This window comes from uncultured Anaerobiospirillum sp. (assembly GCF_902485895.1).
GTDB lineage: Bacteria > Pseudomonadota > Gammaproteobacteria > Enterobacterales > Succinivibrionaceae > Anaerobiospirillum > Anaerobiospirillum succiniciproducens.
In genome coordinates this window covers 1-57,671 of the sequence record NZ_CABTML010000027.1, presented here as the reverse complement: position 1 = coordinate 57,671, position 57,671 = coordinate 1, and the positions used below count along the sequence as shown (strand labels likewise).

The following is a 57,671-nucleotide window of genomic DNA, read 5'->3' as shown; positions in this document are numbered from 1 at the left end:
ATTGATATAGCTCATATAAATGCCGTTTCAGTGCAAATGACAATCAGGTATAAGAAACAACAAAAACTCTTTATTGCCAAAGTAGATGCTTATATGGCAGCTTGTTGTATAGCAAAATGGCTCTAGTGAAAACACTAAGATTTGTTTCCTAATAACTATGGCATTGCCAAAGGCCATAGCATGAGCTTACGCTGCCTAAAGGCGTGCTTTACATGCCAAATTAGCAATAAAGTTATGACTAGGTGTTCACGCAAGAGCAAAAGGCCGTTAATACAAGTAAGAGGCAGTTCAATGTGCTATGGCCAAATTACATATTGCTATATCTTAAGTCCACTTTGGATAGTTAAGCTGTTTACTCAACGACCTAAACATCTTTAGAACTTGGCACTTTTCTTAAAACATAAGCTTGAGCACAACTGATAAGCACTGATCTTAGATGTTCAAGAGAATAGTGTTTCTCTTGCATCAGCAAAACTTAAGTAAATAGCTTTGAAATGGCGATTTCTACCTAAGGGGGCGATGATCTCTTACACCTTGTTTTGTAAGAATAGATGTGACATAAGAATGTAAAGATGTAACTATAGTGACTACAAAATCCGCTATACATCGACGGTGTAGAGATTTATTGAAAAAATGTGATCTGCAACAAGTAGATCTCAAATGAGCTAATCTAGGTACATATATATGGCCTATACTCAAAGCTAAGAGACATAGTCTTAGGACTATTTTTTCATCCACTTCTGTAGACAAGGCATAAATCTAAGTTAATTAGACAAAGTCTTTGGAACTTAATGAAATCTGTATATACATAAGCCGTTTAGCGACATCATGCGCCGCTATGTAATAGTTAAAACGGTGTTGATTGCCAATTTAGGGCCATAGGAGCCTCTATGACAATAAGAGCTTTTGCATTCTCTCCAATTCGCTACATCATGATGCTGTTCGCAGCCTTTGTGGTTGCATTTACCACAAGTGGTTGTGGTATGAGCTCAGACGATTACGTAGGTACCTGGATGGGACTTGATCAACATGGTGGCAACTCTCATGTATATCAGTACGAAATCGAAACTAGCGAAGATGGAGAAGGCTACATCATTCGTGTTACTCAGTTTAATTACAATGTCGATATGACACAGACAACTGCAGTATGGAAAGAGTCTGCTCCTCACTTCTTTAGAGCACGACTTGATAAGGGCAACTTAGTCTCAGACATTGGTGTGATTAAAGCCGATCCTGCTAACTTCAGATTGCTTTATGGCAACATTCCTTTAGTACGTAAAGCCAAGAACACTGAGCTCAAGCTTAAGTATGTTGTTCGTGGTGAAGTTGAAGCTAAGTACCCAGGTATTGAAGTCTTAGACTAGTTTTAATGAACGCTTAGTTAATTAGTCCTTGCACTTGGGACTTTTAGTTAAATACAAGAAGGCAGCTTAGGCTGCCTTTTTTGATCTTGGGCCAACATAAAAAAGTCAGCAAACGCCACGCCTCACTGCCATCTATGCGGCTATATATGCTGCAGAACATAAGCCTTAGAACCAAACAGCAATTCATCACAGAATTAGTCCCATAGCGCCATGATCTTGAGTGGATAGCTATAGGCTCTTACCGCTGTGATCTTGAGGGGATAGCTATAGGTTCATAGAGCCGTGATCTTGAGGAGATGGCAATAGGGTCATAGCGCCGTGATCTTGAGGGGATAGCTATAGGTTCTTACCGCTGTGATCTTTACTGTGTCGCTATGAGCCTTATGGTCGTGATCTTAGGTAGGCGTGCGGTGATCTTGTGATCTTTAGATATTTTGTGCTGCTCAATTGGAGCTTTGGGCTAAATGCCATGGCAAGACCTAATAATATTGGGTGTCGTCACTTTGGAAGATGCTTATGCCTAGTATGAGGCGTGATTGGCTATGACGAATCTTACTCATGACAATAGCGCTTAGCTGCAAATGAGTAGTGCTTTTTAGTGAGGGAAAAGTTAGAAGAGGGATGCTTTAGAAGATTGGAGGGATTGATATAGCCCATATGTGCGGGCGCTGATGGGGCTTTAGTGTGGCAATAAGGGGCGCACAAAAAAGTAAGGCAGGTACTATGACCTGCCTAGAAGATAGCTATTTCTTATCAGAGAAATCTGCGCTATCTGCTGCCTCAGATTCTGCTTTTTGCATGCTGAGGTTTTCTCTAAGATTCTTGAGAGACTTCATAGCTTCAAGATCTTTCTTACGACGAACCAGCTTTGGAATGAAAACCAAACGCTGTGGACCGTCAGAGCGGTATACATGGTAACGCTTGAGGCCAGGGTACTGTCTTAAGAACTCCTCATAGAATTCGATAAGACCATATTTTTCCTTGCCCTGTACGCGACCAACGGAAGTAGAGCTTACACGAACTGAACGCTTACGATCAGCATCCCATCTGTTCTGGTAAGTACATACGTAGTATCCGCGATTGGAATCGCCGTTCGCAATGAGCGGAGGAATGTCTGGAAGCTTGTTTTGGTTATCTTGAGTCATATGTTTATCCAGTCGTGAACTACCTTCAAGCAAAAGCTTGTGTGGTTTCCTACTTCATCGAGACGGTGCTCTCCGTAGGCGTCGTTGAGGGCTGCTTTTAGCAACTCTCTTTAGGTTTGGCACGTCCCCGTACCTACCTTGCATATCTTGTAACGTACAAACTTACGTTAGTTTAACTTTGGCATTGTCAAACCATCTTAAAAAGCAAGATGGAACATGTCGAGCAAAATAGCGTAGAGATGGGATTACTCTGCACTAACAATAAACAAGATAAGCAATTATCAGCTCGTACTTAAGCAGCCTTCTATGTAAGGGCATGGCCTTAAGGCTATTGTATCAGCTTTGAAATAAAGTAACACAATTTTCTTTACAAAGAATATTGCTTAGAAGCACTCGCTTTCTGATTAAGTTTTTTTAGGTACTTGGAAAAATTGGTGCCATAGGTACATGGCACTTGTAGAAGTTAAATCGTACAAGCAGCAAACGCTTGTTATGGGCATTGCTGAGAGACAGAAATGCTCAAGATTTAGTTTGATATTGTACGGCAAAAATGATGTGAAGTGGGAAAAATTGATCTTTTTGTTTGATATTTCTTTGCCACAGCACGTTCATGTTGCTACTTAATAGCATAACTAGATATAGAGTTTCATTGCATATATGCCATTAATTTATGTTTTAAAAATGTGATGCAATGTTGCAAATTTTCATCATCTTATGCTCTAAGAAAGCTATGTCTAACTGATTTTTAAGAAAAGTTTCAACACTAAGATTATAGCTATGCACAAGAGTTGTTCATTTGCATATTATTGCGGCTCGATCATCACTACCTACATCATGGTTGGTTTCATAGCTATCACATAGTTATCATATATTAGCATGAAAATAAGTCACATAGTTGATTGAGAAATGCTAAACGTGATAAATAAGCCAAATCTGCTAATCTTATACTTTGACACTATGTATCTATTTGAATTAAGGTGATGGTTTTAAATGATCAGTAACGCTTAAGAATTATGCGTTTGATGATCTAAATTAAGTCATGCTGCTTAGTGCAAATGAGATGTTTCATGAGGTCAAGCAAATTTGACTATTTACCTAGCAAAGTTAGTGTGTGCTATCTAGCGTTACCTTAACAAGCCATCTATGTGCTATCTAGGCATGATAGAAAAGCGATTGCAAAGCAAGGTCGTGCATATTGCTAAGCAAAGAGGTTTTAGCTGTTTAGTGTGCTGTAGCTTTCTAGGTTAAGAGCTCTTAGCAACTTATTTTGTTGTAGTTTTCTAAGCGAAGAGCTCTTAGCAATTTAGTTTGTTGTAGCAGCTAAGAGCTCTTTGCGAATGATAAGGTTAGGTCTATTAGTTAGCCAAGCTTGCCTCTAAACAAGGCTACAGCTGTACCCATACTTACAGCGCCTAAGCCAAAGAGAGGTATCAACAGATGAATTACATTCATAAGTTCTTGGCCCTCTAAGTAGATGCGTCTTAACGCCTCTAATCCGTAGTAAAAAGGGTTCACTAAAGTAAAGTACTGCATCAGCTCAGGCATAGCCGAGCGTGGGGTAATCATGCCCGAGAGAATAATTGATGGCAGCACAATGGTAAATGAGATTACTACCGATTGTTGTGAGGTGGAAGATAGCGCCGATATGGCCAATCCAATGCCCACAGTACAAAGACTAAAAGTGGATATGACAAAGAGGAAAGAGAAGAAGTTTCCTTGGAACGCAATGTCAAACCACAATACGCAAATTAAGAATAGTGCTAATCCTTGAGAAATGGCGACAAGGGTTGGTGGTAGTGCTTTACCAACTAAGATCTCCACTGGATTGAGCGGAGCTAAAAGCATCATGTCAAAGGTGCCTTCTTCTCTTTCGCGAGATACCGACAAGGAAGATAGCATCATTACTTGAATCATCGACAAGGCTAGGATCATGCCGGTAAGAATGCTGTACTGCGTGATGTTGTTGACGTTGTACAGATAGCGATGCTCAACGCTGATGCCACCATAGATTCCTTTAATCTTTTTTTGCTCATTGTTATAAGACGCAACAATACTTTGCACATATGAAGCTGCAGTATTAGCTGAGGCTGTATTGCGAGCATCAGTAGCAATGAAAATAGTCTTGGTCTTATGAAAGTCAGAGGCGATAAAAATACCAAGCAAAGCATCGCCATGATCTAGCGTTTGCTTATAGCACAGCTCATCTTTGCAGTACTTAACTTGAGCAAAAGCAGGGCTATTGCTGACGCGTCTGACGATCTCAGTTGCCACCTTGTCATTGCTATCTTGGTAGATAACAAAAGGTACATGCTCTAGATTAAAAGTTGCACCATAGCCAAAGAGAATCGACTGAATGATGATAGGTAACACCAAGATCTTACGTGTGCCTTTATCCATCAGCATCACAACAAATTCTTTGTAGATCAAGGCCATGAGGCGCGTAAAAGCTAACTGAAAGTTACTCATTGCTACCCTCCTTCTTTAGCTCAGATTGACTATCTTGGCTTAGCTCTGATCTTGGCTCGTGCAGCTGACTGCGCTGATCTTTTAGATGACTGCTGTGATCTTGTAGCTGACTGCTCTTGCCTTGCTGCTGATTGTTTTTAGCTTGGCTATCATTGTTGCCTGTTGTGATGTCTTTTGCTTGTGGCGATGGAGTAGCTGCAATGAGTTTGGTAGGCGGAGTGCGCTTAAACTCGCCGTGTAAAACTAGGTAGCATGCTCCACTGAGAATGGCCGCAAAGATCAGCATGATAAATAGGTTTTTGAAGATGATGTCTTCACTGCCACCCGATAAAAAGCAGATCTTGGCCGACTCTACAGCATAGGTTGGCGGAAAGAGGTGCGCGATAAATGAGATCGCAGGGGCGATAGCGCGCAAGTCAAAGACGGCACCTGAGAGCAATATAGACGGTAAGAAGCTCAAAATGATGGCAAACTCAGATGCGAGGAACTGATTTTTAGCAATGGCAGAAATTAGAAGACCAAGCATAACTGAGACATACAGATACACTGCCATAGTTAGGATGAATAAGATCGCCGATCCTCTAAAGGGCAGATTGTACATAAGCATGGCGCTGAGTATGGCAAATACTGCTCCTAAGATTGAGAGTAAGTAGTACGGCACGATCTTAGAGATCAAAAACTCTGCTGCATTGATATTGGTAGCCTTTAAGCCAGTGATAGTACCGCGTTCAAACTCTCGAGCGATCACGATAGAGCACATGAATGCAGACATAAGCGTAACGACACCGACAAGCTGTCCTGAGAGCAAATACCATGTGGAGGTATTGGCCTCGTTAAACCAATTGCGGGTGGTTATTTGTACTTCTTTGTATGCAGCATTAGCTAATGAGCCCGATGCCTGTGCATTTTGCGCATTAATGCTTCTAATGTAGCTTACCTGTCTACTAACTCCTTTGAGTGCAGGGCCAGATAGAACTAGAGCCTCAAGATAAGACTTAGCTGCAGTAGCGGCCTGTGAGTCAGAACCATTGAGCGTAATCATGATAGAGCCTTTATGGTGGAGAGCTCTTTGCGAAAGATTTGGTGGCACCACAATGTAGGCTGCAATGTCATGATCTAGCAGCATCTTTTGAGCATCCAACTCGTTATTAACAGTACTAAGCTCAAAGTAGTCTGATCCTGCTATAGCAAAAGCTATTTCTTTAGAGATAGGATCATCGATCTTGTCTGTCACCAATGCTACTGCCACTGGCTTGACGTCCATACGCATGCCGGCACCATAGAGCACTACGAGCAGCAATGGAATTACAAAAGCCACAATCAGTACTGACTTATCAGCAAGGATTTGCTTTAGCTCTTTGAAAACAAGAGCTTGTATATGGGAAAGATTAACTAAAGACATCACTTAACCCCTCCATTGCGACGATCGTTAACGCACTTGACGAAAGCCTCCTCAATTGAGATGCGCTTGTTGCCTTGCAAACAGATTTCGTCAGGTGTGCCTAAGATTAAGATCTTGCCTTGATCCTGAATCAAGAAGCGATCGCAGTACTCAGCCTCTTCCATAAAGTGAGTAGTTACAATCACCGTAGTGCCATTAGCAGCTAGCGAAGCAATCATTGACCAAAAGGCACGACGCGAGGTTGGATCAGCACCAGAGGTAGCTTCATCTAAAAATAAGATGCTCGGGCTATGGATCAGAGCACATGCCATGGATAGAGAGCGCTGAATGCCGAAAGGTAGGTTTTCAGAAATCTCATTTAAAAATGGCTCAAGCATAAAGACCTTGCTTACCGCGCTAATACGCTCATCTAAGATCTTGCCTTTAAGTCCATAGCTTTGCCCAAAGTAGGTTAGATTTTGCATCGCAGTGAGCTTGCGATAGAGACAAAACTTCTGTGCTACATATCCAATGGTGGCACGTACTGAGCTTTTGGCATGTTTAAGCTCTAAGTTATTAATTAAGATGGTGCCGTGGCTAGGATTGAGCAAGGAGCAAATCATTCTGAAAGTAGTGGTCTTGCCCGCTCCATTTGGTCCTAGTAGACCAAAGATCTCGCCTTTGTACACCTTAAAGTTCGAGTCATGTACAGCCGTAAAAGATCCAAAGTCTTTTCTAATGCCATCCACACTAATGACTACTTCACCATTGCCATCAAAAGAGGTGCTTTTATTGCCTGAGTCGTCATAGCCATCTGAGTCATAGCCATCCGAGTCATGGCCATCTGCACGCAGATTAGATAAGAGTTCAGAGGCGTAGCTGCCACTATGGCGATCATAAGTAAGATCGATATAGGCGTCCTCTAAAACCGATGGGCGCTTTAATAGCGTAAAGTTATCAGCAACTGCTCTAATGGACTTATCTTGAGCTTTGGAAAAGAGAGTCTTGAGATCTTGAGTAATGCTTTGGACACTTACATCATTCTCAGCAAGCAGCTCAATGCGTCCCATACGAGGGCAGATGTCTTTTAGCGATGTAAGATCGCTAAGATGACACATCATATAGCGTGAGAGCTTTTGATAAGATATGTCCTCATGCAAATCAATGTAATAGCACTGATTGGCAACATCCTCACGTAATTGAGCTGCAGTACCAGCAAAGAGCAATTTGCCCTCTTTGATAAAGATCGTTAAAGAGGCTTTATCTGCCTCCTCAAGGTAGAGTGAGGAAAAGAGACAATAGCTGCCAGTATCAAGTATATAATCTTCAATAATGGCCCATAGCTCGCCACGTGAGATCGGATCAACACCCACAGTTGGCTCATCTAAGAGTAACAATGCTGGTTTGGCGCTAATGGCACAGGTTAAGGCTAGCTTTTGCTTCATGCCTCCAGAGAGTGAGCCTGCTTTGTAATCTTTAAACTTGATTAAGCCTACCTTTGCAAGCAAGTCCTCTAAATAGAGATCGAGTGCAGCCTCTATATCATCGCTGCTAGTAGATTGCGGCGAGTTTGTCTGTTGACCACTTGTATTGAGAAGCGATCTTGCGTCAATGTCACGCAAGGTGGCAAAGAGCCTTAGATTAGTCATGACCGATAGATCTTCGTAAAGACCTAAGGTTTGCGACATATAGCCGATCAACGCTCCTGATCCTTTAGGCTCAAGGTTTAATGAGCAGATGCCCTCATCAGGCGCAATTAATCCTGCAATCATCTTGAGTAGCGTAGATTTTCCTGAGCCATCTGGTCCAATTAAGGAAATCATATGATGCTCAGGGCCAATCTCAAGATTAAGCGCATCTACTGCCGCAAAGGCACTACCATCTTGTTTTTTGAAGATCTTGGTCAGATCTTTAAATGATAACAGTGCACTCATAATCACGTCCTTTGATCTTTAACTAAAGGCAAATCAGGCCATAAAGATAAGATCGCCACTAAAGATAGTGGCTTTTAGATTAATAGCCGTAGCTATAAGGATGCTGCCATGATACGTAGACCAACGCCTGATTTAGGTGGGGCGATTAATTGGATCATGGAGCTTATAGCTACGATTGAAGGTGTCACTTATCTTATAAGTGAGCTACTTTAGATCCTATTTGAGGGCTTTGTTGCTGTTGTCAGGAGCCTCACCTTTTAAATAGACAGTGATAGCTTGGCCAAAACGTAGCACATGCTTAGGATCTTCAACTTCAACACTGATCTCATAGATAAGATCGGCTCTAAGATCTTCAGTCTGTACGCTTTTAGGTGTGAACATGGCTGTAGGACTAATAAAGGAAATTTTGCCTACCATTGGAGGTCCATATGGGCGTTCTACGCTCACGGTATTACCAAGCTTAGCCAAGGTTAGCTGAGCATCAGATAGGTAAATACGGATCTTCTTAACGTTCTCATCGGTAATGGAGAAGATCGTCTCTCCAGCACCCACAAAGTCAGATAACTCATGAGTACGTGAACGGATGGTGCCGCTAAACGGAGCGACGATATTGCCTTGGGAGTTGATTTGGTAGTTAAGATAGGAAAGTTGCTCTTTGCATGCAGTAACCTTAGAGGCTTGAGATGAGATGATCTCCTCACGATAGCCACGCTTGTATAAGGCAAGCTGAGCCTCAGCTTCTTTTAATGTGGCTTTGGCTTCATCGTAGGCAGCCTTGGAGCTATCAAACTCTTGTTTGGAGATGGATTTGCTCTTGAGCAAGGAGGCGTTACGCTCATAAGTAATGGCAGCTAAGTCAACTGCAGCCTGGCTCTTTTGTACTGAAGCTTCAGCTGAGGCAAGCTCTTCACTGAGGTAGCCGTTTTGATACTGTGTCAATAGTGCTTCTTCAGCTTGGCAATTGGCGTACTGAATACGTAAACGATGGTCGAGATCTTGGGCATCAAGGGAGGCAAGGATAGCGCCTTTTTGAACCTGCTGGCCTTCATCAGCTGAAAGTTTGATGATCTTGCCTGAACGCTCAAAGGACAAGAGACTATCTTTAATGTCGACAGTACCATGTGCTTTGTATGGGTTAAGGCCTTCATGTGAAATCAGGGCATAAGCTAGAACAGCTAAGAAAGCGACAGCTGCAGCTATGATGAAAAACTTCTTGCTCATTGGACACCCCCAAGACAAAATCGCGATGCATGCATATGCATAAGAGATCTTGTGCCTGTATAAGGAACTGCTCTAATTAACGGTATTACTATAAGAGCAGTAGCTGATGTTTGTGAATAAACAGCACTACCAAATCCGCTTCAATAATTCTGTTCAAGCTATAAGCATCAAAGCAATAAGCATAAAGCAATAAGCCCCACGCCATCTAGGCTTTATCGCTAAAGCTATATAGCTTGCAAAGAAGCGGCGACATGGCACGGCTTGTTTACAGTTGCTATGCAAAGAGCCATTCTACGCGCCTACAAAAGAATGCGCGGTTACGTGGATATAGCATATGCAATTAGATGCTTATGTTTTGCTAACTTTGAGGCAGCCAATGCCATAACATCTCTCTAGAGCAAGTGGCTACGACAATGCGGTCTAAGCGCTATGTCCAATAGTACGTATTGGCTATTTAAAAGAACTTAAATAGGCTCGTACGCACTAAAAATAGGACGCACTAAGACTCAAGCAAGACAGAATTAACGGATAACACCATCTAAGTTTAGCACCTTGAATGAATTAATGATCAGTAATCATTGTGTTTAGTTGTTTGTGCTAAAAATGCCTATACATTAGTTCAAATTCTTTGCAGCGGTAGAGCAAAACTAAAAAAGGCCTTTGCTAGCTAAAGTCAAAGGCCTTTTGAAATGGATAAATGGACTAATGGAAAACTTAACAATTAGTGGTTAACTGCACTCGCACACTTACTCCTGTGTATGAGCACTAGCAGCATCTGAGTTAACTGTAGTGGTATTGAGCACGTACAGATCGGCATTAATGTAATCTACGATCTCCTCGCAAGTATTGCCGATAAGTGCAGCCTTAACACCGGAACGACCATGAGAGCCAATGTAAACGGTAGCAGCGTTCAGTCGCTTGCACAGCTTTGGCAGAACGTCATCTGGCATACCCTCTGCGATATGGCAGTTCTCCTCAGGGATATTATGCTTTTTAGCAAAGTCTAAAATGCGCTTCTTGTGTTCGGCTAAGACGCTTTCAGCATAAAGCTCTGGAGCATAGTTAGGTACTTCGAGCATTACTGTAGGCAGTACCACAGGGGCACTGTTTACAATGTGAATTGGTGCCTTAGTAATGGTTGAAAGTGCCTGAGCCTCACGTAAGAGCAGTACATTGAGGATCTGTTTTTCGCTCGACGTAAAATCAACTGCAATAACGATTGAGCTTTTCTCTGACCACTCGTGTTCTTTTGCAATGATGACCGGAATGTTGGCGTGACGGAGCAAGTTCCAATCATGTGGAGTAAAGATGATTGAATCAAGGATGCCATGATGGTTTGCGCCCTTGATAATCAAGTCATAATTACCACTGTTAGCCTCAACGAGCATGCCCTCTGAAACATCACGGGTCCACTTGACAAGAGTCTTAATGCGAGAGGCAACATCGGCACTCTCGTGATGTTTTTCAAGAACAGACTTCACGATGCTATCGAGTTCTATTTTGGTAACTTCCTCGACGTCATGATGTGTGGTGATTTCGCTCTTCTTGCCAATGAATGGCACATCGTTGGAGAAGTCGTAGATAAGACGCAGTGCTGTGATGGTGACTCTAGGATTGTAGTGAATAATCTCTATAGCTCTCTCAAGAGCAAGCTGGCGGTCTTTCTTAGGTTCTATGATGACCAGGATGTTGTTGTACTGTCTCATAGCTTTCTCCTTAATGGTGCGGAGGGATGATAAAGTGCATGACTGACATTGCTGACCATTGACCCTAAGCCGCAACATCTGATGCAAAGCGACACCATAGTCTTATATTAAGACAACAAAAGGTCTTGGGCGGATTTTCCTCTAAGAGCATGTTGTAATTTGTGATATAGAACTAAAAAAGCTTTGCGCTTTAACAAATATGGCGCTCAATTGCCCTCAAAAAATCTTAGCTTACGGCTATACCAAGTTGAGCTACAGCTAAGATACAGCGCCGCAGCAATGTATATGTAGAATGTACCTTTAGTTCTCTTTTGACTAACAAAGAGAGTGTATGCATATACAAGTCTTTTAGTGGGATATAAAAATAAAGCCCTGCAAGATACTTAATCTGCAGGGCCTATCTATTAGTGAGCTTAGAACACTTGAAGTAAGGCGCGATTAGCTCATATAAATTGTGAAGTGCTCTTGTTTAGAAGTAGTTGACTACATCTTGATATGGCGTGGACGAATACCAAAGATCAAACAGCAGCTAGCAAAGACCACCGCACCGCCTAAGATAAGGCCGCTTAAGTAGAGCACAGACATAAGAGTAGTCATTTGAGTCCACTCATTAAACTCAGGTGATACGTAGCGTACCGATACCGCCATGATTAAGCCTGCTGTAACTGCTTTTAAAATAAAGAATATGGTGGTCTTAGATACACGGTAAATGTTGCGCTTGTACAGCAGATATAAAAGCTGACCAGCATTAACAAAAGCAGCTAAGGCTGTTGAGAGAGCTAAACCAACGTAATCTAAAGGCCAGACTAATATGAGATTGAAGACAATGTTAGCTGCAATGGCTACTACAGAGCATCTCACTGGAGTCTTAGTGTCTTGAATAGCTGCAAAGCCCTGAACTAACACGCGCACTAACATGATGGCGCATAGTCCGGAGACGGATGCTAATAAAGACTGTGAGCTTAAAAATACGTGCTCTTCAGTAAAGGCACCACGCATGAAGATCACACGCAAGATAGGCTCACGAAGCGCAATGATACCCAAAGCTGATGGAATGCCTAACAGCAGCACGAGACGCACGCCCCAATCTAAAGTCTTTTCGTAAGTTTCATGCTGAGTTTTGATGTCAGCGCGAGACAGGGCAGGCAGAATCACAGTGGAAATAGCAACTGCAAAGATACCGATTGGAAACTCTAAAAGACGGTCAGAGTAGTACAGGTATGAAATTGATCCAGTAGCTAAGAACGATGCAAGTACTGTATTAACCAAAAGATTCAGCTGACTTGCAGATACGCCAAATAAAGCAGGGATCATCAAGGTACGAATACGTACTACACCAGGATGGTGCCAATCCCACTTAGGCACAACGAGCAAGCCTAACTTATAGACAAAAGGTAATTGGAATACAAGCTGTACCACGCCGCCTACAACCATACCGATGGCCAAGATCTCATTAGGATCTTCAAAGTTAGGAGCAACAAAATAGGCCGTAGCAATCATCACAATGTTAAGCAAGCATGGAGTGATTGCAGGAATAGCAAAGCTGCCATGTACATTCAGTACAGAGCTGCACAGTGCAGTTAAGGTAATAAAGAAGAGATATGGGAAGGTAATTTCAAGCAAATAACTGGCTTGAGTAAATTTAGCCGCATCTGGCTCATTGTTTAAGTAAGCCTCAAACCAGCCCCAACCAAAAATGGCAGTCACCACAGGAGAGGCGAGCATACCAATTAAGGATATACAAAAAACAATGAGGCCTAAGGTTCCGGCCGCTTTAGAGATTAAGTCCTTTAGTTCAGATGAGCTTTGTTCCTTACTAGTTTTTGTAAGTACAGGGACAAAAGACTGAGCAAAGGCTCCCTCTGCAAACAAACGGCGGAAGAAGTTAGGAATACGGTTAGCAAAGAAGAATACGTCCGCAGTAAGACCGGCACCCAAGAGTTGAGCAACGGCAATATCACGGACCATTCCAAGGATACGAGACAGGAAAGTGGCAGCAGCAGTAACCACTCCTGAGCGCAAAAGGCGCGATTTTTTCACTACAGCAGTCATAGGCAGTGATTGTACTCGCAATGAGTACTAAATCGCTATCTGCTTTATTAAATTGAGATTAATAATGCATATATTGCTGAAAAATTAAGATGTGGTCTTGAAGTGAATGCTCATAGTATATGACTGCCCCACTCTACCCCCAACCGCCAAAAAAAATTATGTAAAAAGCGTTGTTAAGTAAAATTAGCAAGCATCCACAGTGAAATATCTCATGTGTGCTGGTTTTGTCTAATATGAAATTTACTTAATGCATATCAAGATCATCTGCTATCGGTGTCGGAACACATTTTTTGAATATGAGCTAAATGCATATCTAGTACAGCGATCTCTAATTTTATTAATAAAGAAGAATCCCATGACCATACACGTGATGGAGCATTAATGGGCTCCTTTAGCACTTAGCTTAATTAAAAATCACTATACTAGTGGGTGTGTATCCAACATTAGTTACCAGTTAACTGGTAATCTTCTAACTTATCTTGCGTAGGAAAAAGAGTTCACATTAAGTAAATTCTTTCTTGTATAATGCTCTTAAATAAGAGATGGTTGCTTCATTTGGAACAATATTTTACTTAACAACGCTTTTTACTAAAAAAAATATCTCATATGGGATTCTCTCCAGTAGAAACTTTTAATATATCATTCATAGGCTTGAGTTCATATGGACTAATAACTTATGTGGTTTAGTCGAGTGTTATCATGAAAAATCTTAAATTATCATTAATTGCTTTGGTGCTTTGCTCAGGAGCTTGTTATGCGGATCATATCATGCCTGATGGAAGGGGCGGCTATTTCACGTCTGATGGGTATATTCAATCTGATGGAAACGGCGGCTATTTCACGCCTGATGGGTATATTCAACCTGATGGAAATGGCGGCTATTTCACACCATAGCTTGCATTTTTAATTAGATGTTGAGCAAATCTTTGATCTAAATTAATTTCGTCTGGTCTGATCAGTAATAAAAATACCAGATTAAAGTTTTATACTTAGTAATTTGTAAATGTATTTATTCAACTGGTTGAAAACAGTTGTATGCTTTTTGCTCATTTGGCGCTGTCTGGTATTTCTTTGGTAGCATAGATGATTTTGGCATTGGGTCTTAAAACATCATCTTAAACTCTTTGATTACTCTATTTTGCCCCATTTCGCACGTACTACTTTCATCATTTGAAGTCTTACAAGTCAGGCATAGCATCGCCACTACAATACAAATTGTATTCTAATGGAGAATGCTTTTCTTATATCTCCATCGATGACTCCCGCTGCCTATCTTTTCTGTATATTTAATACCATTCGATTGAATATGCATGGCCTTTTATAAAGTGCAATAATACTATTATTATTTCGCTTTCATTTACTTTGACCACCTTATTCTGGCATATGGTCTATAAATACAGCATATTACTCGGCATGTTTCTGTACAAGAAACATACATAGAGCTGTATCTTGATGGTAAAAAAAAACAGTGGCCACACATAATATAATACAGTTCCTCTTGAATTGGTATCAACTAGTGCGGTAGTGACGAACTGAAAGAAGTCGCATTTATCTCAATGAATCTTGTATCGAGGATACATGGCATTTATACACCATTGCAGATGATTTCTCTTGTATTCTAACTGCTATGTAGTTCCAAAATTTTTAAACATTTATTAAAAATCAGGGCGCTGTGGTTTATTTGCATGATTTTCATATGCGGCAATAATATTGTACTTGTTATTCATACTAAGAGAGGGTGCTATCCATATCTTTATAAGCGACATATCGTTTATACTTTCATCATTTTTTGATTTCTGATAGAAGGTAGCTGGGTTAGTGGCAATAATTGATGATTCGACGAATTGATCGATTATAGAGCCATTATACTTATGGATTGGCGTTAAAATAGAACCACTATTTAATTTATAATTATTATTTTCTACAAACAGAGTGTAAATTTTATTATATTCCTCGACTACTTGTTCTGCTGAATATTCGCCAAGGAAGATAATATTTACTTTCCATAGCTCGTTTTTTGTATTCACAAAAGGATATAGAGCTACAGTCCTACCCAAAAAATCACCTACTAACGAAAGACGGCCAAGATCCTCATCGGAATAAAAACCTTGCTGTTCAAGGGTTGAAACAAACTTATCTAACGAACCGCTTACTGGAGCACCCAAAAATATGGTAGTTTTAGTTTCAGCCTTTGCATTGGAAATTGCGCATACAAAAATCAACGTTGCAATAATTAAAAACCTCATATAAGCACCTCTCATTTATCATCTGATTAAAATTAGAAATCTTTATAGTTTGGAAAGTTTATGAAGTTTACATATCCAATTGAAAACACTATGCCACTAGAGTCTTGTTTTGATGCTACGTGAATTATTCTATGTGACATTAAGTATGCTTTATAGAAATTAACAAAACATTTTGTTAAAAAATTAATAGTGCTATCAGTATCTTGGTAAAGAGGCATTCGTTTTATAAGCCCTGTCTTTATGCGTTTTGTAATGAGCTCCTCCTCTTCAGCATTCATAATTTGAATATAGGTGAATGGTTTGGTTGTCATTTTATTTATTGCTTCTTTTGGATTATTGTCTGAATAAAAACTACATTTTGTTTTTGGATAATAGTCTGTTGAAAAATAAAATTCACCGCAGATTTGATTCATTAAATTTATTGCATCCAAATCAGACTCAACGCGAATATGTGCATTAACGAAGTAAACTTTATTATTTGGATTTGCTAATAGAGATATTGTAATAGGGTGGTTGAACATTGAGCCGAATAGATGCCTACCTTCAGACAATGGTTTAGGAATATCAACAAATCCAATATTCAGTAACTTTCTCGTAAATTCAATTGGAGTTCCATCAATAGGAATTCCTTTAAAATTAGTAACTAGTGGATCAACACCGTAAAGCGAAAAAAAAGTATTGAAAAGATTCATTCTTACGAGAAGTGCGTCAATAGATTCGTTAAAAGATTGATCTGTATTTCCAATTAAACTGATATCAGCACCATTAGAATAATTAGTACTATCAGATCCTGACTCCTTAGCAGATGGTGAAGCAAAACAATTAGTAGAAAGAGCTAATAAAATAAAGAAAATAAATCCTTTCATACACAGATCTCAAATTAGATTTTTAACTAAATTTATACATATAGTTACTGTATTGCATTATTTTTGTATATGAGGGCAGTTCGTAGATTTCCGTTGCTAGTTTCAAAACCTAAAGAAACGGTATATAGCTTTACATGACGATCTTCTAATACCAGAAAAGCATGTTCAATTATCTTCTCTTTAACTTGATTAGTTAACTCTGCATTTGTTTGTTTCCAATGTGCAACAAGAATACGAAGCAAATCATTAGATCCCTTTTCCCCCATTGATTGTCCGTATACCTTTTTAAATTTATTCAGCTCATTAGTGCTTAGTTTCAAGATGTTTATTTTCGAGTTAATAGTGGTGCATCCACCATCTATTTTGGTTGGTAAGGGGTAGATATTTGCCACAGAAGCTTCTTTTTTTAATGCATTGCAAAATTTATTATAATCATTTATTAGTTTTTTTGAGTTGTTAAAATTATCACTCATTACCAATATCGTTTGTATTTTATCGCTATTAAAAAATGTGCTTACAGCAATTGTTGAGGGAACTCCTAAATATTTCCCATGAAAAAAAGATATGTTTCCCGTATCTTGTGTGAGAATATATCCTTTCTTATGAAGATGTTGTATTAAAGAGGCTTTACTTGTAGCTTTTACTCCGTCAAAAGTTAGGCCGCCAATCTCTTGACCCAATAAAGTTAGTTTTTCACCACTAGCGGCGTTTAATGGTAAGAAAATCAATAAAACAACAGCGGATAGAACGAAGTATTTTTTCTTAAAATTAAACATAAAAAATTATTTTCTCAGTTATTTTGTCTGTACACGTCTTGCACATCATAATGTGGTGTGTATATAAAGTATACATCAACATTAATTATTACATAACGACAAAAAACGAATTCATCAAACTTTGTACTATTACTGAGAAATTAATCACAGAATACTTTAAACACTTATTAAGTGCATAACAGTCATGGAAACAGAAGTGTAAGCATTTGCCGATTTGTTAAAATTTAATTAAAAATTAAGCAAAAAGGGTTGTTAAGTAAAAATAACAAGCATCAGCAGTGAAATAATTCATATATGTTGGCTTTGTACAAGATGAAATTTACTTAATGTAAATCAGGATCGTCTGCTATAAGTGTCGGAACGCTTTTTTTGAAAATGAGCTCAATGCCATATCAAATTGGAGTGTCTCCAACATCAGTTATCAGTGAACTGCTAATCATAACCTTAACTTGATTTGGTAATCGAGTTGACATTAAGTAAATTCATTCTTTTATAAAGAGCTTATATAAGCCAATATTTTCTCCATGTGGTGTGGAATTATACTTAATAAAAATACAGCCATAATGCTTGAGGATACGAAATTGCTATTAGTTCCAGCTTATATCTAAAGCATCTTATCTGTTTAGCCATAATTCAATTAGCCAAGGGCGGTATCTAACACCATCATGACGACAAAGCCGGTAATTACGGCGATGGTTCCAAGATCTGAGTGCTCGCCTAGTTTGGCCTCAGGGATAAGCTCTTCTACCACTACATAAATCATGGCACCGGCTGCAAATGATAAAAGCCATGGCATGACAGGAATAAAGTAGGCGGCTAAGGAGACTACAATAATGGCTGCAATTGGCTCTACGATAGCCGACATCGATCCGAACACAAAAGCTTTGAATCTGCTCATGCCGCAGGCATTAAGTGGTAAGGATAGAGCAGTACCCTCCGGAAAGTTTTGCAAGCCCATACCAATAGTAAGTGCAATAGCTCCAGAGTAGGCCTCTGGCTCGCCTACAGCAGCTGCAGCAGCAAAGGCGATACCTACGGCCATACCTTCTGGAATGTTGTGCAGAGTTACAGCTAAAAAGAGTAGCTGATTACGACCAAGTCGTGTGTGTGGGCCTTCTGTTTCAGTTGAGCTTAGGTGCATGTGAGGCAAAATCTTATCCATAACACTTAAAAAGATGGCACCAAGTACAAAGCCTCCTGCAACAGGGAGTACAGGAGAAGCACCACTTTTTTCTACTTGCTCAATTGCAGGTGCAAGTAATGACCACATGGATGCTGAAATCATAATGCCGGCAGCAAAACCTAAGGAGAGCTTAGTAAAAAGCTCTGATGGCATTTTCTTAGTAAAGAACACCACGGCTGCACCCAAGGCAGTCATGCCGAAAGTAAAGAGGGTAGCCAGTGTTGTATGCACTAATGCATCCATGAATTACATCCTTAGTTTGATGAGCGGGCGTCGATATACGCTTTTAAGCAGCTAAGCTGTTGAGAAGCTGAATCTTAATTAGCTGTTAACCATAACTACATAGAGCGCCTTTAAAATCTTTTATGTAGCTCAATTTGGTTCCAAGCTCCTTATTAAAGAAAGTATCTTTAGTTGGGAGCTTTTATGAACTGCCTGAGGTAAAAACAGAAGTGTAAGTTTAAAGGTGCTTTAGTTAGCTACAGCTAACTTGCTATTTATAGTACACGATTTTCCCTTAGGTGCAAGAGGTGCGTTTCTCATTTGAGAAATGAGATTAACTTAGGCTAACAATGGCGTATGTACAAGCTTTGTAAGCTTAGTTTGATAGCTTATAAGTACGTTAAGAACTGATAACATCTAGTCTCTTTGAGCGTTTGTGATGTAATTTATCAAGTGATGTCTATTTGCATATTTCAGCTCTATAATGAGCTCATTCAAGTTTCAGACACAAAAAAGTCTCTAAGCACACAATAATGTGCTACATTGATTTAGATCCATTCGGATCTAATCAAACAGATTTCATGATTTAGTTTAGCCAAGGATCAAATCCAGTCTGGGAACAAGTCAGACAAGCTAAATAAATCATTAACCAGTTTGGTTTTTATCTTCATAAGCATGCTAGCTAATTTCTTATCAATTGATAAAGCTAGTTTGCTTCAATAGGAGTATCAAGATGTCATTCATCAACAAGGAAGTTGGCGACTTTTCAGTTCAGGCCTTCCAGAACAACGATTTCCACACCGTTACCAAGGCTGACTTATTAGGCAAGTGGTCTGTATTATTCTTCTACCCAGCTGACTTCACTTTCGTTTGCCCAACTGAGTTAGAAGACTTAGGCAACAAGTACGAAGAGTTCAAGAAGATCGGTTGCGAAGTTTACGGTGTATCTTGTGACTCTCACTTCGTTCACAAGGCATGGGCTGACACTTCCAAGACCATCAAGGCTCTGAACTACCCATTACTGGCTGACCCAACCCACGTTTTAGCCAAGATGTTTGATGTTTACATCGAGGAAGCTGGTTTATCTGAGCGCGGCACCTTCATCATCAACCCAGAAGGCAAGGTTGTTGGCTACGAAGTTCTCGCTGGCAACGTAGGCCGTAACGCTGACGAGTTATTCCGTCGCGTACAGGCTTTACAGTTCGTTGCTGAGCACGGCGACCAGGTTTGCCCAGCTAAGTGGCAGCCAGGTGCAGAGACCTTAAAGCCATCTGTTGACTTAATCGGCGCTCTGTAATTCACTCCTACGCACTCGCGTAGTAGCTGAATAAAGAATTAGCAAGTTTACTTGCTCCAAGGAAGCCTCCATTTTGGAGGCTTTCTTGCTTATGCTTGATGCACAAGCATATGTAAGCAAGTATGAAAAAGCATATGCAAGGCAATATGCAAAAGCATCTACACGTCCATGTGGACACTCCCGCCTAAAAGCGCTGTGCTATAACAACACCGCTCTAACAGCACCGCTCCTTACCAAAGTCTCCGCTCTTAGCAAAAACACATCTTATTTTGCAGCAATTGATTGCTTGTAGCATTGCTGCGTGCACATTCAAATTTTTAACAAAGTGTCTATTAGGTTTGAAGTAAACAACCTAGCACATTTGTTTCGTGGACTTATTCTTACAATAGCATGTTACTCTGTGAAAAGTTTATTAGATTACTTTTGAGTTTATGAAGATAAATGCCTTAAATAGGCTAATTATAAGTAATTGTTAGCATATGATAACTTGTATACAAGTGATACTAAATATTGCTCAAAAGCATAGATGATGTGCTATGATTTCTTTTGTATTACACAATTTAAATGTAAACAACAGTTGAGCTTTTCCTGTTGTTAAATTCTGCCCAAATTGATGGGCAATTTTATGAGATCGCTTTGATGACTTAAGCTCTGGCGATCTTAGCAGTTAACAGCAGCTGCACTAAAAGGCAGTCTTACAAGATAACAAACGTTTAAGATCTGTAGGCAAATTCCGTTTGTAAGTGAACGTCGACCTAAGGCGATGAGAAAATAACTTAGCTTAGGTTTATGACTGCTTTAACGATGCTGTACCGAATTATTAACCTTCTAAATGGAGCAGATGTTGCCCCTTGTTATGACTGAGTAATCGTCTTACCTTTTATGAAGATCATGATCTTTATAAGAAGTGCAAGTGGTGACGCAGTTTGTATATGAACGCAAACAACAATTTATTTGATGCCATTATCGTTGGCGGTGGTCCAGCTGGTTTAACTGCTGCCTTATATCTGGCTCGTGCCCGTTACCGTGTTTTAGTTTTAGAAAAAGAGCGCTTTGGCGGTCAGATTACTATCACACATGAGGTTGTAAACTACCCTGGTATTGCAAAGACCTCTGGTGAGGCTCTTACCGATACCATGCGCCGTCAGGCAATGGATTTTGGTGCTGAGGTTAAGCTTTCTGAGGTTGTGGATCTCAAGCTTGAGGGTGATATTAAGGAAGTTATCACCTCTCGTGAGACCTTACGTGCTTTCTCAGTATTAATTGCTACTGGTGCAAACCCTCGTCACATCGGTTTTGAGGGTGAAGAGAAGTTCCGTGGTCGCGGTGTCGCTTACTGTGCTACTTGCGATGGCGAGTTCTTCACTGGTAAGGAGCTGTTAGTTATCGGTGGTGGCTTTGCTGCTGCTGAAGAGGCTATGTTCCTGACCCGTTATGCAACTAAGGTAACTATCTTAGTTCGTAAAGATCAGTTCTCCTGTGCTCAGAGCGTTGCTGATGAGGTTATGCAGCATCCTAAGATCAGCGTGCTCTTTAACCACGAGCTGCAAAGCATCGCTGGCGATGAGATGGGCATTACCTCAGCTAAGCTGGTTAACAACAAGACTGGTGAGACCTATGAGTACAAGGCTAAGGACAATGACACCTTTGGTGTATTCGTCTTTGCTGGCTATGTACCAAACACTGCATTAGTCAAGGATAAGGTAGAGCTCAACGATCAAGGCTACATCATTACCACCCCAGATCAAGAGACCAATGTACCAGGTGTATTTGCAGGCGGTGACGTATGTATTAAGAACCTGCGTCAGGTTGTAACTGCAGTTTCTGATGGTGCTTTAGCTGCTTCTTCCATGGAGAAGATCGCCGCTGTAATGCACAAGAAGACTGGTTTAGTACCTGAGGTTCCAAATGCAGTTCGTAAGGCTCCTGAAGAGCCACGCGCATCTGTTGCTCCTGAGGTTAAGGCAGGTAACTTCATTTCACCAGAGTTTGTACCTCAGCTAAACGCTGTATTTGAGCGTATGGAGTCTGCTATCACCTTAAAGGTACACTCTGCAGGTGATGACAAGGGCAATGAGCTCGTAGGCGCTATGAATGAGCTTGCTAATCTTACTGATAAGCTCAAGGTAGAAGTTACCTCTGAGGGTGAGCACTTACCATTTGTTGAGTTCATCCGTGCTGACGGCAGCGCCACTGGTATGGCTTTCCACGGTGTTCCAGGCGGTCATGAGTTCAACTCATTCATCTTGGGCTTCTACAATGCATCTGGCCGTGGTCAGCCAATTGATGAGGCTGATTTAAATGCAGTTAAGGCTATCGATAAGCCATTAGACTTAAAGATCTTAATCTCCTTATCATGCACCATGTGTCCAGACTTAGTAGTAGCTTCACAGCGTATGGCTGCACTCTCTCCTAAGGTTAAGACTCACGTTTACGATGTAGGTCTGTTCCCAGATCTTCGTTCACAGTACAAGGTAATGTCAGTTCCTTGCATGGTTGTAAACAACGAGACTGTTGCCTTCGGTAAGAAGAGAATGCCTGAGTTACTCGAGTACTTAAAGAGCATTGATGCTATCTAAGAGCATCGCTTAGTGCTTTTCACTAAGTAACTTTAAATTTTCGATCGATTTGAGAAGCCTGCTGTCACTAGATTGCAGGCTTTTTCGTTCATGGAGCTACCAAACAATAAAGCAATCAATCCCGAAATAAAGATTGCCAGTACGTGAGAACAACACACGCTAGTGAGTGCAATGGTTAAAAAAACAGCCACAATAATTAAAGCAACCTCAACTAATGTGTAGCAAAACAGAGCAGCTGGTACAGCTTGAGTTAGCTTAGGCTAACAAAAATGTGAGCATGGGCAAAAACTTGTAATCGCATTTTAGAAATCAGCGTTGAAACGAGAAGTAACTTTTTTCACAAAATCGGCGAAAAACAGCAAAAAGTGCCTAAAAAGTGATAAAAATAGCCGCAAAATCGCACAAAACTGTGCATTATTCTCACAATATACTTTCTATCATTATTACTGTTGACAGTGGAAATTGACTTAGTTAGCATATGCTAATCAGGATGTTGAATGGCACAAGAACAGCAACTTGTGTTTATCCTGAACTTTTTCCATTGTATCTCCTAGGACTCCTATGACTGGCGGCTTTCACAGCAAAAGGCCTTCAGTGATAGGGGTCTTTTTTATTGTCTCAAGTAAAAGTTATAACCTCACAAGCTAAGGGCTTTGCCATCAGCGCAAAGCTTGCCCATCCTGCAAACTATCTAGCGATCCAGCCAGCCAGACAATCAATCAGCCGACTTTCCTGCCAATCAACTAGCCGATTTACTAGCAATCTATATCCGGTTGCTTAATGGAGTGCGGCTAGGTATGCAGCTATAAAGTGTTGAGATGGTGTGGACTAACCTTTGTTTTTAGCAAATCATGAAGATAGTATTGTCATGTTGCTTTAGAACGCGTGCTAGAATGTGAAGATACTGAAAAACTATCGTAATGCCATGTTAATCCATACGTGCAATAACTGCGTGATCTTGTGTTAAGGCATAGTCTGATGGCTATATCTTTTGGGTGGATTGATATTGCTTAGATAGTTTTGTAGATGCTTTAGCTAAAGACGCTACGCACACTTCAGAGTTGGGGGTTGGATATGAGCGACAGTACAAACAATGATGTCAACTTAAGTGAAATCTTGTTCAAGCCAAAACATGATTACATCGAGACCTCTTTAATTTCAAACTCTGGATGCCCACTGCCAGATATCGGTGACGGATTACATATGATGGGATCTCACTTTAGATCTCTGTGGTACCGTCCGATTAACCGTTATACTTGGACTTATTTAGGTGCTAACTGCCTCGATGTTGATTTGGCTCTGTCTAATATCGTCATGAGCAAGAATCCACGTACTCGTGCCGAGTGTTTTGACACTATTGAACAATATGGTCCAGGTAACTGGATTTATGACTTTAGCTCCATTGCGCAAAAGCGTGTAATGCAAGCTCGTCTGTGTGAAGAGAGTGGCAATCTTGAGCAGGCATCTCATGAGTATCGTATGGCATCTCGATACTTTGCCATTGCAGCTTATCCAAATTTAAAAGGAGACGTGCTAGCAGCTCAAGCATCGCTGCTTGGTCGTAAGGCTTATCGTAAGATCTTCAATGAGGTTAGCCGTACCGGTCATTATCAAGAAGAAGAGTTCACATTCAAGGGTGAGAAGATCTCAGGTTATCTGCATTGTGTAGATACTAAAAAGCTTCAGCCTTGTGTTGTGGTGGTTGCTACTTACGAGTCAACCTCAACTGATTACTATCGTCTCTTCAAAGATTACCTGCGCAAGATGGGCATTGCCTTATTCATTATCGATATGCCAGGTATGGGCTCAGCTCAAAAACTCGTGCTTGATGAGCAGAGTTCTGATCTAGTTGAAGCTGCCATTGAACATCTGCAAAAGCTTAAGTTTATCGACACCACCGCAATTGGTTTGTATGGCTATCGTTTTAGCGCTAATGCTGCAGCTAGACTTACTCTGCTTCGACCAGATTTAGTTAAGGCCCTTGCCTTAGTTAGCCCAGCAATTCACAGTGCCTACTTAAATCAGAAGGTACTTAATAGCATGTCCTTAGCTACTCGATCCTCTCTTGCTAATCGTCTTAATGCTGATGCTAGCAATTGGGCTGTGATCGTGCCTCAGCTGCAGACTCTATCATTAAAGGTTCAAGGTTTAATTGGCTACCATGCCTCTAACAAGACCCCAACCTTATCCATCTACACTCCAGTTGATCTTAAGTACAATGACGATCGTGATATGGTATCTAAGGCTTTTAGTAACAACCACGATATTGTCTTTAAGCAGATGCGTGTAAGTGAGTTTGTGCCACGTATCTTCACTGAGATCTCAGAGTTCTTTAGAAAGAATCTGCTCTCATAGCAGCTAAAGCACATATGCGATAAGTATTGAGCACATGCAAATAATAGATGTGCAAACACCATAAAAAAGGGGGGCCTAGGCCTCCTTTTTTTATTGGGCATGGGGTCGTTTTACGAGAGCAATTAACAGATTTAGGCACATGTTTGTGCCGTAAGGATCAAGGCATCCATGCCAAGGCATTGTAGATGGATAGAAGCCATGAGGTGGGATTTTGCTGAGCGTATATTTAGCTACCCATTACCATATTGTTGCATCCTTGCTGCACAAGGGTGAAAATCGAGTACTGATCAGCAAAGTAGGGCGCTTTTAGCTATACTGATGCTTCATTCTGACCAACTCCCATGGGCAAGCCGATGGGGTTACAGCGTATCAAGGTTAAGAGTTTTCAGGTGCAGCCATGCATGCGCCTGTAGCGAGTAAGTTTTTTTAGTTCGGGTGACAAAACATGTCAAATCACAAAGATAAGCATAAGAGCGCCAAAGAGTCAGTAGAAAATTCTAAGAGCATTGTAATTAAGCTCGGCACTAGTACTTTGACTCATGGTGGCAAGAAGCTTGATCGTGCTCATATGCTGGAAATTGTGCGTGTAGTAGCTAAGATGCGTGAGGCAGGACATAAGGTAACTTTAGTCTCCTCTGGCGCTATGGCTGCTGGTCGTGAATTAGTTGAAAATGCTTACTCTTTACCGCCCGTTTTAAGCTCCAAGCAATTACTTGCATCTGTTGGTCAAGGTCGCCTGATTGAGGTATGGGCCTCTTTATTTGCTATTTACAATATCCATATTGGTCAGCTGTTATTGACCCGAGCCGACTTAGAAAACCGTGAGCGCTTTTTAAATGCTCGCGATACTCTTTTTGCCTTGCTTGATAATGGTATTGTTCCAGTCATTAATGAAAATGATGCTTTATCAACAGCTGAGATCAAGGTAGGCGATAACGATACGCTAGCTGCGATCACAGCTTGTGCTATTGAAGCTGATCAGCTCATTTTACTTACCGATCAAAAGGGTCTTTTTGATGCAGACCCACGTTCTAATCCTGATGCCAAGCTTATCTCAGAGGTTAAGCACATTGACGATAAGATCTTCTCTCTAGCTGGCGGTTCAGGTACTTCCTTAGGTACTGGTGGTATGTACACCAAGGTCAGAGCTGCAAGCATTGCAACTAAGGGTGGTGTAGAACTAGTCATTGCCTCTGGTAGCGATCCTTTAGTGATGCTTGATCTTATTGAAGAGCGTGGCGAGGGTACTTTCTTTAGAACCGACGCAAGTCCAATGGAGCTAAGAAAGGTATGGCTATCCTCAACTACCAAGCCATCTGAAGCTATTGTGATTGATGATGGAGCTGTTAGCGCTCTTAAAGAACGTGGCTCTTCGTTATTACCATCTGGCATCGTAGCGATCAAAGGCGAGTTCTTACGTGGTGCAGTTGTCTCCATCACTACTAATACAGGAGAGATCATCGGTAAGGGCATCGTGCGCTATAGCTCGGGTGAGTGCGAGCAAATTTGTGGCTGTAAGTCAGATGAGATTGAAGAGCGATTAGGATTTTCTAATGGCGTGGTAATTCACCGTAACGATTTAGTGGTGAATGATTAGTTACAAGGTTATGCTTTACTCTTTGTCATTTTGCTTAAAGATCAGGCCATCAAGGCGATATATACAGCACAATTAGGCACAAAAGGACAAACTTAATACCACAATCAAGAACATAACTGATACACTAGAGCAATTAACAGTTTACTGCTCATGGTGTTGCTATGGCTTATGGTAGTTATGAAAGAATATTTGTGCGACATTAGATCGTAATCGTAGAGGGTTTGTGTATGAATTTTTCTGTAGATATGCATAAGCTTGGCTATAACGCAGCTACTGCTGCGCAGTCACTGGCTATTGCAGGCACTAATGAAAAGAACGAGGCCCTAGCCGGTATTGCAGCAGTCCTAACTAAGATGAAGTCTTTCATCATGGACGTTAATGCCAAGGAAGTATCTGATGCAAAGGGTCGTGGTTTGCCAGCCCCAATGATCGATCGCATGACTTTAACTGAGGCCCGTTTCGATGAAATGATTCAGGGCATTCATAATGTAATCGAGCTGCCTGATCCTGTTGGTCGTATTCTTGATGGCCATATTGAGCCATCTGGCTTAAATATCATTCGTAGAGCTGTACCTTTAGGTGTTGTCGGTGTGATTTATGAGTCACGTCCGAATGTAACTGTAGATATTGCGGCTTTATGTATTAAGTCAGGTAACGCCTGTATCTTACGTGGCGGATCAGAGTGCTTCCAAACTAACCTCACTATGTATGAGCTTATTCAAGAAGCATTAACTAATAGCGCTATTCCAGCCTCAAGCGTAAATCTGGTTACCTCAACTGAACGAGAGCTAGTTAATCAGATGCTCACCTTGAGTGATTTTATTGATGTAATCATTCCTCGTGGTGGTGAGGCTTTACATCGTATGTGTGTTAAGCACGCTACTGTACCAGTCATCACTGGTGGCTTTGGTGTATCCCACATCTATGTAGATAACACTGCAGATATTGAGCGTTCAGTAGATATCATTATCAATGCTAAGACTCAAAAGCCTTCTGCATGCAATGCCTTAGATACCTTGATTATTCACTGTGAAAAGGCTTCAGTTTTACTGCAAAACTTAGCACCAGAGCTTGAAAAGCATGGTGTTTACGTACACGCTCATGGCGTCGCTGATGAGTTATTACGTGATTATCCTTTCAAGGCAAAATGCTCCGAGGCTGACTTTGATACTGAGTTTTTAGGCTTGCATATGAATGTGGTGATCGTTGAGAGCGTATCCGATGCCATTTTGCACATTCGCAAGCACAAGGCGATTCACTCAGATGCCATACTCACTGAGACAATCAAGAACGCTAAGATCTTTGAGCGTTCTGTACCCTCAGCCTGTGTCTACATCAACTGTTCTACTCGCTTCTCTGATGGCGGTCAGTTCGGTATGGGTGCAGAGGTTGCGATCTCAACTCAGAAGCTGCATGCCCGTGGTCCAATGGCTCTAGAGGCTTTAACCACTTATCAGTATGTTTGCCACGGTGACTACTTAGTGCGTAAATAAGTAACACTAAGCTCATAAGTTAACCAAAGAATTCAATGCGCCCCATGACTACCTCCGAGTGTGGTATTCACGGGGCGTTTTGTTTTCAAAAAGCATCAAAAAGATCACGGCTTAGGATCGTAACTTAAGGATCACAAAAATGAGGGTCATGACCACGCATGATCTGCTAGCTAGAGCAGATATAACTTATGGATTGCCTAGATCATGGGAGAGCTAGCGTTAGCACTAAGATCATGACTGAGCTTGCGTTAGTACTGAGATCACGGCTTAGCAAGCGTTAGCTATAGTGTGGCTAAGCTAGCGTTAGCACTGAAATCACGGGTGAGATAGCGTTAGTACTGAGATCATGTGAGATCTTGCGTTAGTACTGAGATTCGACTGGGCTAGCGTTGACGCTGAGATCATGACTGAGTTGGCACTAAGAGCACGGGGGCATGTGGTTCGGTATGGCATTTAGGCAAGGCTTGGTCACGCGGTTGTGCTATGCGTTGCAAGGCAAGGTAGTATGCGTTTGCTTATCTTGAGTAGATAGGCGGGCGCTTCAATCATCTTTTAGTGAGGAAAGATGAGCAAATGTGGTGTGAAGTGCAGTGTCTTATATTTAATTGGTATGAGTATGGGCGGGATTTAGCTGCTTTCTTTGTGTGCAATTAACGTACAGCATTGTGCAAATTTAGCCAAATACATTAACAAACTGTGATGAGTGAATCCTTGTTGGCAAAAAGACCCTATGAATTGAGATGTAGGGCGGAAAAATGGATAGTTCGCTTAGGCTAATCTGACTTGCTTTGTCATAATGAAGTTGTAAGCAATAGCTTTCTCTGTTTATGAGAAGTAAGGAGGAGTTTATGTCCTATAAGGTTGTGGTGCTGATTAAGCCAAAAGATGAGCAGCCAGCCCTTGATCGTGCAGCAGAATTTGCGCGTTTTATGCCAGATCTGGAGGTAGTTGCTGTACGCGTTGTTAATGAGTTTACCGAGGATAAGAAGCAAGCCCTCGAGCAAACTTACACTCGCGAGCTTAACAATCTCAAAGATCGCTATCCAAGCATCGAACACTTTACCCCAAAGGTACTGTTTGCTGAGGACGTAGCTGAAGGCTTCTGCGATTTTGCTGGTTGTGCATCTCATCAGTTCGATCTGGTAATCATTTCAGCCAACAAGCGCAATACTTTAAAAGATCTGTTCTTCTCCCCTATCGACTCTCAGATCATGCGCAAGGTTCCAGTGCCTCTCTTAGTAGTTAAGGATGCACAGGCTCCACAGCGTCTTAGCAGAGCTATTGTTCTTGCAATCGATTTTGAAGAAGACAATCACGACAAGTTTGTTGATGAGGTTTTATTCGAGTCAGCTAAGATCTTTGCTGATAACTTCAATGGCGAGGTTCACGTCTTAAATTGCGTACCACCACGTCATACTAGCCTCATGGGTGGCAACTTAAGCCAGTCTGTTATCTTAGGTAACAAGAAGCCTTTATCTCGTACCGATGTTCATGCTCAGGCTCTGTGCGCTTTTGCTGAGCGTCATGGCATCCCACAGGAGAACTGCCATATTGCAGAAGGCCGTGTAGATGAGATGATCCCTAAGGTATGTGAAGGCCTTGAGGCTCGCATGGTATGTATGGGCACCTCCAATAATGATGGCATCTTAAGTGCTATCGACCAGGGCGCATCTGAGCTCGTATTAGAGCAAGTTAAGGGTGACCTCTTTATCGTTAATCGTCTGGTTAAGCTCGAGAATCTTCGTCCAAAGAGCTAACGCATAATAGCTAAATTAAGTTTTAGCTTGCTCTGTTAAATATAAAGGCCTCACTTTAAGTGGGGCTTTTTTGTTGGAGCAATTGACAGCTCATAGCAAATTATGCTGCGCCTAAGCTTACTAAGTTTCATTGCTGCGTTTCGTTGCTGTGTTTCATTGCTAAGTTTCGCATCACTTTTGTGATGTAAAATAGTCCGTTAGTGGATTAAAATAGTATCCAAATTTAAAGGAGTTGAGACGCCGCTAGAGCCATGGGGGCTGTTTTATCATTGTTCTGTAGTGTGTTAAGCCATGGTGGCTTGGATGTTTTGTGCTACAGATAGTGCGCGTCGAAAAAAGTTATGTCTAAGGCAAGAATTAGAGCATTCGATTGGGACAAGGACATCAAAGAGGCAATTAGAATCATTTACGATGTGTGGTTTTTTGATATTGAAAACCCACTTGTAGGCCATATGTGCAGCAACTACTTCTTAATGCATTATTTAAGACAGAGCACTTTTCTCATGGCAGCAGTAGATGACAACGATAAGCTGATTGGTTTCCTTGGTTTAACCGATAAATGCTCCAAGAGAGAATTTGCCAAGTGTAAGTGGCTAGACTTTAAAGCTGCTGTGTTTGAGAAGATTTCTTTAGTTGGTATGTATGTACTGCCAGGCTCAAAGACACCACGTTTATTTGATGGTTTGTTCTTCTCGAATTACGACAAATTAAGAAAGATGGTGCCAAACAAGGATGCACCTGAGTTCTTAGTCTTGATTGCCGATCCTAATGCACGCGGTATGGGCGTGGGTAAAACCTTAATGCTTGAAGGTGAGCAATACTTAAAGCAAGCGGGCTTTAAGAGTTACTACCTTATCACTGACTCAAGCTGCGATTATGGCTTTTACGATAAGTTTGGTATGGATCGCGTCGTAGATGTTTCAATGAGCTTTAATATCAATCACGTTGAAGACTACGATCACTACCTCAACTGCTTCTTACGTGGCATGGTCTACGTAAAGGGCCTATAGGCCTAGATAGCTTGATAGCCTTTGCTTAGCTAGGGCCTAAGGCTAGATAGCTTGATAGACTTTGCTTGGCTAGGGCTTATAGGCTAGATAGCTTGATAGCCTTTGCTTAGCTATGGCCTTGTAAATAAAAAATCCCCAGTTCATGTTGATGAGCCGGGGATTTTTTGCATATATGAACTTAGATGTTGCTAAGTCCAAGCTTACTTAAGTAGCTTATACGTTGAAGAGGAATTCGAAGAGATCGCCGTCTTGAACGATATAGTCCTTGCCCTCAGAGCGCAGCTTACCAGCTTCCTTAGCGCCAGCCTCACCGTTGTACTTGATGAAGTCTTCATAGGCAATGGTCTGAGCACGAATGAAGCCGCGCTCGAAGTCGGAGTGAATCTTACCAGCTGCCTGTGGAGCGGTAGCACCTACCTTAACAGTCCAAGCACGAACTTCCTTTACACCAGCAGTAAAGAAAGTCTGCAGACCTAAGAGCTGATAGCCGGCACGAATCACACGGTTTAAGCCTGGCTCTTCAAGACCCATGCTCTCCATGAACTCCTTACGATCCTCGTCTTCCATTACAGCTAAGTCAGCTTCAATAGCTGCAGACACAGGAACAACAATGGACTTCTCTTTAGCAGCGTACTCACGCAGTCTCTCGAGGTACTCATTGTTCTCAAAGCCGTCTTCAGATACGTTAGCAATGTACATCATTGGCTTTAAGGTTAAGAAGTTAAAGCCCTTCATAGCGGCTAAATCTTCTTTGGTGAACTCAACAGCACGCAGCATTAAGCCTTGCTCTAAAGCTGGCTTAACCTTCTCTAAAGCAACAACTTGAGCTAAAGCTTCCTTGTCTCCACCAGTGCGAGCACGCTTCTCTAAGCGCTGCAGAGCCTTGTCAGCAACTTCTAAGTCAGCAATAGCCAGCTCAGTGTTGATAACTTCAACGTCATCAACTGGATCTACCTTACCGTTGACGTGAATAACATTAGGATCGTCAAAGCAACGTACTACGTGAGCGATAGCATCAGTCTCACGGATGTTGGATAAGAACTTATTACCTAAGCCTTCACCCTGTGCAGCACCCTTAACAAGACCTGCAATATCCACAAATTCCATTGCTGTTGGAATAGTCTTTTGTGGCTTGACGATCTCGGCGATCTTATCTAAACGTGGATCCGGCACTGGAACGATACCGGTGTTTGGATCGATGGTGCAGAAAGGGAAGTTTTCAGCAGCAATACCGGCCTTGGTAAGTGCATTGAATAAAGTTGACTTACCTACATTAGGTAAACCGACGATACCACAGTTAAAACCCATGTTTTAAACCTCTGTCAGATGGTGGCTATAAGCCAAGCAGGCGGTCTTTGCCTTAATTGGTTAAGACATATGAAAAAGTCGAGCGCTTAAATTAAGTGCTTTGTAAAGACTAAACTCAACTTTAACTTGTCTATGTCTCAGGCATATCAATACAAAGTCTATTGTCTAAATTAGTCGACGTTAAACTTTTGTGGCTTGAAACCATTAATGATGGTAGTAGCCTTGGTAATGCCTTGAGAGAAAATCTTGTCGATATTGACGCAGGCGTAATCTAAAGCCTCGTCAATGAGAGCCTTGTCAGCTGGTGCAGGGCGACCTAATACCCAAGAGTAGGTGTCAGGGCCTTTACCGATGCCAATACGCAGACGGTAGTAGTCTTTGGAGTTCTTAAGATGAGCGCTAATGGACTTAAGGCCATTGTGACCTGCTAAACCACCGCCGAACTTAAGCTTCATTTGACCTGGCAGCAAATCAAGTTCGTCGTGTAAAACCAGGATCTCTTGAGGCTCGATTTTAAAGAAGTTAGCGAGCGCACCAACGGATCTACCAGACTCATTCATAAAGGTGGTAGGGAAAATAAGATGTACTTCCTTACCTTCAATAAAGCCTTTGCCATACAGTCCTGAGTATTTGCTCTGAGGCTGCAAACCAATGTTGTAGCGGCGAGCAATCATTTCAAGGAGGTCAACACCCATATTATGGCGGGTGTGATCGTACTTGGCACCTACGTTGCCGAGACCTACGATAAGTCTAATGTTTGCGTTATCAGCCATGGTGTTAAATACACTCTGATGTAGGAACCACTAAAGGTCCAAGTTTTGAAATCCCGTCTAGATCGCTTGGATCTAATAACTTGAGCGCTGCGCTTACAGTATTGCCTGTATCAGGGAAGATAAGGTCAGGTGCAATTTCATTAAGCGGTACTAAGACAAAGGCTCGCTCTTGTGCGCGTGGATGTGGCAGCAGAATATGCTCATCATCAGATAAGATCTCATCGCAAACAATGACATCTAAATCTAGAGTTCTAGGTCCATTTTTAAACAGACGGACTCTACCAAACTCAAGCTCTAGTGCAGCTAGTTTATCGTACAAATGAGCAGGGGATAGGGTGGTGCGGGCGATGAGAACAGCATTAGTAAAGTCATCTTGATCTGCATAGCCCACAGGCTTAGTGCGATACATAGATGATGCTTTGATAACGCTTACTTCATCAAGTGCATTAATAGCATTGACTGCCTTTTGTAAGGTGTCAGCACTCTCACCCATATTAGAGCCGAGCGCTATCACCGCGCATGAAATTTCACTTGTCATATTTACATGCGCAAGGCCAAAGCTCTATTTAGGAACTTTGGCCTTGCCTAGCGTATAAAACGCCTTATCTATCAATTTTTAATGCACAGCAATAAAACTTTGATTCAAGCTTTGCTGCTGTGCTCTTAAAGCGCTTAAGAGCAATTTGCAGCTCTAAGGCTCGAGATTCATAGCCTTGCGCCAATTGCGAGCCTTGCTCATGCGATTGCGCTTATCAGCTGCGGTCTCGTCAAAGTTTACGTTAGAACCACGCTCGTCATGGTCACGAGATGCGCGTACTTCATCACGGTCTCTATCGCGACGGTTACGACGGCCACGACGCTCATCACGAGCGGCACGGTTCTCATCGTAGTTACGGCGACGACGCTCTGCATCAGCCTTGCACTGATCGTAGTAAGGCTGCCAGAACTCAACGCGGGATACTAAGTTCTTATCAAAGTGTGAACGTAACTTGAACAGGTCGAATGCTGCTCTAAAGCCCTGATAAGAGATAGTCTCGTTAACGTACTTCTCTGGCTCCTTAGACTCAAGTAAGAACTGCAGACGCCACAGCAGTGCGATAGAGCGAATAATTTGCTCTGGCATTGCGGTTAAGCGGTACTGCTCGATTACTACTTGAGCGGCTAAGAATGAGATTAAGGACTTGTAGTTGATGTTGTTAGCGCTGAACATTAAATCGTCGCGCATCTCATAGAAGTCCCAAATAAACTCATTCCACAGCACGATGGCGTATAAGAAGTGAGGCTTATTGCACTTACCCTCATGGAAGCGCTGATCGGTGCTAGCAAAGGCGTGATTTAAGAAGTCACGGCAGGTGCTAGATTTGAGCAGCATATCAGAGAGGGTGAACAGGTGGCTAAACAGACCTAATGCAGTTAACACCTTGAAGCTAGCCTGAGCATGACCAGTTAAGAACATCTTGTTGACTTCGTCGTACATACGAGCAGGAGCAACAGACTGCAGCAGGTCAGCACAAGGAGCAATCTTGTCTAAGGTGCGCTTGGAAATCTTAAAGCCGAGCTTAGCACTAAAGCGAGCAGCACGCAGAATACGTACTGGATCTTCACGATAGCGAGTCTCAGGATCGCCGATGATGTCGATAACGCCGTGGGTCAGATCATAAAGACCGCCGTGCATATCGATAAGCTCACCAGTTTGGATATCTAAGTAGATAGCATTAATGGTGAAGTCACGACGACGAGCATCGTCTTCAAGACGCTTACCGTAACTATTGTCACGAACGAGCATACCCTGTGAGGTTACCTGAACCTCAAAACGCTTGCCCTCACGTGGGATAGCGGACTCAACCTGAAGCTGAGATGGATTGCCACCACGGAAAGTAGTTACTTCAATGATGTCATTGTTAGAGTAAACAATGTGTACGATCTTGAAGCGACGACCGATGATGCGGGCATTAGAGAACAGACGACGAACCTGTTCTGGGGTTGCATTAGTTGAAACGTCAAAGTCTTTAGGAGTCTTGCCTAAAAGTAAGTCACGTACACCGCCGCCAACTAAATAAGCCTTAAAGCCAGCTTGCTTTAAGCGCTTGATGACTTTGATAGCGTACTTAGAGATCTTTTCAGTAGGAAGCTGATGCTGATCTGCACTTAAGACAAGCTTCGCTTGGCCTGTCTTGGCTACTAAAGCTTTGTTCTTCTTTAAAAGGTCCTCAAGACCCGGAAGTAAGGTAGAAATTTTAATGTACCTCAAGTCTCACAGAAGTACGGTTCTCCTAATATTTTACTCCGATCCTTTCAGCACCATAAACAGCTCATGCAAGGCTTAATTAAGCGCCAACGCATTTACCTTGAGGTCAAAAAGATCCGAGTAAAATATCAGAAGAACCTGAAAATTCATTCCAAAAATCACCTGTGGCCGCAACTGCTATTGCCGTCAACCGATTGTGAGCGTCGCGTTGAGAGCAGTTGTTGATGCAGTGCGTACACATCCAATTATTGCCATTATCAAAAGCTTAGACATCGTGTGCATCAAGATGCTGCTTGGCCTTAGCTACTTATAGCATCTAATGCCATTGTTTGATGTTGTTTTATAAAGAAAGCTTCAAAAGCCATCTTGTCTTAAAACAGGCGCAATTGATATGAATAATGGATTGCTGATTTGACGAAGCAGAGCTAAATCTCTTCTTAGATTTGCATGTTGCAAATACTTTAAGAGCAAGGTACCAGGTCATGACCTATGGCATTAAATGCCATAAGCTTGGAATGATTGCCTGGGCAATTAGACACATGAGCTGCGCATAATACATGCTCAAACCTAAGAAAAACTTATCTTAAGATAACAACACTCATTGCTTATGAGTTGTATGTTAGACAAAAGTAAAGCTTGTAAAAGCACTTGTTTTGTAGCTTAGAGCTTAGATGTGAGCGTGCTTGCAGCTAACAATAAGCTGCAGCGCAAGGCACTTTATTTGTGTCTATGCCTGAAATCAGGCCGCATTATATCACAATGCTTTGCTTAGGCATGGAACTAGCACTAAAGGTTTTACTTATACAGTAAATAAGCTCTTGCATTGCGCTGCGATAGTCTTGTGCTGCATAGAAAATCTTAGTCAACTCACGCTCAGTAACATGTACGGCTAAGGCGCGACCTAAAGCACTTGGCTGAGCAATAGCACTAAGCTCATTACGTCCATGGCATCCTATGGCACAAGGTGAGTTATATCTTGGACCGTCGCAATGACCTGGAGCGGCACAAGTTACTCTGCTAGAGGCATCATCTTCTGCTAGAGAGTGTAATTGCTCATAGAGGCGGTGAGAGTCAATTTTCTTGTTAAAGCATTGATAGCTTAGGCTCATGATGCCGTTAGTGATAGCAGCAGGGGAGAGTTCCATATTACCAGCTAGCAATTTCTCGCCTTCTGCTTCAGCATAGCGAGTAGTAAGCTGATTGGTAAATAAATGGGTAAATGAGGCTAACTCTTCGGCTAAATCATTAGCCTTAACTGAAATCTTTTGATTGAGCAGTCTGCAGGTATGTAATAAAGCCTCATGTGGCAACATAGATGCTAGTACAGGTGCTGCCTTGTTTTGCTTAGAGAGCTTGTTGCCATTGTGGTCCACAATCAGAGGTACGTGTAAAAACTCTGGAGCCTCATAGCCGAGCACTTTGTAAAGACATAACTGTACGAAGGTGGCATCGAGCATATCCGCACCACGCACTACCTCGCTAATGCCTTCATCATGATCATCCACGACACAAGCTAAGTTATAGGCAATGATGTCATCGGCACGCTTTAAGACTAAGGAGCTTGCAAGGTGATCTTTGTAATCTGACTGCAGGAGCTGACCTAAGTTAGCATCGTTAAAAGATGCAAACTCAGGAAGAAGCTTGTCTAGATTGATGCGAATGGATAGCTGCTTTGCTTTGTCAGAGTTGCAATTTGAGCCGCTGCACTGACTAGTACCATCAGAGCACTCCTCATGGTTGCACTCACATGCTTGTGCATGGCTCTTGTTGTGGATACGAGGATCAACAGAGCGGGTATCGCAGCTTTGTAAATTGCAAGTGTCTGGCTTTAAGTTAAGACCTTCACAAGGGCATGGTCTCTCTTTAATCTGTGCACGGGTGCACTGGCAGTAGTAGGCAACTCCTGATCTTAATAGAGAGTTAATCACCTCGTCATAGCGTGGCAAATTGCGGCTTTGAATTACGGTACTCTCGTCGCTTTGTATGCCTAAAAGCTCGAGCTCCTCTAAAATTACAGGAGTGTTAGAGATTGGGCAGCGTGGAAAATCAAGATCCTCAATACGCAGAACAAAAGAACCGTGCTGCTCTAAGGAGCGAAGGTAGGAGGCGTATCCGGCGATAAGAGAACCTTGATGCAAGCGACCGCTTGGGGATGGGGCAAAACGTCCGCGATATTCCATAGCCACCTCACTTTCTATCTTCACAGCACACAAGAAAACAAACGAGCAAAACCGCTAGATCAGATCTCCAAAGCTAAGCATGTTTGTATACATTCAGATGAAATAGTGCCTGCTAAAGCATGTTCAAGAATGTCAAAGAAAACTATCAATGCTTGATTGGCTCATGTCCTGTCCATGATGAGTGGCAGCTTACTTTGAGTTATTTCTAATAACTCAAGTGCATGATCAGTGCATTGAGGTAGTTTTTTATAGATGGAAAGCTGATCAAATTTGCTCGCAAACTTAGAATAAAAGTTGAGCTTAGATTTGCTAGTGCCAAAGAAAAGTGTCTATGCTCGAGACAAGCAAATAGTACGTCTTAACTTGTAAAAGTTAAGCAAACTAAGTCAAAACTAAAGTCTTAATCATAGACTAGCTACAAAATGTAATGATAACAAGGCTTAGCAAGCGTTATCGTTATGAAACGCGTGTAGAGTCACGTTTTTTGTGCTGTAGCATACATTATGAGCCATCGAACACACCAAAAAGTGCCATGTACACTAGCTTGACGGCTAAATATTAAATGAGTTTGACACTTTAACAATGTGCCACTATTTAACGACATAGGTAGCGCATTCACTCAACTTTAACCAAATACAATTAGCTTTAAATTTTAGTTAAAGCATGTGGTGCAGAAGGCAAAAACAGGAGTGGCTGTAAAGGTGGGATTTTACAGATCGGAATGGTACAGATAGGAGTTTGTAAAGGTAAGTTGTTGCGGCTGTGGTTTTGGTTGGGTACAAAAAAATCAGGCGCAACTTTAAATAAAGTGCGCCTGATCTAGGCAGTAAGCCTAGTTAAGAGGGCTGAAAGTCTTATCTAAAATAAGCTAAGAGCCCATGTAAAAGCTTAGATTAGTCACCTAACTGCTTTTCTTTGATCTCGGCTAATGACTTGCAGTCAACGCACAGGTCAGCAGTTGGACGAGCTTCAAGACGCTTAATGCCGATCTCGATACCGCACTGCTCGCAGTAACCAAACTCGTCTTCGTCGATCTTGTGGAGGGTCTTCTCAATCTTCTTGATGAGCTTACGCTCGCGGTCACGAGCACGTAACTCTAAAGCAAACTCTTCTTCTTGTGATGCGCGATCAACAGGATCTGGGAAGTTAGCAGCTTCGTTCTTCATGTGACCAACGGTACGGTCAACTTCAGAGCGCAGCTGGTCACGCCATGCAGTTAAGATCTTGCGGAAGTGCTCTTTTTGAGCATCATTCATGTACTCTTCACCGCTCTTCTCGACGTATGGCTTTACGCCAGCAATAGCGAGAGGAGACATGGAGTCATAATTTTCCTGTGCTGTGTTACTCATAACCCTGTCCTTGTATTAATTTAGCAAACAGCTTTTGACAAGCTAAGTAATAATTCAATACTTAGTGTTCCAAGATGCCAATCGATTACCATCTTGATTGGTCATAAGACCGTTTGCACAAACTAGTCACGTCCGCAAAACGGACTGTCCTCCGAAAGATCATGAGCCTAGGATGCATGCAAGCTTGAGATAGGCTAATAAAGTGCCATATCTGGTGTACTCTTAAGCAAGCTAGCTTGTTTTAAAGAGCAAGAGTTTTTTTGATGCAACTCTTGCCAATTAACCGTTCTCTTTCGGTCTTGCCACAAACATCAAACGATATTTGTGAGCTATAGATTAACGAGTTAAGCGGTAGGGCCATTGGTTTTACCAATTACCAAAAGCTACTACCTTTCCTGATAAGGATTTTGCAGTATGCACACATTGCACGTTTGCTGCAACTAATCAGGTGTAGAACCAATGGTTCTGCCTAATCTTGTGACAATAGACCTTGTAGCAAGTATCTATCGTTGAGTTATTTTTTTTGCTTCGCATTAAGAGGGTTTAACAAAGTTTTAACCCATTGCGAATCTCGCTTAAACAAGCGGTTAAAGACCTTAGCAGGTCATTTTAAGGCCGCCATTATCCATATTTTGTATGTCTGTATCAAGCCATATATGTCTAACATGTGAGAAAGTTAGCTAATTTGCAAAACAAGGTTTGCCTCGCCTCTCGTTTTAGCAAAATATTAGACCCCTAAAAATACGAACAGTCCCCAGTCTTTTAGCCCTCTTTGAAGTGCTCTTTTACCATCACAAAGGTAAAAGATAAGCTAACCTACAAAGACATGCACGCAGAATTAATGTTTTAGCCTACAAACTCAACAGCACTGATCTTTTATCCACCGCGTGTTTGAAAAGGACCGTATTATTTAGGTGCAAAGATCGTTTCTTAACACGTTAAACATTCAACGAGGGGAATTTTGTTGACAAATGGAGTGGCTATTGTGTTTTATTGCTGACTTTTTTGGTTTGTAGCGCTGATAACTAAGGGTATTGAGCTCTTGCTTTGATATAATGCGTGGAATTTTTCATCTTAGACCTGAGTAAGGTCATGTAAGTTAATCAAGCCTGATAGTTAACAAGTTTGCTATGAGTCTTAGCAAGATGATTAGGCTAGTGGGTAATGTGGCTTATTGCACTACAGCGAGCTCATGGGCATACATAGGCCCCGGTTTGGCAAGTATGGTCAGATGCAACAATTGCGCTCGTTGACAGGGGACACTTTAGGATTATGCAAGACAAGCATGGTAGACAATCACACGGCCTGAACGATCGTCAGGAGCCGACTTTCGGAGGTCGTTTAGAGCCTACCTTTGGTGGTATGCCTCAGGATCAGAGTGCAAACACTGATAACTTACCGCTCTTTGAGGCCGGTAACTTTAGCGCTACTGATACCTCTGCAAATACAAATGCAAGTCATGCGCATCAGGCTAAATTCCATCAAGTCCCATCAGCACAGACTCCACCACGCGCTGAGCAAAACTACACTCAACATCAAAAAGCTCCCCATGCAGCTAATACCGCGCTAGACAATCAAGCTAACGCCGCACAAGCCGCTGCTGAACAGTCACGTGCTATGGCACAACACGCTCAAGATCAAGCTACTAAAGCAAGAGCAGCTGCAGCCAAAGTAAGATCTGGTGGTGCTAATGCTTCTGCCTCAAGTGCAACTACTTTATCTAGCAGTGCTAAGAGCGCAAGCTCTTCAGAGCAAGGAGCTAGTAAGGTTAGCACAGATAAGCCAATGGCTCGCTTTTTAAAGCGCAAAGCTGCTGAGGAAAAGGCTAGTGCGAATGCACTGCACAATGAGATTGGTGACTCATCAAATGATGAGGGTAAGCGCTCTTCATTTGCATCTCAATTATTAAACCGTGCCACTGCAGCTAAAGAAGCCGCTCAGGCTAAGCTTGAAGCCCTCAAAGATAAGAGTGCCAAGCTATCTTCAAAGAAAGATGCAAGCTCACAAGAGCAAGAGAGCAATGCTTCTGATGCTTCCTCACGCCATGCAGTAAGTTATACCGACGACAATGAAGAGGAGATTGAGGGTAATTTCCTTTATCAGTGGCGTGAACGCCGTCGTATGCGTAAGGCGCGTAAGGCTCAGGAAAAAGCCGATCGTAAGGCAGGCTTAATTCCACCTTTAACTATTGGTCAAAGATTAGGTCGTATTACTCGCTATTGCATGTCCTTAGGCATCAAGCTTGGTATTGTGGGTTTAGGTCTTGCTACCATGATGTTTATCTACTTTGATAACATCGTGTATTCAGGTTATGAAGTGGACGACAAGTGGGTATTACCAGCAGTTGTCTACTCACGTCCTTTAGAACTTTATCCAGAGCAGCGTCTGTCTTTAGAGCAGATGGTCTATGAACTTAAGATGCTGCAGTATCGTGAGGTAGCATCGCCTAAGAAGCCTGGTGAATACGCAGTTAACAAGAAAACTGGCCGTGTTGTTTTAATTAAGCGTCCGTTCAAATTCCCAGACGGTGAAGAGCAGGTTCTGCCTGTTATGGTTGAGTTTGATGGCAAGCGTGTGAATCGCATTTTAAATGCCCAAACTCTCCAAGAGCTGGCATTCATGCGCATGGATCCAGTTTTATTAGACCGTATTAACCGTATCAATCCTGAAGAGGATCGTATCTTCATTTCCTTAGATGCGGTGCCACAGCAGCTCATTACTACCTTAATTGAGATTGAAGATCGTGCCTATTACGATCACTTTGGTATCAATCCATTAGGCATTGCCCGTGCTGCGGTTAAGAATGCGATTGCAGGCCGTGTGGTTGAGGGTGGTTCTACTATTACGCAGCAGCTTGTTAAGAACTACTTCTTAACTAATGAGCGTAGCTACTCTCGTAAGATCAAAGAGATCTTCATGGCCATTGCCATGAATCATCGTTACACCAAAGATCAGATCTTAGAAGCCTATATGAACGAAATTTACCTCGGCCAAAATGGCAATGCAGGTATTTATGGTTTCGGCTTAGCTTCTTATTTCTACTTTGGCGTACCAATTTCCGAGCTCTCTTTAGATCAGATGGCTCTGCTCGTTGGTCTTATCAAAGGTCCTTCATACTATGATCCATGGCGTTATCCAGATAATGCTTTAAGCCGTCGTAATACTGTGCTTTCAGTACTGCGTATTCGTGGTCATATCTCTGAGGAGCGTTGTGAAGAGCTGCAGGCCAAGCCTTTAAATGTAATTAAGCGCGGTCAGATGAATTACTCTAAGACCCCTGCATTTATGGGCTTAGTAAAGACTGAAATTGGCTATCGCTTCAAGGAAGAAGAGGAGCGTACAGGTAAGGACTTCTTATCTGGTAATGGTATCCGTATCTTTACCTCGCTTGATCCTCAAGCCCAGTTTGCCGCAGAAAAAGCAGTTACTGAGCAGATCAAGGCCATTGAAAAAGAGCGTAAGAAGACCAATTTAGAAGCCGCCATGATCGTCTCCTCTTGGAGAACAGGTGAGGTTAGTGCTTTAGTAGGATCATCTAACCCTAAGTATGACGGCTACAATCGTGCTTTAGATTCTCGTCGTCAGGTAGGCTCGCTGATTAAGCCATTTGTTTACTTAACTGCATTCCACCAAGGCTATCACTTAGGCTCTGTGGTTAATGACAGTCCAGTACAGGTAAAACTGCCAAATGGTGATATCTGGTCGCCTAAGAATGATGATAAGCAATACCGTGGTCCAATTCGCGTTATCAATGCAATGGCTAAGTCATTAAACGTTCCTACAGTACGTGTGGGCATGGGCTCTGGCCTTGATAATGTGGTGAATACCTTAAAGGCTGCTGGTTATAAAAGAGATATTCCTTTATATCCATCTTTAGTCTTAGGTACTCCTGAGATCTCTCCATACGAGCTCAATTCTATGTATGTGGGTATGGCTACTGAGGGTATTTATCGTGACCTGACCACCTTACGTACCATTGAGAAGGATGGTGAAATTGTTTACCAGCGTGGTAGTAACCGCTCCCCTCGTACCTTAGATCCAAAGGATACATATCTGGCCATCTACGGTATGACTGAGGCTACTAGAAGTGGCACTGGCCGTCGTATCGGTAATATGTTCCCAGGTGTAACTATCGCCTCTAAGACCGGTACTACCAACGACTTCCGTGACTCTTGGACTGTGGGTATGGACTCTGATGAGCTGGCCACCATTTGGGTAGGCTATGACAATAACAAGTCCACTGGTCTGTATGGCTCTACTGGTGCGATGCGTTTATACCAAGCTTACTTACAAGAGCGCGGTGTGAACTCTTTAGAGCTTAAGCGCCCAGAGGGTATTGTCTTTGCTAACTTTGATAAGGCCGGTAACGTTCTAGCTGCAGGCTGTGAAGAAGTAGGTATGGATTCTTATCCTGCTCGTGAGGATCGTATTCAGTACATCAAGCAGTGCAATAACTTTGGTGAGGCTGGTTATGAAGAACTGCCATATGCAGTTCCACAAAATCAGCAGCTGCCTGAGAATTATGCTCCTTATCAGGATCCGCGTTTACAAGGCCAAGCTCCAAATGCGCAAATCCCAGGCAATGCTCAAATTCCAGGTCAGGGCAATATGCCTAAATCAGGTCAGGGCAATATGCCTAAATCAGGTCAGGGCAATATGCCTCAACCAGGTCAAGGCAATATGCAGCCAGCACCTCAAGGCTCACTCTTTGCTCCTGGACCTGCGCTACCAAATGTCGGCATAGCTAACAATGCAGCTCAGCAGAATGCGCTGCAAGGTAGTGGTATTGAGGATTCTGGTGCTAAGGATGTAGAGCCAGTGGAGCCTGATGATAAGGCTCAGCCAACTCAGCAAAGCTCTTCAAATATTGAGCGTCAGGCAGATGCCTTTGAAGATGAGCTTCTAAACATTTTCTAATGTGACGGTGCAAGACATAGCTCTTGCACCTAGGCACCAACAAAAAGCCCCTGCAACTAAAAAGTTACAGGGGCTTTTTTACACCTCAAACTTAACTAGCACTATAACGCATACGAGGATGTTACAAGTGCTAGGCAAAGCGATGCGTAAGCTTAGGCACTGCTGCTTATAAAGTGCATTTAGGCCCTAAATCTTAGGAACTGCTTCTTAGAAAGTGCATTTAGGCCCTAAATCTTAGGCATTGATGCTTGTGCGATGGTGCTTGGGCAACAAATGCTTGGTCGCCTTTAGGCATTGATATTAATGGCGCGGCTGCCGTCTGCACGAGTATACGACTGAGGTGTCTTGCCTTGCAGAATGTAGCTAAAGGCTAAGATCTGCGCGATAACTTCAAACAACTCGCGTGGTACTTCCTCGCCCTCTTTGAGGCATTTGAGCTGATTTAACAGCTGCTGATCTTTATGTACATAGATGCCGAGCTCATTAGCCATCTCCACGATAGCATCAGCCATAGCGCCTTCACCTTTAGATGAAATCGTAGGTGTAGTGCGCTTATCCTCATCGTAACTAATGCCGACCGCCTCATTGATCTTTGCCTTGCGATCATATCCTGATGCAGACTTGCGTGAAAACATCTTATTCCCTCGTATGAAGTAAGCTTTTTAGAACTAACGCATATTGCATTAGCTTAATTAGGCCTCAGCGTTAAAGGCATTGCCCTCAAATTTAAATGAGGAGTTTTGGCTACTTGAACTGCCCTCTGATGATATAACATCATCAAATGAAACTGAGCCTAAGCGTGCACTTGATCCTGTGGAGGTCAGGCCAATTTCTTTGAGCTTAGCATTGAGATCAGGCATTAAGGATTGAACCTTTTGTAAGGTCTCAAAGCGCTCAGCCACAAAGGACATCTGAATTTCAGGGAAGCGCAGCTTAACTTTAATATGCAGTGCACCCATGTTCTCAAGATCAAACTTAAAGTTAAGATGCCAGCTAGTTCCGCCGTCGCTATCTTGTTCTTTGCGAGCACTCATAGAACCCTCTTTACCACCCTCATAATTTGGTGGCAGTGGGATATAACGCGGAATAGCTTGATCTTGAGAGAGTGTCTGGTTTTGCTGCATTCTCTCAACTTGAGTAAAGGTGTCCTTTAATAGCTCATGGCTCTTGTTAATGGCGGTATCATCCATGTCCTGAGCTAAAGCTTTGTGTTCTTTAATAGCAGGTTCTAATTTTGCCAGCTTCTCTGGGCCACCATGCTTCTTTAAGAACTTATCGATGTTCTTACCTATTTGCTCAAAGCGGATACATAAGAGCATAAATGCCCATTGATGCATCGCAACAGCTTGAGGTGATGATGGTGACATTGGGCCTGTTACAAAGTTCAACCATGATGAGACTGAGGATAAGTCAGATACAGGGTTGTTTAAAGCCTTCATTAAGTTTTGAGCTTGTTCTTGAACCTTTGGTGGCAATGCCTGATCGCTTATTGCACTCTGCAGTCGATTGATTAAGGTATCCAGTGAGTTCATGCGTAGATTGTTTTGCATGACGTTCTGGCTCATCTTGGCATCAGATGACTCACCTGACTTAAACTCGTTGAGCGCAGCCTTACTTGGATCAATTGGTTTGCCAGTAGCATCGACAGGGCCCATATCACCGTCTTCCTTGCGTGAGAAGAACGATGCTAAGCGGCGTAATAAACCGCTTTCTTTGGCTGTTGATGAGGTTACATTGCTCTCAGCAGGGATTGGTGCATTTTGACCAGTAGTAATCTGTGCTGCAGCAGTTGCCTGATTAAAGGTTGAGAGCGGATCGCCCTTGCCATTATCAGTAATGCCTGCAGTAAAGAGCTGATTTAAGCTATGGTCATGCAGACCGTTTAAGTCAGTATCAGCAACTACACCAGATAAAGCTTGCTCGCCAAGTGCATTGCCTCTGAGGCTAAACTCATCAAGCTCATCAGATGGCACAGTGTGCATAACATTCTTGATGATCTCATCTTGCAGAGTTTCTTCATCAAGAGTGGTCATATTGGTAAAGCCAGCTGCACCAGGCATAAAGATAGAACCGTGGTTGCCAGTCATACCAGTCATGGCCTGGGATGCATTCAGAATGTTATTAGCGTTACCGCCTAATTGCTGCACAATCTGAGCTGCAGCTTGCTGCGCTGCCTGCTGTGTAACATTGTGGCCAGTATGATGAAGCTTATTGGCAGCCTGATTAACTGCCTGCTGCAGAGCCGCTTGTTGCTGTGCTTGCTGTTGGGCATTAGCCTGTTGCTGAGCCTGAGCAGATTGTTGAGCTTGCTGCTGGGCATTTACCTGTTGCTGAGCCTGAGCAGATTGCTGAGCTTGCTGCTGGGCATTTACCAGCTGCTGAGCCTGAGCTGACTGCTGAGCTTGCTGTTGGGCATTAGCCTGTTGCTGAGCTTGAGCTGATTGCTGAGCTTGCTGTTGGGCATTAGCCTGCTGCTGAGCCTGAGCTGACTGCTGAGCTTGCTGTTGGGCATTTGCCTGTTGCTGAGCCTGAGCAGATTGTTGAGCTTGCTGCTGAGCATTGGCCTGTTGCTGTGCTTGGGCTTGCTGTTGGGCCTGGGCTTGCTGTTGCTGCTGTGCAGCCTTATCAATAGCTTGCTGCGCTACAGTCTGCTTAGCATCTGCTGCATCTTGAGCGGCGGCTTGTTGCAGAGCTTGCTGCTGGGCATTAGCCTGTTGTTGAGCCTGTGCTTGCTGTTGCTGAGCAGGAGCCTTTATATCCTTAGTGGCACTTTGCTCTTGAGATGCATTTTGAGTGCGTGACTGATGCTCAGTAATAGCCTGATTAGTAGACTTTAAGACACCTTGATCTGCACTAGCTGCAGCTTTATCTTGGGCTAGCGTTTTGCCATCAGTGCCTTGTGGTAAAGACTGAGTATTGCCCTTTACATCCTTAGTGGCAGCATCTTGAGAGCTGATAGTGGCCTTATCTTGGACAACAGCACCCTTGCCATCGATTGCAGCTTTGATCTCAGAACGTAATTGCTGCTGATGTTCAGGATCATCAACGGAGGTGATGTTCTTGTAGATCTTGGCAAATTGCTCTTTATCTACAGACAAGGTGTCATAAGCACTTGCAGTACCTGCTGCGCCATTAGCCTTGCCTTGAGCTCCTTGAGCTGCAAGGTTAGCAGCGATTTGTGCAGACTTATCGACGTTGTCGCGCATGGCAGCAACTAACTTCTCGTTTTGCTGCTGCTTAAACTCTTCAAACTCTTGACCGGCTTCTTTAATACGTTCAGCACGTTCAGCCTTTTGCTCAAGTCTCTTCTCTACAACTTGCTCGTTCTTAAGCTGTTGTTCTTTAAGATTCTCAGCACGAGCCTCTTTAGTCTTAGATTGTGTGGTCGCATCTAAAGTTTGGGCACGATCAGGAGCTTTGATATCGGTGCGCTCCTTTAAAGCCTGTTCGCGAGAGATTACATGTGATCTATCACTAGGAGCATCCTTACTTGAAGATGCATCCTTGGTCATAAGATTGGATACGACCTTAGGTGGCTCTTGGCTCTCCTTAGTGATGATGGTGTTTGGCTTGATCTCAGGCAGTGGGCCCTTAATATCCTTAGTTACAGGGGCCTTGTCAGATGCAACTGGGGCCTTCTCAGGAGCGCCAGGGAGCTTATTGTCCTGAGCAATAACCTTGTCGCTAGAGGCGGCCGGAGCCTTGTCTGCAACTGGAGCTTTATCTGAAATAGGGGCTTTTTCTGGGGCACCAGGTAACTTACCATCCTGTGGAGGTACAGGAACCTTAATATCCTTAGTTACATGGGCCTTGTCAGATGCTATTGGAGCCTTATCTGGAGCGCCAGGGAGCTTATTATCCTGAGCAATAACCTTGTCGCTAGAGGCGGACGGAGCCTTGTCAGCAACTGGAGCTTTATCTGAAACAGGAGCTTTTTCTGGGGCACCAGGTAACTTACCATCCTGTGGAGGTACAGGAACCTTAATGTCCTTGGTTACAGGGGCCTTGTCAGATGCAACTGGGGCCTTATCTGGAGCGCCAGGGAGCTTATTATCCTGAGCAATAACCTTGTCGCTTGAGGCAGCCGGAGCCTTGTCAGCTACTGGGGCCTTATCTGCAACCGGTGCTTTATCAGCTGCTGGGGCTTTTTCTGGGGCACCAGGTAGCTTGCCATCCTGTGGAGGTACAGGAACCTTAATGTCCTTGGTTACAGGCACCTTGTCAGATGCAACTGGGGCCTTATCTGGAGCGCCAGGGAGCTTATTATCCTGAGTAATAACCTTGTCTCTTGAGGCAGTAGGAGCCTTGTCAGCTACTGGAGCCTTATCTGCAACAGGGGCCTTGTCAGCAACAGGTGCTTTGTCGCTAGATGCTGGGGCCTTATCTGGGGCACCTGGGAGTTTGCCATCTTGGGTAACAGGGCCCTTGATATCCTTGGTAGCAGCATTGCTTGGTGCTAGCTGTGACTTGAACTCATCAGGAGTTGGCTTGGTAGCAGTATCTTTTGAGGCTGTGGTGGCTTGCTGCTCTTGTGCAACCTTAGACTGCAGCTGCTCAAGGGCTTGAGCCTGAGCTTTTAGCTGATTGATGACCTTGGTATCTTCAGCAATAGAGCTGTAGCTAATGTTTTTAAGGGCATCAGTAAGCTTAGCGTTGCTGCTTGCTACCTTATCAGCCTGAGCTTGAGTAGGCTGCTGATTTTGAGTGCCTGGAGCCTTGTCAGCCTGAGCTTGGGTAGGCTGCTGATTTTGAGCAGTTGGTGCCTTGATATCTTTGGTGGCCGGCTCATTAGCTTGGGTCGCAATCTTAGAGCCATCCTTGGTATTGCCCTCAGCAACTTGTTGCTGTGCAATTCGAGCTTGAGCACGGGCTAAGAGCTCACGAGCTTTGGCGGCTGTATCAGATAAAGTTGGGGCACTACGCTCTGAGGTATACAGAGTCTTGGTATTAGAGCTATCGCCATTTAAAACGCGATCTGCAGCTGCAGAGGTGCTAGCACCGTTGGCACGCGGGTCAGATGAACTTTGAGTGGTGGCTTGTCCCTGAGATGGACGTACGTCGACTTTGATTTCGACCTTAGTCATCTGTGCTGGATCTGGAAGCTTACCCTCTTGAGCAATACGGTGACGCTCGGTTCTAAATTCTTGTTGCAGCTTGGATGCACGGGCTGACAGTTCGGACAGGGATAACTGACGAACATTGGTATTGTCGATAGCAGGACGTGCTTTACCCTCTGAAAGTGGAGCTTCAGGAGCTGATGTAGTTGTCTTGGTTAAAAAGCGTTCAACTGAGCTGCTATTAGATGGGCTTGAGGCGGCTTTATCAAAAGCTTTGGCCTCTTCTGGAGTGAGCTGAATTAAATTGCCTTGCTTAGCACTAGCAGCTGCTTGAGAGATTAAGCTGTGAATGCGCTTGGAGATCTCTGAGCTAATACGATCTTGAGGACTTTGCGAAGCAACATCCTTGGTGTTTTGCTGTGCAACATCCTTAGTATTTTGGGCATCGCGGCGCTGCTTGATGATGCTTTGAGTGTAAGTTGAGTTTGCAACTTCGGCATCATCTCTATCTTGTGAGCTATTGAGATTAACGTTTGCAGTGCTATTGGCAGTCGAGGCATTAGCGCTTTGGCCTGATTTTGCCTGAGCTGCTTCTTTGGCTAAAGCCTCGGGCTGATTGCTCTTAATGTATTCGATAGATGCTTGTAAAACCTTGTCACTAGCAGCTTGGACACGGCTGTTTGGAGCATGCTTAGGCACAGTGATTTGGCGTACTGCTAAATCACGCTCTAAGCCTGCACCCATGTTCTTGGTGTCAGTTAAAGTAACTAGGTTTTCCACCATGAACTTGGCTAAATCTTTACCAGATTGTGTACCTTCCTTCAGGCTTGAAGGCATCTTGCTCATAGCTTGCTGCAGAGAATCTACAGCATCTTTGGAGCGTACAGTATTAGAGCCACTAGACAGGTTATGAGCAACTTTATCCTGTAAATTGGCATCACGGCTAATGATTTTGCCGGCAAGCTTGGTATAGACCGCCATCTTTTCAGCTTGCTCATCAACTGCAACTTCCTCATTGCTCGAGGCAGCATGAGACAAACTCTGATTGAGCTTGTTCATTGAGCGAGAGAGGGTATCCCCTACGTCATCTTGTTGTCTAGATAAGGAGTTTAAATAGCGTGTGGTAGCAGCACGGCTCATCTGTGTAGATGAGGTGTTAGCATCTTTTTCACGCGACTCTTTTACGGATTTGCCACTGATTCCTACGGATGCATTAGTGCGTTGTAGGCGGGTATCAACGTTGTTGCTCATTAAAAAACCTGAGACCTAAACCAATGTAAGGGCTTGCTGACACAAGCAAGTCAGCATCTGATGGTGTTAGCCGTGAATAAAGTGCAAGTTTTTGGCGGTCAACTGCACTATTCACCACGCCTTTAAAGACCAAGCTCGCTCTATTGAAGACAAAAGCGCACGGATAGGAGCTTTTTGTCTGACTTTAAGGCTATAAATCACAAGAGAAGCTGTCAAAGCATGGACATACACGCATCGCTTAAACATTTTAGCACGCAAAGACAATAGAAACCGCGCTAGATAGGCATTGGAGCTATGTCTTAGTCAAGATATTAGCGGTTTTCCCGACTAGGTCACATAGTTGAGTGTTTTGATAGGCCCTAACTGGGTTAAATCCTAGATACATAAGGGATTATGTGATGGTAGATAAACACTTTAGTGCACTAAAAAAGATAGGGTAGTTAACATTTCACGCAAAGTCAGTTGGGCGACTATGAGTAAGTGGGGAGCAAGGGCAGATAAATAAAATAGCAAAAGCTGCAGATGAGTACTGATGATTTGCTTTTAGCTAGATGGCAGTATTTTGATGGGGAAAAAAGAGAATACAAAAGAATACCGCCAGGTTAAGAGGCCCTGGCGGAGGAAGGATTTAAAGCTTGTTGCATTCATAGAGGCTCTTAGAGTGCTAGGTTAGGCACGCTTGGCCTATGAAAGACAAATGAGGATTAAGCCCAGATGCTGTCGCTTGGCTCGTTAGGGCTGATAGCGATTTCCATAGTTGGGCCGCAGTAAGCCTCAGGATTTACTACGTGCTCAGCAAAGTACTTACGGATAAGCTCATCGTTCATGATGATGCCTAAGTCCTCACCCTTGTTGGATACTTCGTACCATGGGGTACCTGGAGCGGTTAAGAACTCGGTGAGCTCTTCAGCTGCCATTGCGCCAAAGTTGTCTACAGTCTGATCGATAACGTAGAGGATAGCTGGCTGGCAGAGGTTCTGCTCTAATGGATTCTGTGGATCAGCAAAGTTGAGCTGATGGTGCATGTGGTCAAACAGTGCACGAGGGAAAATTGGGCCTGCTTCCCAAGTAATAGGACGCTCGTCGGTTAAACGCATGTCAAATAAAGCCATGACGCTGCCATAAGAGCAGTATAACAGGCGCTGTGCCTTGGCCTGATTAATTGGGTAGTTCTTCAGATAGCATCTCTTGATGATGTAAGTAAGAACACGTGAACTGCTGAAGAAAATCTCGCGCATATATCCTTCCTTGATACGCACTTGGCACAAGAACAAAGCACCTAGTGAGCTAGATGGCCACACTAAAACTATTGAGCTTACTTAGACTAAAGACACGCGTTGTAAAAAAGTTTGCGTGCCATGTTAATCAGATAAGCACCTACCATTTTAATGATATCGCGCTCTGATATCTATAGCCTAATCATGTATAACTTGCTTATTATCCGACCAAAATGGCTTCTTGTCAGGCAAAAAAGTTAAAAATTGTTAGGTTCATCGCGGCCAATGACCGCAAATTAGCCTTTTTTAGCGTACTAAAGTCTAATATCAGATCGTACTTTAGACGCGTAAAGATATCTTAATAGAATAGCACTAAGGCCCATGCAATGTTGAGTAGTATCGAGGTGAAAAAAGATTAAAGTTCACGATCTTCACATTTTTGTGCCATGATCGATCAGCCTTGAGATCCATAGTTTTTAGCATAGTGCAAACATCATTAGCTACAGCGCTGATGATCCATCGTGATCTTGTAAAGAAAGTTTAAAGATCGCGATCGTCACTTTTTAACATGTGATCGAGCAAGCCTAAAAGACAGGATCATAAGATCGCTACAATCGCTTGTATAGGATCACACAAGACGCTGCCTAAGCCTTTGAGGTGCAGTGTAGCTTGAGGATTAGCCATAGTCTCTGCATTTTGAAGGCAGGTGCTATGGAGAATTGATCAAGGTGTGGTCATTATGGCCACACCGAGATCGTTAAAGAAGATTTATGGACGGATCATGTCGTTAAACTGCTGTTGGACAGCATCTTGACGGACACGACGCAGCATGAAGCCTAAGGCAATAGTAGCAAGTACCATGACGATGAAAATGTAGATACCGCCCTTAGCGTATGGAGTGGTTCCAGAGGTTGGAACGTATTGCATGTGCAGTACGCCCTCTTCATCAGATGGTAAGCGCTCTACAATAGCTCCGAGCTCATCGATATAGGCAGTGATACCAGAGTTTGTAACGCGGATCATTGGCTTTTGCATTTCCATAGAACGCATACGCGCAATAGATAAATGTTCAATCGGGCCACGGGTATCGCCATACCAGGAGTCATTAGAGATCATGATGATGCCATTGGTCTCATCTGAATGCATGGAGAGCATTAACTCAGGGAAGATAGACTCATAGCAAAGAGCAGGGATGAACTTAAGATCGAACTTCTCAATATAAATTTGCTCTTGATCAAGTGCACCTGGGCTAAAGGATGACATTGGGAAATTAAAGATCGAACCTAGCTGACGAGTGAGGTTTTCAAACGGCACTACCTCACCAAATGGCACTAAGTGGCGCTTGTCGTAAATCTGCGCATCAAAGAGATTCTTGCTCTGACCAAAAACATACATGGAGTTATAGCTGAGCTTGTCTGGAGTAACACGTTGGATACCCATTAACAAGGCAGTTTCTTGTTCATTGGCCAAAAAGTTAAGATCATCAAGCAGAGGCACAATCTGCTGTACATATACAGGCATGGCTGACTCAGGCCAGATTACTACATCATTCTTACCTAATTCTGGAGAGGTAAGGTTCATATACTTCTTGATGCTTGGGATAGTATGGTTAGGATCCCACTTGATGCTCTGCTCGATATTGCCCTGAATACCTGCAACCTTGATAGGCTCCATTGGGGTAACGTATTTGATACCCATAATGATGATGCTGACAAAGAAAATAAAGCCAGCCACTGGCAGATAGACATAGCGACGCTCAATAGCAAGAGCAATAGCGCCCGCACAGATAAAGAACAGAAGGCTAATGCCTCGTACACCCACTAATGGGGCAAAGGATGCAAAAGGACTATCAACGGTGGTATAGCCAACATACATCCATGGGAAACCAGTAAAGAGTACACCGATGATGTAATCAGCAAGAACTAAAGCTGCTGGCAGAAAGCCTAATAAAAACGCATTCTTAAAGAAGCGGCGATCAATGCCATCTTTAAGTGTAAGAATTGGATATAAACGAGTAGAACCAGCTGAGATGCCGTGTTTTGGCATATCCTGCATCTTTGATGGAGATGCACTAGACTCAGCAGGTACTGGTCGAGATGAAAAAGCAGGAGGTGGTGCCTCTACAGCCTCCTCATCATCAAAATCATCAGCATCTGCAGTTTTAGTATCGCACTGGGCACTAGCGTCGTTAGCGGAACTTGCATAGGCAGAGTTGTCATTAGCCGCGCTAGCAGAGCTGTCTTTAGCCGTACTAGCACCGCTATCCTTGCCATGGCTATTGCCAGTGTCAAGCTCATCTTTCTTGATGCGACGCATGGACAGTCTAAAGGCTAGAGTGCCAAGGCAGGCATGGAAGATAGCTAAATAGGCAGAGAAGAGAGTCTCAATTGAGTAAGAGGCAATTGGTGGTAGGCCGCCAAAGCCAGTCATAACATAGTTAAGCCACTCTAAGGTGAAAGTGTTCATGGCTGTAAAGTACAACAGCAATGAAAAGAACACGCGCTTAGAGGACTTAAAGGTTGAGACAAAGAAGAACTCAAAGGCCAGAGTAGCTAAAGTAACTACCCAATTATTGTATGGAGCAAAGCCTAAAGTTCCTAAGGCACCTAGCACTACTGAGACTAAGAATATGCCTGTTTTGGTATGGCATAACCTTGCCCAAGCATCTGTATCAGTGTATTTGTAGAGCTTTAGAGTGAGTTTGGTAAGCATTGGCTTTGTCCTAAGAAAAACTTTGGGTCTAGAGGCTCAAGAAATTAGCTAAGATTAAGACCACAAGAACCTATCCTCGAGTTTTTTAGCTGTACTATCAGCAATGAGGATATGTTGGGCGCTTATTTTAACAAATGCGGCTTAAACATCATCACGTTTTTCTTAGGCTTGCCAAATATATGTAGCTAAAAATAACCTCATGGGCTTCACAGAAAATAAGACTCTGTGGCCATATTGTTAAGTTTCACTTGTTTTAGAGCATGAGCTTATAGCCCCGCTTATGCTAAGCTTGCAAAAACAATATAGGCCTACAATTGCATGGCAATGGTGCAAAAATCTAGTGTAATCTAGGCTCATCAAGCACACTTTAATCATATGGGTGCTTTTTATCAGACTCGATCTTTTAGGAAATAGCTATGGCTTTTAGTGACTACAAAGACTTACTTCCTACCACTCGTGTAGTAAGCATGTCCGATCTAGGAAAGGTCTCATCACGTCCTAAAAGCACGCAAAATACCGTGCCTAACATGTCCATGGAACAGCGTATTGATGAGTACATGGCCACTAGTAAGCATCCTAAAGGCTCAAGCACATCCGCATCATCCCCAACCCCTGAGCCATCGAAGCTAGCCGCAAATGTACCAGTAGCCGCAACTGCCCCAGTATCCGCGACAGCACCTGTATTAGCGAGTACCACTGTATCATCTGCAGTAGCCTCAAGCACTACTAGTAAGGTTAAGTCGAGTGCTAGCAAGACAATGCACACAGCTAAGAGCGCTAGCGCCAATGCAACTAGCACTAAGGCTACTGTCTTAGAAGCCTCAGCTCCTCCTTGTACATTAGCACCTGATGTTGCCGCCCCCTCATCGCCAGCTCATCTATACGTATCAGAGAATTACGCTAGCCGTAGTTTTGCTATGGATAATGATAGTTATAAAGGGGCTAAAGCTCATGATGCCTACACTCAAGTATGGCAAGAGTATGATGCGGTCTTAGGCGCTTATGATGAGGCTCATTTAGAAAGAGTTGATACCACGGCCCCGCATGCTAAGAGCGTTGATAGCACAGTACCTCATACTCAGAGCGTTGATACTTCGGCACCGCATGCTCAAAGCGCAGATGCCTCGGCTTCACATCCTAAGAGCATGGTTATGCCACCACAAGATAAGAAGGTTGCAACAGATTCTGAGGATGGGGCTGCAAGTAATGATTTATCTGCAAGTAGTGAAGTTAATGCAAGCGGTGCGGGCGATGAGAGAGCGCCTTGGGATGATGCTACAGGACATGGTGATAGCGTCTGTGTTGCTACAGTGCAGCACGAGCAAAAGATAGATGATTCGGTTTTTGTAGCACAAGATAGTTTTGATGGCGTTGTAGTTAGTGAGGCAAGTGCTGTAGGCACTCATACTCCTAGTGCTAATGCAGCTAGTTCTCAAAGTCTATCTGACAACGCTCAAAATAGTGGTAGCACATTGAGCTCTTCGTCTGCTCAAAATAGTGCGGCTAGTGAGGATGAAGAGCTAGATTTTGATGGCATATTGGAGGCTTATGAGGCCTTGCAGTCTGAAAGCGATAATGATGAGCACTATGCCTCTTTAAAGGGTAAAGATCTCTCCTCAGGAAAAGGCATGCCTTTACTTGAGACGCAAGGTGGCTATGGAAGAGCTTTGCGAGCTACAGACAGTACTGCAGGCTTTTCTGATGAGGTTGCGCCATGGGAGCAAGGTATACCTGAAGAGCTGCGCAAGTTTATAAAGAATAGAAATGAAGAAGATGATGACGGTCCTAAGTACACTGAGCTTGAAAACAAGCGTGCTCAAGAGGCTTTAATTGAGCATGAGCGTATTAGTGCTGAGGGTCATAAGCGTCTGTCGGTATTAGAAAACACTGCTCAGTGGCATGTAGATCCAAAAGAGCGTAGAGAGTCTACTGGTATTAAGTACACTCGTAGCTCTTATATGAAACCTCGTGGTGCTGAGGAAAAGGAGTATTACTCAGGTTTACGTCGAGACTTTGGTGCAGCACTACAAGAGATCTTAAGAGCGACTCGAGTGCACGTAAGTCGTATTGAAGATCGTAACTACCAAAAGCTGTGTTTTATGGAGACACAAGATGGCGAGCGCTTTAAGTTATCTGTGTTTTATAACAAAAGAGATTTGGTCTCCTTTGTACAGACCTCATCTGAGCTTGAGGATGCAAAAGAGGTTTTCTATTTGCTCAAGAACTTAGTGGGTAGTTCTATCCACAATATTCAGCTTAAGAGTGATGAGCAAGTTGAGGCATATATTGAGCAAAATGAGCGTGATTCTAATCGCCTCTTAAAGCGCAATAAAAACTTAACCTTAGTTGATGAGGATACTGCTCTTAAGGCAGTTAAAAACAATCAGCTAAGTGCTCAAGGTAGTGTTGAGGCAGGAATGGGTACTGTGGTTCCTTTTGCTAAGCGCCTTAATAATATCCTTACCCCACTTGGCTTTAAGGTTGGTGCAATTGAGGATAAGAACTACTTAAAGCAAGTTGAGCTTGTTAGCCCTCAAGGCAATCAGCTCAAACTCTCGGTGTATTACAAGGGCAATGACAAGATCTCTTCCTTCAAGTTCAACAAGATGCCTCCTGAGGATATGGAGATTTTAAAGCTGTGCTTGCAGTCTTTTGAGGAGCAATTACTCAATACCCCATTAGACCTCTTCAAAGCAAAGTCTATGAAGCGTACCTTGCATAGCCGCAATTAGTGCTCTATGAACATGGCCGCAATTAGTGCTCCATGAGCATGGGAGCAACTCTTAATTTGAGTGCATAGCCGCTGCTTTTACCATGAGTGCATGGCTGCTGCTTTTAATCATAGAGCACCAATGCCATTTGTAATCCTAGAGCAAAGCGGCGAGTATTAAGAGCGGTGCATGGCTTTAGATCTTGATAAAGGCTATTTGTCTTAAGTTGTGACGCGGCGATCTTAAAATTTAAAGTCTCAGCTAAGTTTTGAGGCATAAGATATTTACAGGCATTGCTACTTACATTTGCCATATACTATGAGCATATGCATCTTTTGAGGCATAACCTTTTGGAGTTTGTATGAATAATCGTAAGCTTAAGTACGCATACGTAACCTTAGGTGTTACCACTGCTTTAGTTCTTAATGGATGCGCTGCATATACTCCGCAAGAAGAGGATATGATAGCCTCGGTTGTTACTGCTATGCCTAGTGAGGTAGTGGGATGTACCTTCGTTGGTGATGTTAACAATCACTATGGCGCAGTCAATTTAGAATCAGCACGTCGTCTGCTCAAGCTTAAGACGGCTCAGCTTGGTGGTAATCACTTAGTTGAGACCAATATGAGTGTCATGCCAGGCTTTTTCTTCTATGACGACGGCCCATTTTTACATGGTCCAAGCGGCATGGCTCCAACTGAGTTTTTCTTATCTGGCCGTGCCTATAGCTGCCCAACAGGCAAAGGTGTCTTAAGAGCACCTGAAACTATCAAACCTAAGCGCTCTGAATTACTTAAGGGGGATGTGGACTCTCAGCCTAAGACACCAGCCATCGATGAGAGCAAAGATGTGGTGCAATCCCCTGAGCCTTATGATGATAGCCTCAATGTTGATGAGGCCAAGCCAGCAGCACAAGGCTCTTTAGATTAATAGCATCTTAAGATAGCGCTCTTGTTCAAGCGTAAGCTATGCTATCTCCTTAAAGCTCAAAGGCATTTTAGTTAGGTAGCTGAGCAAAGCTGCCTTCATATTAGTTAGGTAGCAGAGCAAAGCTGACTTCATAGATAATGGACACATAAAAGGCCAAAGAGGCATGAACAAATATTCATGCACAATTTGGCCTTTGCTTTTTGTCAGTCAGATTTAATTTGCGCTAATACTGATTAGTTGTACTTAATTAGCCCCAGATCTTCTTGGCTGTACGTACTACTAAGTCAACCTTAGCCCATTGCTCATCTTCGGTAAGGGAATTGCCCTCTTCAGTAGAGGCAAAACCGCATTGAGGTGAGAGGCATAAGTT

At 42.9% G+C, this 57,671-nt stretch carries 33 protein-coding genes; 12 read left to right on the top strand and 21 right to left on the bottom strand.

The genetic code is table 11. The annotated features are described in order from the left end of the window. The first annotated feature begins 890 nt into the window (after positions 1-890). Positions 891-1,364 (top strand): hypothetical protein, encoded by a 474-nt coding sequence (locus tag RDO37_RS02355; protein WP_308497980.1) that lies wholly within the window; start codon positions 891-893, stop codon positions 1,362-1,364. Positions 1,365-2,107: 743 nt separating this feature from the next. Here RDO37_RS02355 and RDO37_RS02350 read toward each other — a convergent pair. The 7 genes from RDO37_RS02350 to murJ form a co-directional block, all read right to left on the bottom strand. Continuing rightward, the gene (locus RDO37_RS02350; protein ID WP_027938974.1) at positions 2,108-2,509 is read right to left on the bottom strand and encodes a hypothetical protein; all 402 of its coding nucleotides are present in this window, start codon (positions 2,507-2,509) and stop codon (positions 2,108-2,110) included. A 1,359-nt stretch (positions 2,510-3,868) separates the two neighbouring features. Beyond that, positions 3,869-4,975: an ABC transporter permease gene (locus RDO37_RS02345; RefSeq protein WP_308497979.1), complete on the bottom strand. Its 1,107-nt coding sequence runs from the start codon at positions 4,973-4,975 to the stop codon at positions 3,869-3,871. Next, on the bottom strand, positions 4,968-6,377 hold the full coding sequence (locus RDO37_RS02340; RefSeq protein WP_308497978.1) for an ABC transporter permease: 1,410 nt from the start codon (positions 6,375-6,377) through the stop codon (positions 4,968-4,970). The genes RDO37_RS02345 and RDO37_RS02340 overlap by 8 nt, the downstream gene beginning before the upstream one ends. Then, positions 6,377-8,290, bottom strand: a complete 1,914-nt coding sequence (locus tag RDO37_RS02335; protein ID WP_308497977.1) for an ATP-binding cassette domain-containing protein — start codon at positions 8,288-8,290, stop codon at positions 6,377-6,379. The genes RDO37_RS02340 and RDO37_RS02335 overlap by 1 nt, the downstream gene beginning before the upstream one ends. Positions 8,291-8,506: 216 nt before the next feature. Continuing rightward, positions 8,507-9,511, bottom strand: a complete 1,005-nt coding sequence (locus RDO37_RS02330; RefSeq protein ID WP_308497976.1) for an HlyD family efflux transporter periplasmic adaptor subunit — start codon at positions 9,509-9,511, stop codon at positions 8,507-8,509. Positions 9,512-10,257: 746 nt separating this feature from the next. Beyond that, positions 10,258-11,217, bottom strand: a complete 960-nt coding sequence (gene uspE, locus RDO37_RS02325) for a universal stress protein UspE (RefSeq protein ID WP_308497975.1) — start codon at positions 11,215-11,217, stop codon at positions 10,258-10,260. Positions 11,218-11,700: 483 nt separating this feature from the next. Next, on the bottom strand, positions 11,701-13,269 hold the full coding sequence (gene murJ, locus RDO37_RS02320; RefSeq protein ID WP_308497974.1) for a murein biosynthesis integral membrane protein MurJ: 1,569 nt from the start codon (positions 13,267-13,269) through the stop codon (positions 11,701-11,703). Between the two features lie 754 nt (positions 13,270-14,023). Between murJ and RDO37_RS02315 the strand changes: the two genes are divergently transcribed. After that, positions 14,024-14,176: a hypothetical protein gene (locus RDO37_RS02315; protein ID WP_308497973.1), complete on the top strand. Its 153-nt coding sequence runs from the start codon at positions 14,024-14,026 to the stop codon at positions 14,174-14,176. A gap of 748 nt (positions 14,177-14,924) precedes the next feature. On the opposite strand, the gene RDO37_RS02310 is transcribed toward RDO37_RS02315, so the two are convergent. The 4 genes from RDO37_RS02310 to RDO37_RS02295 all read right to left on the bottom strand — a co-directional run bounded on the left by RDO37_RS02310 (position 14,925) and on the right by RDO37_RS02295 (position 18,583). Beyond that, positions 14,925-15,515 carry a hypothetical protein gene (locus tag RDO37_RS02310; protein ID WP_308497972.1) on the bottom strand — a complete coding sequence of 197 codons (591 nt, stop codon included), beginning with the start codon at positions 15,513-15,515 and terminating at the stop codon, positions 14,925-14,927. Positions 15,516-15,547: 32 nt separating this feature from the next. After that, positions 15,548-16,381, bottom strand: coding sequence for a hypothetical protein (locus RDO37_RS02305; protein ID WP_308497971.1), 834 nt, complete (start codon positions 16,379-16,381; stop codon positions 15,548-15,550). Positions 16,382-16,425: 44 nt separating this feature from the next. After that, positions 16,426-17,157 (bottom strand): hypothetical protein, encoded by a 732-nt coding sequence (locus tag RDO37_RS02300; RefSeq protein WP_308497970.1) that lies wholly within the window; start codon positions 17,155-17,157, stop codon positions 16,426-16,428. A 637-nt stretch (positions 17,158-17,794) separates the two neighbouring features. Continuing rightward, positions 17,795-18,583: a ZIP family metal transporter gene (locus RDO37_RS02295; RefSeq protein ID WP_273325557.1), complete on the bottom strand. Its 789-nt coding sequence runs from the start codon at positions 18,581-18,583 to the stop codon at positions 17,795-17,797. Positions 18,584-19,295: 712 nt separating this feature from the next. Here RDO37_RS02295 and ahpC point away from each other — a divergent pair. The 7 genes from ahpC (at position 19,296) to RDO37_RS02260 (ending at position 30,650) form a co-directional block, all read left to right on the top strand. Then, on the top strand, positions 19,296-19,859 hold the full coding sequence (gene ahpC / locus RDO37_RS02290) for an alkyl hydroperoxide reductase subunit C (protein ID WP_303074201.1): 564 nt from the start codon (positions 19,296-19,298) through the stop codon (positions 19,857-19,859). A 932-nt stretch (positions 19,860-20,791) separates the two neighbouring features. Beyond that, complete coding sequence (locus RDO37_RS02285) at positions 20,792-22,438, top strand: FAD-dependent oxidoreductase (RefSeq protein WP_308497969.1); 1,647 nt, start codon at positions 20,792-20,794, stop codon at positions 22,436-22,438. A gap of 1,074 nt (positions 22,439-23,512) precedes the next feature. After that, the gene (locus RDO37_RS02280) at positions 23,513-24,793 is read left to right on the top strand and encodes an alpha/beta hydrolase (RefSeq protein ID WP_308497968.1); all 1,281 of its coding nucleotides are present in this window, start codon (positions 23,513-23,515) and stop codon (positions 24,791-24,793) included. 445 nt (positions 24,794-25,238) lie between these two features. Next, entirely contained in the window at positions 25,239-26,390 is a 1,152-nt protein-coding gene (gene proB / locus RDO37_RS02275) for a glutamate 5-kinase (protein WP_308497967.1), read from the top strand. 227 nt (positions 26,391-26,617) lie between these two features. Further along, positions 26,618-27,883 (top strand): glutamate-5-semialdehyde dehydrogenase, encoded by a 1,266-nt coding sequence (locus RDO37_RS02270; RefSeq protein WP_281710360.1) that lies wholly within the window; start codon positions 26,618-26,620, stop codon positions 27,881-27,883. Between the two features lie 848 nt (positions 27,884-28,731). After that, positions 28,732-29,640 carry a universal stress protein gene (locus RDO37_RS02265; protein ID WP_308497966.1) on the top strand — a complete coding sequence of 303 codons (909 nt, stop codon included), beginning with the start codon at positions 28,732-28,734 and terminating at the stop codon, positions 29,638-29,640. 341 nt (positions 29,641-29,981) lie between these two features. Further along, positions 29,982-30,650: a GNAT family N-acetyltransferase gene (locus RDO37_RS02260; RefSeq protein WP_281710358.1), complete on the top strand. Its 669-nt coding sequence runs from the start codon at positions 29,982-29,984 to the stop codon at positions 30,648-30,650. Positions 30,651-30,863: 213 nt separating this feature from the next. Here the strand turns inward: RDO37_RS02260 and ychF are convergent, their stop codons facing one another. From ychF to dksA, 6 genes are all read right to left on the bottom strand, one after another. Further along, positions 30,864-31,958 carry a redox-regulated ATPase YchF gene (ychF, locus tag RDO37_RS02255; RefSeq protein ID WP_027938989.1) on the bottom strand — a complete coding sequence of 365 codons (1,095 nt, stop codon included), beginning with the start codon at positions 31,956-31,958 and terminating at the stop codon, positions 30,864-30,866. 170 nt (positions 31,959-32,128) lie between these two features. Next, entirely contained in the window at positions 32,129-32,731 is a 603-nt protein-coding gene (pth, locus tag RDO37_RS02250) for an aminoacyl-tRNA hydrolase (protein WP_027938990.1), read from the bottom strand. Positions 32,732-32,735: 4 nt separating this feature from the next. Beyond that, complete coding sequence (gene folK, locus RDO37_RS02245) at positions 32,736-33,269, bottom strand: 2-amino-4-hydroxy-6-hydroxymethyldihydropteridine diphosphokinase (RefSeq protein ID WP_281710357.1); 534 nt, start codon at positions 33,267-33,269, stop codon at positions 32,736-32,738. Positions 33,270-33,422: 153 nt separating this feature from the next. Further along, complete coding sequence (gene pcnB, locus RDO37_RS02240) at positions 33,423-34,982, bottom strand: polynucleotide adenylyltransferase PcnB (RefSeq protein ID WP_052338837.1); 1,560 nt, start codon at positions 34,980-34,982, stop codon at positions 33,423-33,425. 746 nt (positions 34,983-35,728) lie between these two features. Beyond that, positions 35,729-37,159, bottom strand: coding sequence for a tRNA glutamyl-Q(34) synthetase GluQRS (gene gluQRS, locus RDO37_RS02235; protein ID WP_308497965.1), 1,431 nt, complete (start codon positions 37,157-37,159; stop codon positions 35,729-35,731). A gap of 893 nt (positions 37,160-38,052) precedes the next feature. Then, a complete protein-coding gene (gene dksA / locus RDO37_RS02230) occupies positions 38,053-38,508 on the bottom strand; it encodes an RNA polymerase-binding protein DksA (RefSeq protein WP_027938993.1) in 456 nt (151 codons plus the stop codon). A 1,272-nt stretch (positions 38,509-39,780) separates the two neighbouring features. Here dksA and mrcB point away from each other — a divergent pair. Next, positions 39,781-43,425, top strand: coding sequence for a penicillin-binding protein 1B (gene mrcB, locus RDO37_RS02225; RefSeq protein WP_308497964.1), 3,645 nt, complete (start codon positions 39,781-39,783; stop codon positions 43,423-43,425). Between the two features lie 287 nt (positions 43,426-43,712). On the opposite strand, the gene RDO37_RS02220 is transcribed toward mrcB, so the two are convergent. From RDO37_RS02220 to lnt, 4 genes are all read right to left on the bottom strand, one after another. Further along, positions 43,713-44,060 (bottom strand): EscU/YscU/HrcU family type III secretion system export apparatus switch protein, encoded by a 348-nt coding sequence (locus RDO37_RS02220; RefSeq protein ID WP_044121238.1) that lies wholly within the window; start codon positions 44,058-44,060, stop codon positions 43,713-43,715. A 57-nt stretch (positions 44,061-44,117) separates the two neighbouring features. Beyond that, positions 44,118-49,733 (bottom strand): hypothetical protein, encoded by a 5,616-nt coding sequence (locus RDO37_RS02215; protein ID WP_308497963.1) that lies wholly within the window; start codon positions 49,731-49,733, stop codon positions 44,118-44,120. 704 nt (positions 49,734-50,437) lie between these two features. Beyond that, complete coding sequence (locus RDO37_RS02210; protein WP_027940012.1) at positions 50,438-50,971, bottom strand: Panacea domain-containing protein; 534 nt, start codon at positions 50,969-50,971, stop codon at positions 50,438-50,440. Between the two features lie 747 nt (positions 50,972-51,718). Then, on the bottom strand, positions 51,719-53,662 hold the full coding sequence (gene lnt / locus RDO37_RS02205) for an apolipoprotein N-acyltransferase (protein WP_308497962.1): 1,944 nt from the start codon (positions 53,660-53,662) through the stop codon (positions 51,719-51,721). Positions 53,663-54,078: 416 nt separating this feature from the next. On the opposite strand from lnt, the gene RDO37_RS02200 reads away from it, so the two are divergent. Continuing rightward, complete coding sequence (locus tag RDO37_RS02200) at positions 54,079-56,394, top strand: hypothetical protein (RefSeq protein ID WP_308497961.1); 2,316 nt, start codon at positions 54,079-54,081, stop codon at positions 56,392-56,394. 340 nt (positions 56,395-56,734) lie between these two features. Next, positions 56,735-57,301: a hypothetical protein gene (locus tag RDO37_RS02195; protein WP_308497960.1), complete on the top strand. Its 567-nt coding sequence runs from the start codon at positions 56,735-56,737 to the stop codon at positions 57,299-57,301. Positions 57,302-57,671: the final 370 nt, after the last annotated feature.

Bases quoted from the DNA above. Each gene is read 5' to 3' on its own strand.
- RDO37_RS02295 (WP_273325557.1), bottom strand. From the start codon at position 18,583: ATGGATGCATTAGTGCATACAACACTGGCTACCCTCTTTACTTTCGGC.
- ychF (WP_027938989.1), bottom strand. From the start codon at position 31,958: ATGGGTTTTAACTGTGGTATCGTCGGTTTACCTAATGTAGGTAAGTCA.
- RDO37_RS02265 (WP_308497966.1), top strand. From the start codon at position 28,732: ATGTCCTATAAGGTTGTGGTGCTGATTAAGCCAAAAGATGAGCAGCCA.
- RDO37_RS02195 (WP_308497960.1), top strand. From the start codon at position 56,735: ATGAATAATCGTAAGCTTAAGTACGCATACGTAACCTTAGGTGTTACC.
- lnt (WP_308497962.1), bottom strand. From the start codon at position 53,662: ATGCTTACCAAACTCACTCTAAAGCTCTACAAATACACTGATACAGAT.
- folK (WP_281710357.1), bottom strand. From the start codon at position 33,269: ATGACAAGTGAAATTTCATGCGCGGTGATAGCGCTCGGCTCTAATATG.
- RDO37_RS02310 (WP_308497972.1), bottom strand. From the start codon at position 15,515: ATGAGGTTTTTAATTATTGCAACGTTGATTTTTGTATGCGCAATTTCC.
- RDO37_RS02335 (WP_308497977.1), bottom strand. From the start codon at position 8,290: ATGAGTGCACTGTTATCATTTAAAGATCTGACCAAGATCTTCAAAAAA.
- RDO37_RS02340 (WP_308497978.1), bottom strand. From the start codon at position 6,377: ATGTCTTTAGTTAATCTTTCCCATATACAAGCTCTTGTTTTCAAAGAG.
- RDO37_RS02280 (WP_308497968.1), top strand. From the start codon at position 23,513: ATGAGCGACAGTACAAACAATGATGTCAACTTAAGTGAAATCTTGTTC.
- RDO37_RS02220 (WP_044121238.1), bottom strand. From the start codon at position 44,060: ATGTTTTCACGCAAGTCTGCATCAGGATATGATCGCAAGGCAAAGATC.
- murJ (WP_308497974.1), bottom strand. From the start codon at position 13,269: ATGACTGCTGTAGTGAAAAAATCGCGCCTTTTGCGCTCAGGAGTGGTT.
- gluQRS (WP_308497965.1), bottom strand. From the start codon at position 37,159: ATGGAATATCGCGGACGTTTTGCCCCATCCCCAAGCGGTCGCTTGCAT.
- RDO37_RS02305 (WP_308497971.1), bottom strand. From the start codon at position 16,381: ATGAAAGGATTTATTTTCTTTATTTTATTAGCTCTTTCTACTAATTGT.
- mrcB (WP_308497964.1), top strand. From the start codon at position 39,781: ATGCAAGACAAGCATGGTAGACAATCACACGGCCTGAACGATCGTCAG.
- RDO37_RS02350 (WP_027938974.1), bottom strand. From the start codon at position 2,509: ATGACTCAAGATAACCAAAACAAGCTTCCAGACATTCCTCCGCTCATT.
- RDO37_RS02285 (WP_308497969.1), top strand. From the start codon at position 20,792: ATGAACGCAAACAACAATTTATTTGATGCCATTATCGTTGGCGGTGGT.
- ahpC (WP_303074201.1), top strand. From the start codon at position 19,296: ATGTCATTCATCAACAAGGAAGTTGGCGACTTTTCAGTTCAGGCCTTC.
- RDO37_RS02200 (WP_308497961.1), top strand. From the start codon at position 54,079: ATGGCTTTTAGTGACTACAAAGACTTACTTCCTACCACTCGTGTAGTA.
- dksA (WP_027938993.1), bottom strand. From the start codon at position 38,508: ATGAGTAACACAGCACAGGAAAATTATGACTCCATGTCTCCTCTCGCT.
- RDO37_RS02355 (WP_308497980.1), top strand. From the start codon at position 891: ATGACAATAAGAGCTTTTGCATTCTCTCCAATTCGCTACATCATGATG.
- RDO37_RS02210 (WP_027940012.1), bottom strand. From the start codon at position 50,971: ATGCGCGAGATTTTCTTCAGCAGTTCACGTGTTCTTACTTACATCATC.
- RDO37_RS02215 (WP_308497963.1), bottom strand. From the start codon at position 49,733: ATGAGCAACAACGTTGATACCCGCCTACAACGCACTAATGCATCCGTA.
- RDO37_RS02270 (WP_281710360.1), top strand. From the start codon at position 26,618: ATGAATTTTTCTGTAGATATGCATAAGCTTGGCTATAACGCAGCTACT.
- RDO37_RS02345 (WP_308497979.1), bottom strand. From the start codon at position 4,975: ATGAGTAACTTTCAGTTAGCTTTTACGCGCCTCATGGCCTTGATCTAC.
- proB (WP_308497967.1), top strand. From the start codon at position 25,239: ATGTCAAATCACAAAGATAAGCATAAGAGCGCCAAAGAGTCAGTAGAA.
- uspE (WP_308497975.1), bottom strand. From the start codon at position 11,217: ATGAGACAGTACAACAACATCCTGGTCATCATAGAACCTAAGAAAGAC.
- RDO37_RS02330 (WP_308497976.1), bottom strand. From the start codon at position 9,511: ATGAGCAAGAAGTTTTTCATCATAGCTGCAGCTGTCGCTTTCTTAGCT.
- pth (WP_027938990.1), bottom strand. From the start codon at position 32,731: ATGGCTGATAACGCAAACATTAGACTTATCGTAGGTCTCGGCAACGTA.
- RDO37_RS02315 (WP_308497973.1), top strand. From the start codon at position 14,024: ATGCGGATCATATCATGCCTGATGGAAGGGGCGGCTATTTCACGTCTG.
- RDO37_RS02260 (WP_281710358.1), top strand. From the start codon at position 29,982: ATGTCTAAGGCAAGAATTAGAGCATTCGATTGGGACAAGGACATCAAA.
- RDO37_RS02300 (WP_308497970.1), bottom strand. From the start codon at position 17,157: ATGTTTAATTTTAAGAAAAAATACTTCGTTCTATCCGCTGTTGTTTTA.